Here is a 55484-nt window from a genome sequence, read left to right on the forward strand (position 1 = left end):
GATGATGAGCGCGGGCAGGGCGCCGAGGCCGAGCGTGACGCGCCACAGCGTCTCGTGATTGATCTCGGCGAGCAGGAACAGGATGATGACGCCGATCGTCAGCACCTCGCCGACCGCGAACATGAATTGCCAGCGATTGCCCATGACCTCGCGCTCGCCCTTGGCCATGGATTCCATGATGTAGGTGTAGCCGGTCGAGATGTCGCTGCCGAGCGGAATGCCGAGCAGGAAGCGGATCACGATCAGCCACGTCACGTTGGGCACGAAAGCCTGCGCCAGCGCCAGCACGATGAACATCACCATGGTGGCGAGGAACATGATGCGGCGGCCGATCTTGTCCGACAGCCAACCGCCGATCAGTGCGCCGATCAAGGCGCCGCCCTGCGTGCCGGCGGCGGCGAGCCCGAGCATCAGCGGATCGGGATTGTACTGCTCCTTGATGAAGATCAGCACGAAGGCGATCGAGTAGAGATCCCAGGCCTCGACCAGGATCGAGGCCATCATCAGCCAGCCGACCTTGTTGCCCTTGGGGCTGTAATTGGTGATGAGGTGGCGGACCGCGCCGTCGATCGTCGCCTGTGGCGGAACTGCCATCGTGGACATTGCCATTCTCCCGTTGTCCGTTGCGCGCTTTGGTTTGAGCGTCCTCTCGGTGGAGGACCGCTGTTTCAGGTCCCGAGCAGCGGCTCGATGCTGCAGTCGAGCAGCCGCGGATCGATGCCGGATTCCATGCCTTCGAACATCGAGTCCATGTAATCGATCAGCGCATCGCTGGCCGCCGTCGCGCGCTCGACGCGGCGATTGGCGACCGCGTTGAGAATGGCGAGATGGCTGTCGATGGTGCCGGACAGGTCGGCCTGTCCCGGCATGTAGCGGTGATGGATGAAGCCGATGCGGCGATAGAGCGTGTGCAGCGGCCGCAGCGTGTGGGCGAGGAAGGGCTCGCCGGCGGCGGCAAGGATCAGGCTGTCGATGCGGCGGTCGAGACTGTTGAATTCGTCGAGCGTCAGCGTCGCGCGCCTGTCCTTCAGCACGCGCTCGATATGCAGCGCCTGATTACGGTGCGAGAGGCTGGCGCGATCGGCGGCGAGCCGGATCACGAAGCGCTCGATGTCGCGCCGCAGCGCCAGCAGCATGCGCTCGCGCGCGAGGTCGATCGGCGCGATCTGCAGGCCGTGGCGCGGGCGGATGATGATCAGCGTGTCGGCGGCCAGCGTGTTGACGGCGTTGTGCACCGGCGTGCGCCCGAACCCGGTGAGGTCCTGCAGGTCCTGTACGGTGAGGGATTGGCCCGGCCTGAGCTCGCAATTGACCAGCAGATCCTCGATCCGCTGATAGGCGAGTTCGAAAAAGTTGATGCGGTTACGCCGGCCGGGTGCTTCGTCCGTGCCGTCGGAACGCACGATCTCAAGCGCGCGTTTGCGCCGTACCATTTCATTCCTCCCGCCGGCCCGCGTGCGTCGCGTGAGCCCGATTGCTGCTCTCTGCTTAAAACATGTTGTGAAATATTACAAGTGGTCGTATCAATGGGCGCACGGCCCGCCGCAAAGCGACGGCCCCAAGCAAGAAACATCAACCCGCGAGCGCGGGTTCCGGGAGGACATCGCGATGAAGATCACCTCGATCGAGACATTGCGCACCGAAGAGTTCGCCAATGTGATCTGGGTCCGTGTCCATACCGACACCGGACTGATCGGGCTCGGCGAGACCTTCTACGGCGCCGGCGCCGTCGAGGCGCAGATCCACGATACGTTTGCCGGGCGGCTGCTAGGACGCAATCCGCTGCATATCGAGGCGATCCACCGCGACATGCTCAATCTGCCGATGGCGCAATCGTCGACCGGCGTCGAATATCGCGCGGCGTCGGCCATCGACATCGCGCTGTGGGATCTGTTCGGCAAAGTCTGCGGCCAGCCGGTGCACCAGATGCTCGGCGGCCTGTGCCGCGACAAGCAGCGCATCTACAACACCTGCGCCGGCACCCGATATGTCCGCTCCACCAATATCAGCCCGGTGTCGAACTGGAATGTCGGGCAGACGCAGGGGCCCTATGAGGACCTCGATGGCTTCATGCACCGCGCCGACGCGCTCGCCGAAAGCCTGCTCGAGAGCGGCATCTCGGCGATGAAGATCTGGCCGTTCGATCCCGCCGCGCAGGAGAACAACGGTCTCTACATCACCGCCGCACAGATGAAGCAGGCGATCGAGCCGTTCGAGAAGATCCGCAAGGCGGTCGGCGACAGGATGGAGATCATGGTCGAGCTGCACTCGCTGTGGAACCTGCCGACCGCAAAGCAGATCGCGCGCGCGCTCGAGCCCTACAAGCCGACCTGGTACGAAGACCCGATCCGGATGAACTCGCCGCAGGCGCTCGCCGAATATGCGCGCTCGACCGACGTCTGGGTCTGTGCCAGCGAGACGCTCGGCTCGCGCTTCCCCTACAAGGACATGCTCGACCGCGACGCCATGCATGTGGTGATGGCCGATCTGTGCTGGACCGGCGGCCTCACCGAGGGCCGCAAGATCGCGGCGATGGCCGAGACCTATCATCGGCCGTTTGCTCCGCATGATTGCATCGGGCCGGTCGGTTTCATCGCGGCGATCCACATGTCGTTCAGCCAGCCCAACACGCTGATCCAGGAGTCGGTGCGGGCCTTCTACAAGGGCTGGTACAACGAGCTTGTCACCACCATGCCCGTGATCAAGGATGGCTACGTCTATCCGATGGAAGGGCCGGGGCTCGGCGTCGACCTGCTTCCGGCGGTGTTCGACCGTTCCGATCTCACTGTACGCCGCTCCAATGTCTGAGGACCTCCGATGAGCACCGCTCTGTTCGATCTCTCCGGCCGCACCGCGCTCGTAACCGGCTCGTCGCGCGGTCTCGGCCGCGCCATCGCCGATGGCATGGCGAAGGCCGGCGCACACCTGATCATCAATGGTGTCGATCCTGCCAGGGTCGAGACGGCCGTCGCCGAGTTCCGTGCGGCTGGTCACAAGGCTGACGGTGCGGCGTTCGACGTTACCGACGAGGCCGCGATCGTCGCGACCTTTGAACGCTTCGACCGCGAGGGCATCGCGGTCGACATCCTCGTCAACAATGCCGGCATCCAGCGGCGCAAGCCCCTGGTCGAATTCACGACCGAGGAATGGCGCAAGGTGATCGAGACCAACCTGACCAGCGCCTTCGTGACCGGGCGCGAGGCGGCCAAGCGGATGATCCCGCGCAAGCGCGGCAAGATCATCAATATCGGCTCGCTCGGCAGCGAATTGGCGCGGCCGACGATCGCGCCCTATACGGCGGCGAAGGGCGGCATTCGCAATTTGACGCGCTCGATGGCGGTGGAGTGGGCACAGAGCGGCATCCAGGCCAACGCGATAGGACCCGGCTACATGCTGACCGACATGAACGAGGCGCTGATGTCCAACCCCGATTTCAACAACTGGCTGATGTCGCGGATTCCATCGAAGCGCTGGGGCAAGCCGGACGAACTGGTCGGCGCCGCAATCTTCCTGGCCTCGGACGCGTCCAACTACGTCAACGGCCAGATCATCTATGTCGACGGCGGCATGCTGGCCGCGATGTGATCGCGGCCATCCGGCCGGCCACCAACAGAGGGACTGCACGCATGCGCGCCGTCGTCATCCACGCTCCCCACGATTTGCGGATCGACAGTTTCGAGGATCCGGCGCCGGCGCCGCACCAGGTGCGGGTCCGGATCGCGGCCGGCGGCATCTGCGGCTCGGATCTGCACTACTACCATCACGGCGGCTTCGGCACGGTGCGGATTCAGCAGCCGATGGCGCTGGGGCACGAGATTTCCGGAACCATCGCCGATGTCGGCTCCGCGGTCTCCCATCTGCGTCCGGGGACGCGGGTTGCGGTCAATCCGAGTCTGCCGTGCGGGCAGTGCGCCTATTGCCGCGAAGGCATGCGCAACCAGTGCACCGACATGCGCTTCCTCGGCAGCGCGATGCGCTTTCCTCATGTGCAGGGCGGCTTTCGCGAGTACATCACCGTCGACGCATCGCAGGCGATCCCGATCGCCGAGCGGCTCTCGTTCGCCGAGGCCGCGATGGCCGAGCCGTTCGCGGTCTGCCTGCACGCCGGCAACCAGGCCGGCAGCCTGCTCGGCAAGCGGGTGCTGGTCACCGGCTGCGGTCCAATCGGGGCGCTGATGGTCGTGGTGGCACGGCTCGGCGGTGCGTCCGAGATCGTCGCGACCGACATCGCGGAGGCGCCGCTCGTGATGGCGCGCAGGCTGGGCGCGACGCACGCGATCAACAGCGCGACCGATGCGGCCGCGCTCGAGCCCTACAGGGACGGCAAGGGGCAGCTCGACGTGCTGTTCGAGGCCTCCGGCAATCAGGCGGCGCTGCGCGGCGCGCTCGATCTGCTGCGGCCCGGCGCCGTGATCGTGCAGGTCGGGCTCGGCGGCGAGATGACGCTGCCGATCAACACCATCGTCGCCAAGGAGCTGCGGCTCCGCGGCACCTTCCGCTTCGATCCCGAATTCGAGCTGGCGCTGCGGTTGATGGGCGAGGGGCTGGTCGACCTGACGCCGCTGGTGTCGGCGTCGGTCCCGTTCGAGTCCGCGGTCGATGCCTTCGAACTCGCCAGTGACCGCTCGCGCTCGATGAAGGTGCAGTTGACCTTCTAGCCCTTCGTCAAGCCGTCTCGAAATCGAGGTCGGCCCAGACCGGTACGTGGTCGGACGGCTTCTCCCAGGCGCGCACATAGCTGTCGATCCCGACATCGATCAGCCGATCGCTGGCTTGCGGCGACAACAGCAGATGGTCGATCCGCAGGCCCCAGTTCTTCTGCCAGGCGCCGGCCTGGTAGTCCCAGAAGGTGTACTGGCCGGGCTCGTCGTTGACCGCGCGCAGCGCGTCGGTCAGGCCGAGGCCGAGCAGCGACTGGAACGCCTGCCGTGTCTCGGGGCGGAACAGGGCGTCCCCGGTCCAGGCCGCAGGGTTGTAGACGTCCCGGGCCGCCGGAATGACGTTGTAGTCGCCGGCGAGGATCAGCGGTTCCTCGGTCTTAAGCCGCTCCTTTGCGTACTCAAGAAGCCGCGACATCCATTTGAGTTTGTAGGGATATTTGTCGGTATTGGCCGGGTTCCCATTGGGCAGATAAAGACAGGCGACCCGGACCACGCCCTGCTTCAGGGTGACGACGCCCTCCAGGAAGCGCGCGTGGGCGTCCTCGTCATCGCCGGCGAGACCCGATTTGGTCTCGTCAAACGGCAGTTTCGACAGCAGCGCGACCCCGTTGAAGGTCTTCTGGCCGTGGGTGACGACGTTGTAGCCGAGCGATTCGATCTCGAGGCGCGGAAAGGCGTCGTCAACGCATTTGATCTCCTGCAGGCAGACGATGTCCGGGGAGCATTCCTTCAGCCAGCTCATGAGGGGTTCGATCCGTTGCCGGACCGAGTTGACGTTCCACGTTGCGATGCGAACTGGCATCAAAGGTCCTCTTTTTCGATTGGATTTCCGCGTTTAGCGGTCCCGTATCCCACAGCTCCGTCAGACCAGGCGTTTCCGCATCTCGATGTGCGGGATGCCGGCCTCCTCGAATTCCTCGCCGACCCGTTCGAACCCGACGCGCGCGTAAAACTGCTCCGCGTGCGTCTGCGCGTTGAGGATCAATCGGGGATAGCCGAGTTCGGCCGCCTTGGCCATCAGCGCGTCCAGGACGCGGGCGCCGACGCCGGTCCCGCGTGCTGATTTGAGCACCGCCATGCGGCCGATATGCCCGTCGGGCAGCAGCCGACCGGTCGCGACCGGCGCGCCGTCCCCTGTAAACCCCAGGGCGTGCCAGCTTGTCGCGTCCATGTCGTCCCACTCCAGTTCCACGGGCACGCGCTGTTCTTCGACAAAGACGCTGTAGCGGATCGCCGAGGCGCGTTCGCGGGCTTCTTCCCAGCGGCAGACGAGGACGGAGGCGGGCATCTAGTTTACGATCGGAAGGGCTCCATGTGGCGGCGCAATGATACGGCCGATGGCTGGAGCGGCGCATGCCTCTTTTCGAGGGGCAGACAATGTGCATGCGAATGAAAGCCGCACAATTTATCTTAGGTGGCATACCAAGTGCGGCCAGCCTGTGCTAACCCTCTTTGGAAACAAGGCGTAACAATTGCCGAGAGGGGAGCTACGAACCGTCCTGGTTTTGACGATGGGGGCGGCGCGCGTGCAAGACTTATGAAAAAACGCAATTTCCTTCTGATTGTTGCCGTGCTCGGCATTGCAGCCGGGGCGGCTTACGCGACCCGGTCCTCATGGATGAATGGCGGTGCAGCCACCGCGCAGTCCGGCCCGCGGGCGCGTGTGGTCTCGGTCGATCTCGCCAAGGCCGAGCGCAGATCGGTGCCGGTCGATGTCGATGCGATCGGGACGGTGACCCCGATCTCCAGCGTCGCGCTGAAGTCGCGGCTGGAGACCACCATCGTTTCGGTGCATTTCGAGGACGGCGCCAAGGTCAATGAGGGCGACCTCCTGTTCATGCTCGATGCGCGCCAGATCGATGCCCAGATCGAGCAGGCCGAGGGCGTGCTGGCCAGGGATCGCGCCCAACTCGAAGGCGCGCAGCGCGACCTGCGCCGCTACACCGAGCTCGTCGTCAAGGGCGCGACCACGCAGGTCAACCTCGACAATGCCAAGACCCAGTCCGATATCCTGATCGGCACCATCAAGGCCGACCAGTCGGCACTCGACAATCTGCGCGTCCAGAAGAGCTATACGGTGATCCGCGCGCCCTTCACGGGCCGGATCAGCGCGGCCAATGTCAAGGTCGGCAACTTCGTGCGCCCGGCGGACACCCAGCCGCTGGCGGTCATCAACCAGATGGCGCCGGTCTACGTCACCTTCGCCGTTCCGCAGCGCGTCCTGGTCGATCTGCGCGACGCCATGGGGAAGGGCGATTCCCCCGTGATCGCGACCATTCCAGGCCGCCAGCGTTCGGAGGCGGGCAAGGTCGCGATGGTCGAGAACGCCGTCGATGCCACCACCGGCATGGTCACCGTGCGCGGCATCATGACCAATGAGAGCGAGACGCTGTGGCCGGGCACGATCGTGCAGACCAAGCTGATCATCCGGAACGAGGATGCCGTGGTGGTACCGACCGTCGCGGTCCAGCGCAGCCAGAACGGCAATTTCGTCTTCGTGGTCCGGGACGGCGTCGCCAAGGTCCAGCCGATCAAGGTCGACCGCACCTTCCAGGGCTCGTCGGTGATCGCGGAAGGGCTGTCGGGCGATGAAACCATCGTCGTCGACGGCCAGCTGCTGCTCTCGGACGGTTCGCGGGTGGAGCTGCGCGCGCGCAAGGCTGGAGCTTAAGCGATGACGCTCTCCGAGCTCTGCATCCGCCGGCCGGTGATGACGACGCTGATCACGGCCTCGATCATCGCCTTCGGCGTGTTCGGCTTCCGCCTGCTGCCGGTCTCGGCGCTGCCGAGGGTCGACTTCCCGACCATCGCGGTCACCGCGACGCTGCCGGGCGCCAGTGCCGACACCATGGCGGCCTCGGTCGCCGGCATCATCGAACGCCAGCTCTCGACCATCGCCGGCATCTCATCGATGTCGTCGAATTCGTCGCAGGGCACCAGCGTCATCACCATCCAGTTCGATCTCAACCGCAACATCGACGCCGCAGCGCTCGACGTGCAGACAGCGCTCACCATCGCCCAGCGCCGGCTGCCGATCGAAATGACGATCCCGCCGAGCTTCCGCAAGGTGAACCCGGCGGACTTCCCGGTGCTGTTCGTCTCGCTCGGCTCGGCGACGCTGCCGCTGTCGTCGGTCAACGAATACGGCGACATCACGATCGGGCAGGCGCTGTCGCAACTGCCGGGTGTCGCGCAGGTGCTGATCTACGGCGCGCAGAAATTCGCGATCCGCGTCCAGGCCGACCCGGAGGCGGCGGCCGCCCGCGGCGTCTCGATGGAGGACATCCGCGCAGCGGTGTCGCGCGCCAATTCCTCGACCCCGGTCGGCACCCTCAACGGTCCGAAGCAGGACGTTGCCCTGCAGGCTTCCGGCCAGATGGACAAGGCGGCCGACTACCGCCAGATCTACGTCGCCTGGCGCAACGGCTCGCCGGTGCGGCTGGACGAGATCGCCAAGGTGTACGACGCCGTCGAGAACGACAAGATCGCGACCTGGATGAACAACGAGCGGGCGATCGTGCTCGCGATCCAGAAGCAGCCCGACGCCAATACCGTCGCGGTGGTCGACGCCGTGCTGGCCAAGCTGCCGGCGCTGCGCGCGGCGATCCCGCCGTCGGTGTCGATGCAGGTGATGATGGACCGCTCGGTCTCGATCCGGCAGGCGGTCAGCGACGTCGAGGAGACCCTGCTGATCGCGATCGGGCTGGTGATCCTCGTGATCTTCCTGTTCCTGCGCTCGGCCTCGGCGACCTTCATCCCGGCGCTGGCGGTGCCGATCTCGCTGCTCGGCACCTGCGCGGCGATGTATGCGCTGGACTATTCCATCAACAACATGACGCTGCTGGCACTGACGCTTTCGGTCGGCTTCGTGGTCGACGACGCCATCGTCATGCTGGAAAACATCATGCGCCACATCGAGCACGGCATGAAGCCGTTCGAGGCGGCGCTGAAGGGTGCGCGCGAGATCGGCTTCACGATCATCTCGATCACCTTCTCGCTGATCGCGGTGTTCATTCCGGTGCTGCTGATGGGCGGCATCGTCGGCCGCGTGTTCCGCGAATTCGCGGTCACGATCTCGGTGGCGATCATCGTGTCCGGCTTCGTCTCGCTGACGCTGACGCCGATGCTGTGCGCCCGCGTACTGCGCGCGCACGACCAGACCAAGCGGCCGAACATCGTGCTTCGGGCGTTCGAGGCGATGTTCGAGGCCTGGCTGAAAGCCTATGAATGGGCGCTGGACTGGGTGCTGGCCAAGAAGGCCCTGATGCTCATCGTGACGCTCGCGACGCTTGGCGGCACGATCTATCTCTACATGATCGTGCCGAAGGGTTTCTTCCCGCAGGAGGACACCGGCTTCCTGATCGGCGTCACCGAGGCCGCGACCGACACCTCGTTCGAGGCGATGAAGGTGCGCCAGCAGGCACTCGTCGGCGTGCTGCAGTCCGATCCGGCGGTCGATTACATCAATTCCACGGTCGGCTCCGGCGGGCCCAATCCGACCACCAATTACGGCCGGCTGTTCATCGCGCTGAAGCCGCAGAAGACCCGTGACAACGCCACGGCCGTGATCGGCCGCCTCCGCCAGAAGGCGCGCGAGATCCCGGGCATGCAGGCGTTCTTCCAGAGCGTCCAGAACCTCAACATCGGCGGCCGCATCTCCAAGAGCCAGTATCAATATGTGATGCAGAGCGGCGATACCGAGTCGCTGTACCGCCTGGCGCCTGAGATGCGCGACAGGATCGAGAAGATCCCGGGCCTGCTCGACGTCACCACCGACCTCTACATCAAGAACCCGCAGATGACGGTCGACATCGACCGCGAGAAGGCGGCGGTCTACGGCGTTACCGTCGATCAGGTCCGCAACCAACTCTACAACGCCTATGGCGCGCGGCAGGTCGGCACCATCTACATGCCGTCGAACGACTACCAGATCATCCTGGAGGTGCAGCCGCAGTTTCGGGTCGATCCGTCCGATCTGTCGAAGCTCTACATGAAGACGGCGAACGGCCAGACCATCCCGCTCGATGCCGTTGCCAAGCTGGTTCCGACGGTCGGGCCGCTGCAGATCAACCACCAGGGCCAGCAGCCGGCGGTGACGATCTCGTTCAACCTCGCGCCGGGCACCTCGCTGGGCTATGCGGTCGACAAGATCACCGAGCTCGAGCAGAGCTCGAACCTGCCGCCGACGATCGCGACCGGCTTCTCCGGCACCGCGCAGGTGTTCCAGGACTCGCTTCGCGGGCAGGGCGTGCTGATCCTCGCTGCGGTGTTCGCGGCGTTCGTGATCCTCGGCATCCTCTACGAGAGCTTCATCCATCCGATCACGATCATCTCCGGCCTGCCGTCGGCGGGCATTGGTGCGATCCTGACCTTGATGTTGTTCAACATGGAGCTGTCGGTGATCGCGATGATCGGCATCGTGATGCTGGTCGGCATCGTCAAGAAGAACGCGATCATGATGGTCGACTTCGCGCTGGAGCGCCGTCGGGTCGGCCTCAGCGCCGAGCACGCGATCCGCGAGGCGGCGCTGCTGCGCTTCCGCCCGATCATGATGACGACGTTCGCGGCGATCTTCGGTACGCTGCCGATCGCGCTCGGTGCCGGCGCCGGCGCCGAGCTGCGCCAGCCGCTCGGTGTTGCCGTGGTCGGCGGCCTCTGCGTGTCGCAGCTGCTGACGCTGTTCATCACGCCGGTGATTTACATCTATCTCGACCGCATCGACCGCAGGCTGCGCCGCAAGCTCGATCCGCAGCTCGAGGCCGAGGTCGAGCGGCCGCAGGTGGTCGCGGCGGAGTGAGGATGCTGCGCGGCGTGAACCATCTCGTCGCCGGCAGCCTTGTTGTCCTGGCCGTACTGGCGTCCTGGTCAGCGCGGGCGGCTGAGCCGATCGAGATCTTCGACGCGCATCTGCACTACAATTGGGAGCCGAAACCGTTCTACCAGCCCGACGAGGTGCTCGCGCTGTTTCGCAAGCACCGCGTCACCGGCATCCTTGCGACCAGCCGTCCGAACACCGGAACGCATGTGCTGGTGGAGGGAAAGCCGGACGGTCTGCAGATCGTGCCGTTCATCCGGCCCTATCGTATCAGGCCCGATATCCAGACCTGGTTCAACGACCCCACCATCTTCGACCTCGTCCAGGACGAGTTCAAGCGCGGCTACTATCGCGGCATCGGCGAATTTCATCTGCACGGCAAGGCGGCCGAGAGCGACTGGGTGAAGAAGCTGGTCGACTTCGCGGTCGCCAACGATCTCTATCTTCACGCCCATTCCGATGCCGAGGCCGTCGAGATCCTGGTGCGGCACAATCCGCGCGCGCGGATCATCTGGGCGCATACCGGCTTCGGGCTGCCGGCCGACCAGGTGGCGGCGATGCTGACGAAGTATCCGAAGCTCTGGGGCGAGCTGTCCTACCGCGGCGGCATCGTCGACGGAGCAGGGAAGCTGACACCGGAGTGGCGCGCGCTGTTCGAGCGTTTCCCGGATCGTTTCCTGCTCGGCTCCGACACATGGGTCCCAGATCGCTGGGCGAGCTATGGCGAGATCATGGCCGGCTATCGCGCCTGGCTTGATCAGCTCGCGCCCGACATCGCCGCGAAGATCGCCCACGGCAACGCGCGGGCGCTGTTCGCCGCGCGTTGAACTGGATCAGATCGAGAAGCTGGTGCCGCAGCCGCAGGAGGCGGTGGCGTTCGGATTGACGACGCGGAACGAGGCGCCGATCAGATCGTCGACGAAGTCGACCTCCGAGCCCGCCAGGAACGGGACCGAGGCGGGGTCGACCAGCACGACGGCGCTGTCCCGTTCGATCACGAGGTCGTCATCGGCCTGGGTGTGCTCGACGTCGAATTTGTACTGGAAACCGGAGCAGCCGCCGCCCTCGACCGAAATGCGCAGCTTGGCGCCGTCGCCTTCCTTGCTGAGGATCTGCCCGATGCGGCGGGCAGCCCGTTCGCTGACGGTGATGGCAGCAGTCATGGTCATCGGTCTCCGGAGAAGGCCGTCATACCCATTTCATTTGGTATCCGGCACCATCAATAGTTAAGTGCGTCGGGCCATGGAATCAAATGGATAAGGGCTAAAATTCAGTGTCGGTCGGAATGGCTGCTCCCCGCGCGCTTTATGCCTGCGACCCCGATCGCAGCCGGGGCCGGCTGGTTGCCGAGCCGCCGAGCCGGACCCGCAGCCCGTTCCGGCGCGATTGCGACAGGGTGATCCATTCCACCGCGTTCCGCCGCCTCAAGCACAAGACCCAGGTCTTCGTCTTCCACGAGGGCGATCACTACCGCACCCGGCTGACCCACTCACTGGAGGTGGCGCAGATCGCCCGTGCGCTGGCCCGCCAGCTCGGGCTCGATGAGGACCTGACCGAGACGCTGGCGCTGGCGCACGACCTCGGCCATCCGCCGTTCGGCCACGCCGGCGAGCGGGCGCTCGACCAATGCCTGAAGAACGACGGCGGCTTCGACCACAACGCGCAGGCCCTGCGGGTCGTCACCTCGCTCGAGCATCGCTATCCCGAGTTCGGCGGGCTGAACCTGACCTGGGAGTCGCTCGAGGGCATCGTCAAGCACAATGGCCCGCTGACCGAGCGGAGCGGCGCCCCGGCCGGGCGCTACCTGGAAAGTGGTGGCGTTCCGATCGGGATCGCCGATTACAACAAGACCCACGACCTCGAGCTCTGGAGCTACGCCTCGCTCGAAGCCCAGGTCGCGGCCTTCGCCGACGACATCGCCTATGACGCCCACGACATCGACGACGGACTGCGCGCCAGCCTGTTCGCCGTCGACGACCTCAAGCAGATGCCGCTGACGGCGGAGATCATCGGCGACATCGACCGGCATTATCCCGGGCTCGACGAGGTCAGGCGGGGCGCCGAGCTGGTGCGCGAGCTGATTTCCCATTTCATCGGCGCCGTCGTCACCGAGGCGAGCAAGCGGCTTGCCGCAGCGCAGCCGCAATCCGCCCACGACGTGCGCCACCACCACGCGCCGCTGATCGGCTTTCCGCCCGACGTGACCGAGGAGGAGGCGGCGATCAAGGCGTTCCTGTACCGGCGCATGTACCGGCATCACCGCGTGATGCAGGTGATGCGGGACGCCGAGCAGGTGGTCCGCGACCTCTACGAGCGCTACCGGCAATCGCCCGGCGACCTGCCGGCGGAATGGATCGAGGGCACCGAACGGGAGACGGACAGCGCGCGGAACAGACGGATCGGCAATTTCATCGCCGGAATGACCGACCGCTTCGCCCTGATCGAACACCACAGGCTTTTTGACTCGACCCCGGATTTGCGTTAGCGCCCTGCCATGGCCGACACCACAGCTTCACCACACCTTTTTGCCGACGTGCTGACACGCGTGCACGCTATCTGTGCCGCGATCGCCGTCGAGGATAATTGGCCCGCGGGCATCGATCTGTCCCGCGTCGTGGTCGAGCCGCCGCGCGATGCCAGCCACGGCGACATGGCGACCAATGCCGCAATGGTGCTCGCCAAGGAGGCCAAGGCCAAGCCGCGCGAGCTCGCCGACAAGATCGCCGACCGCCTGCGCGCCGATGCGCTGGTGGCCTCGGTCGACGTCGCCGGCCCCGGCTTCATCAACCTGACCTTGAAGCCGCAGGTCTGGGCGGAGGCGCTGCGCGCCGTGCTGGCCGCCGGCTCGGCTTTCGGCCGCAGCGACATCGGCAAGGCCGAGAAGGTCAATGTCGAATACGTCTCGGCCAACCCGACCGGGCCGATGCATGTCGGCCATTGTCGCGGCGCTGTGTTCGGCGATGCGCTGTGTAGCCTGCTGCAGTTCGCCGGCTTCGACGTCTGCCGCGAATACTACATCAACGACGCCGGCGCCCAGGTCGACGTGCTCGCGCGCTCGGCGTTCCTGCGCTACCGCGAGGCGCTGGGCCAGGACATCGGCGCGATCCCGGAAGGGCTCTATCCCGGCGATTACCTCGTGCCGGTCGGCGCGGCGCTCGCCAAGGAACATGGCGACAAGCTGCTCGACATGAGCGAGGCCGCCTGGCTGCCGATCGTGCGCGACAAGGCGATCGCGATGATGATGGAGATGATCAAGGGCGATCTCGCTGCGCTCAACATCCATCACGACGTATTCTTCTCCGAGCGCTCGCTGATCACCTCAGGCAACAACAAGGTCGCCGAGACGATCGATTTCCTGCGTGCCAAGGGCGACATCTACGAGGGACGCCTGCCGCCGCCGAAGGGTAAGCCGGTCGAGGATTACGAGGACCGCGAGCAGTCGCTGTTCCGCGCCACTGCTTATGGTGACGACGTCGACCGTCCCCTGATCAAGTCGGACGGCTCGTACACTTATTTCGCATCCGACATCGCCAATCACCGCAACAAGTTCGAACGCGGCTTCACCAATCTGATCGACGTGTTCGGCGCCGATCACGGTGGCTACATCAAGCGCATGCAGGCTGCGGTGAAGGCTGTCACGGCCGGCAAGGCCGCGCTCGACGTGAAGATCGTGCAACTCGTGAAGCTGCTGCGCGATGGCGAGCCGGTGAAGATGTCAAAGCGCTCGGGCGACTTCGTCACGCTGCGCGAGGTGGTCGACGAGGTCGGTTCCGACGCCGTCCGCTTCATGATGCTGTTCCGCAAGAACGACGCGGTGCTCGATTTCGACCTCGCCAAGGTGATCGAGCAGTCCAAGGACAACGCCGTCTTCTACGTCCAGTACGGACACGCCCGCGGCCATTCGATCTTCCGCAACGCGCGGGAGGAGGCGGTTCCGGATTTGCCTGAGACTGACGACGCGAGGCTCGTATTTCTACGGGACGCTGCGCTCGAACGGCTGAGCGACCCTGCCGAACTCGATCTACTCAAGCGGCTTGCGCTCTATCCGCGAATGATCGAAGCTGCGGCCATTGCGCATGAGCCGCACCGAATCGCTTTTTATCTGTATGATTTGGCCAGCGAATTTCACGCACTGTGGACGAAGGGGCGGGATTTGCCCTATTTACGCTTCATTATCAATAATGATGCAGAAATCACGAGGGCGCGACTGGCGATGGTTCAGGGCGTCGTCTCGGTTCTGGCATCGGGCTTAGCTGTTCTAGGCGTCCACGCTCCGACCGAGATGCGGTAGGCAGGGGCATGTGGCTCTCACGAGTGGGGATTTGTGAGAGCATCTGGCAGGGGCCAATTCGTTCGGACCGGCAGCGCCGGCGATCCTGGCGCTGTCCCGAAGGGGATGCATCATCACGATGGCTGATCGATATCAGAACCGACCATTTCCCGCCGCGGATGACTACGACGGCGGTGCTTATCCCGATGCGGCTGCGAAGGCCGAGAGCGATCCGCTCGCGGAACTGGCCAGGCTGATCGGGCAGACCGATCCATTCGGCACTGCGAGCAAGGCGCAACCTCCGCATCCGCTGCTCTCGCGCGCCAACGCGCGGCCGCCCGCGGCAGAAGACGACGAGGCGCCGCCCGCCGGCCCGCCGTCCTGGATGCAGCGCGCGCGGCGCGAAGCTGCGGCCCCATCGCCGCCGCCGCCGATCGAATACGACGAGCCGGAGCAGGATTATCAGCCGAGCGCTGTGCATCCGTTGCACCGCTACGCGGCTCCGCCGGCTCAGCCGGCACCGGAGCCGGTCGCGGCCTATCAGCCGACGCAGGCCTATGAGCCGGCTACGGCCTTTGATGAAGAGGCGCAACAGCACAGCGCTGCCGGCCAACATGAGCAGGATCCGTCGCGCTATGACGATGCGCTGTACGGACAGCTGGAGTCCGGCCAACAGCAGGACCTGGAGCGCGAGCCGGCCTATCCCGATGATCCCTATGCCTATCAGGGCTACGAGGAAGAGCCCGAGCCGCGACGCCGTTCGAAGGGCCTGATCATGGTCGCTGCGGTGCTGGCGCTTGGGGTATTCGGGGTCGGCGGCGCCTATGCCTATCGTACCTATGTCGGTTCGCCCCGCAGCGGCGAGCCGCCCATCATCAAGGCCGACAACACGCCGACCAAGGTGATCCCGGCCCAGGCCGAGGCGCCCGCGAAGACGCCCGACCGGATGGCCGCGGGTGACGGCTCCGAGAAGATCGTGTCGCGCGAGGAGACCCCGGTCGATCCAAGCACCAAGGCCACCGGACCACGCGTCGTGTTTCCGCCGCTGAACGCCAATGCGAATCCGCCGCCGCCCGCCAGTGTGCAGACCGCGCCGCCGCCGCCGGCACCAGCCTCGGCCAACGGCACGCTGCCGAACAACGAGCCGCGCAAGATCCGGACGCTCTCGGTCAAGGGCGACAATCCCGACGGCGCGCAGCAGGCCGCCGCAGGCGCACCGGCCAAGCCGCCGGCTGCCGCCAAGCAACCTCCGGCGTCGCGCAGCAACCCGGCCGCCGCCAATGCCAGCGTGAATGCACCGATGTCTCTGACCCCGGGCGAGCAGGCCAACGCAGCGCCTGTTCCGGCGGCACCGCCGACCCGGCTGGCGTCGACGACGACGGCCTCGGTCAGCAGCGGCTACATGGTCCAAGTGTCCTCGCAGAAGAACGAGGCCGACGCGCAGGCCTCGTACCGATCGCTGCAGGGCAAGTTCCCGAGCGTGCTCGGCTCCCACCCGCCGGTGATCAGGCGGGCCGATCTCGGCGAGAAGGGCGTCTATTACCGCGCCATGGTCGGGCCGTTCGGATCGCCCGAGGAAGCCTCACAGTTCTGCGGCAACCTTAAATCTGCCGGCGGACAGTGCGTCGTCCAAAGGAATTAACGGCCGTTTCCTTGACCCACGGACTGCATGCGGCCTAATCGGCCGCATGACGAACCGCGCATTCATCACGGGCGTATCCGCCACCGTCCTCAATGACGCCGAGCGCGAATTCATTCGCGCCGAGCGGCCATGGGGCTTCATCCTGTTCAAACGCAATATCGAGACTCCGGAACAAGTCTCTGCGCTTGTTGCGGAACTCAAGGCGCTGGCCGGCAATGAGGATGCGCCGGTCCTGATCGACCAGGAAGGCGGGCGGGTGCAGCGGCTTGGTCCGCCGCATTGGCCGGTCTATCCGCCGGGTGCCAGCTTTTCCGCGCTGTTCGACATCGACCCGCGGCTCGGACTGGCCGCGGCCCGTCTCAGCTCCCGCCTGATCGCGGCCGATCTGATTGATCTCGGAATTACCGTTGATTGCCTGCCTCTGGCTGACGTTCCGGTGCCCGGCGCCGATGCCGTGATCGGCAACCGGGCCTATGGAACCGCGCCGGCCAAGGTCGCCGCCATCGCGCGCGCGGTCACCGAGGGACTGGAACAGGGCGGAGTGCTGCCGGTTCTCAAACATATTCCCGGCCATGGAAGGGCCACGGCCGACAGTCATTTTCGGCTTCCGACGGTCGACACGGCGGAATCCGAGCTGGAACGCACCGACTTTGCCGCGTTCCAGCCGCTCTCGGACCTGCCGATGGCCATGACTGCACATGTTGTGTTTAGCGCGCTGGACCCCGTCCATCCTGCGACGACTTCTGCGACAATCATCGAACGGGTGATTCGCGGCCGGATCGGGTTCCAAGGTTTGTTGATGAGTGATGACGTGTCGATGAATGCGCTGGCCGGATCAATCGCTGAGCGGACCGCGGCCATCGTTGCCGCCGGATGCGACATGGTCCTGCACTGCAACGGCAATCTCGATGAGATGCGTGAGGTCGTGCGGGAGACGCCGGAACTGACCGGCAAGGCGCTGGAGCGCGCTAATGCGGCGTTGGCAGCGCGGAAGCCGCCAAAGCCGTTCGACCGGCAGGCGGCGCGGGCGGAATTGGATGCGTTACTTGATCGGGTAGGGACGGCATGACCGCGGAAATTCTATCGTTTGAGACCGGGCGGCCGGCTGATCTCGCCGAAGGCGAACCGGCGCTGGTGGTCGACGTCGAGGGCTATGAGGGCCCGCTCGACCTGTTGCTGACGCTGGCGCGGCAGCAGAAGGTCGATCTGGCGAAGATCTCGATCCTCGCGCTCGCCGACCAGTACCTCTCCTTCATCGAGGCGGCGCGCAAGATTCGTCTCGAGCTGGCTGCGGACTATCTGGTGATGGCGGCCTGGCTCGCCTTCCTCAAGTCGCGCCTTTTGTTGCCCGAACCGCCGAGCGCGGAGGGGCCGAGCGCCGAGGAGATGGCGACAGCGCTCGCCAACCGGCTGCGCCGGCTGGAGGCGATCCGCGAGGCGGCGAACCGGCTGTTGAACCGACCCCAGTTCCAGCGCGATATCTTTCCGCGCGGCAATCCGGAATCGATCGCCGAGATCAAGCATCCGAAGTTCACCGCGACGCTGTACGACCTGCTGTCGGCCTATGCGACGCAACGCCAGTCGCGCGTCCTGACCACGGTGCATCTGGCTAAGCGAACCGTGTGGTCGCTCGCGGAGGCTCGCGCCTCGCTGGAGCGGCTGGTCGGCATTGCCGAGGACTGGAGCTGTCTCGACCAGTATCTGATGAACTACGTCGCCGATCCCACCCAGAAGGCGACGGTTTTCGCCTCCAGCTTCGCCGCGGCCCTCGAACTGGTCCGTGAAGGCGAGATGGAGATCAACCAGAAGCAGGCGTTCGCGCCGATCTATTTCCGAAAGCGCTCAGCGCAGGCCGCAATGGCTGCGCCGGACCTTTCGGTTGAGTAAGTGGAAGAGGGAGAGCAAGCCCATGGCAAGCTTGGCGGAAGTGCGCATTGACGAACCCGAGGAGGAGGTTTCTCCGATGGATCCGATGGCGCGTCCTGAGGAATTGCGGCTCCTGGAAGCCCTGCTGTTCGCATCGAATGAACCGATCGATCAGGCAACGCTGGCGAAGCGGATGCCCGACGGCGTCGACGTCAAGGCAGCGCTCGCGCAGTTGCAGGCGGAGTACGCGCCGCGCGGCGTCAATCTGGTGAAGGTCGCCAACAAGTGGACGTTCCGCACCGCCGGCGATCTGGCGTGGCTGATGACACGCGAGAGCACGGAGACGCGAAAGCTGTCGCGTGCCGCGATCGAGGTGCTGGCGATCATCGCCTATCACCAGCCGGTGACGCGTGCCGAGATCGAGGAGATCCGCGGCGTGGTGACGTCGAAGGGCACGATCGACGTGTTGCTGGAGACCGGCTGGATCCGTCCGCGCGGCCGCCGCAAGACGCCGGGCCGTCCGTTGACCTTCGGAACCACCGACGGGTTCCTGTCGCAATTCAGTCTCGAGGCGCTCGGCGATCTGCCGGGGCTCGAGGAGCTGAAGGGCACGGGTCTGCTCGACTCGCGCCTGCCGACCGGCTTCTCCGTTCCGTCGCCCTCCGATGATGCGACGTTGCGCGAGGACGAGGATCCGCTCGAGCCCGGCGACACGCTGGAACTGCTGCTGGCGCCTTCCTCCGAACCCGAAGAGGTCGCTTCGGAGGCAGATGCGGCGGCGGAAGCAGCGGCACCGGAGGCCGCTGAGGCTGAAGCCACCGAGCATGAAGTTATCGGCTCCGAGGCCACCGAGACCGACGCGCGCGACAGCGACGAAGACGGTGACGCCGGCACTGAGGAAAAGGGCGAATAGCCCCAAAATATTCCCGGTTAAGGCTAGCAATATTACGTAGCTGCGACAGCGATTTGCCGCGGCTGAAGTCCTTGTTTTTGACGCTTCGGGGGCCTACCTTCCGGGCAAAGTCTAGGCCGGTTTCGCCCGGCCATTTCTGGAGGGTTGCAGGATGGGTTCGCTGAGCATTTGGCACTGGATCGTCGTGATCGCAGTGGTCCTGCTGCTGTTCGGACGCGGCAAGATTTCGGACCTGATGGGTGACGTCGCCCAGGGCATCAAGGCCTTCAAGAAGGGCATGCAGGACGACGACAAGGTCGCCGAGAAGACCGAGCCCGCCAAGGCCATCGATCACAATGCGGCGCCGTCGGCCGCGCGCCAGGATGTCGGCAGCAAGGCCGTCTAAGGGCCTCGTCCGGACACGGATATTTCGACATTTTTTGTTGCGCGAAACGGTGACGCCGTCGCTCGAAAGCGCTATGCCGGTTGAGAAAACAGGTCGACGGCCCCAACTCCTGTAGAGGACGTATGGGGCTGTTGCGGCGCGCCCAGGCGGAAGATTTCATGTTCGATATCGGGTGGAGTGAGCTGGTCGTCATCGCGGTCGTCGCGCTGATCGCCATCGGCCCGAAAGAACTGCCGGGCGTGCTGCGCATGGTCGGGCAATGGATGGGCAAGGCCCGGAAGATGGCCGCCGAGTTTCAGGGCCAGTTCCAGGAGGCCATGCGCGAGGCCGAAATGGCCGACCTCAAGAAGAGCTTTGACGAGGTCAAGGAAGCCGCCACCGGGATCACCAGCGGCAACATCATGACCTCTCTGCAGAAGGACGTCAGCGACGCCCTGCAGATCGACAAGCCGGTCGATGCGCAGGTCGCCTCCGCGACCGACGCGCCGGTCACGCCAACGACGCCGGCCGAGCCGACGCCGGAAACCTTCGTCGAGGCCGAGACCCACGCCGCGGCGAGCGAGCCGCTCGCCATCACCAGCGAGGTCAAGCCCGAGCCGGTGGCGCAGGATGTGACGCCGGCGGAGCCCAACGTGTTCAAGGACGCCAAAGCGTCATGAGCGCCGAAGATATCGAGGCCAGCAAGGCCCCCTTGATGGATCACCTGATCGAGCTGCGCTCGCGGCTGATCAAGGCGCTGCTCGGCTTTGGCCTGGCCTTCATCTTCTGCTTCTTCTTCGCCAAGCAGATCTACAACATCCTGGTCTGGCCGTTCGTCTGGATCGCGGGACCGGAGAATTCGAAGTTCATCTACACGGCGCTGCTGGAATATTTCATCACCCAGCTCAAGCTCGCGCTGTTCGGCGCCGGCTTCATCTCGTTCCCGATCGTCGCGACCCAAATCTACAAATTCGTCGCGCCCGGCCTCTACCGGCACGAGCGCAACGCCTTCCTGCCGTATCTGGTCGCAACGCCCGTATTCTTCGTGATGGGTGCCGCGCTGGTCTATTTCGTCGTGCTGCCGATGCTGGTGCGGTTCTCGCTCGGCATGCAGCAGGCCGGCGGCGCGGAGACCGCGCAGATCCAGCTGCTGCCCAAGGTCGGCGAATATCTTTCGCTGATGATGTCGCTGATCTTCGCCTTCGGCATTGCCTTCCAGCTGCCGGTCATCCTGACGCTGCTCGGCCGCATCGGCATCGTCACCTCGAAGATGCTGCGCGAGAAGCGGCGCTATTTCATCGTCATCGCCTTCATCATCGCGGCCGTGCTGACGCCGCCCGACGTGCTGAGCCAGGCCTCGCTCGCGATCCCGCTGCTCGCGCTCTATGAGGGCGCCATCATCGCGGTGCGGATGGTGGAGAAGAAGGCCGCGGCCTCCACCGCCTCGTCCGGGGCGCCGACTGAGGCCAATCCGGCCGAGTAGGGCCGTTTCCTGCGCATCCGGTGACATACCCTGCGAAAGCGGAGTAGGCCTCTCGATTTGTCCCTGAACGGTGTGGTAGTGGAGGCGGCCCCCAAAAGGGCACAATCCAGGAATTCCCCGCCATGCACGACATCAAAGCGATCCGCGACAATCCGACAGCCTTCGACGCCGGCCTCAAGCGCCGCGGCCTCGAGGCCCTGTCGCCGTCGCTGCTGGCGATCGACGAGAAGCGCCGTGCCGCGATCCTGGCGTCCGAGCAGGCCCAGGCGCGGCGCAATGCGGCCTCGAAGGAAATCGGCGACGCCAAGAAGGCCAAGGACGAGCCGCGCGCGGCCAAGCTGATGGCCGAGGTCGGGGAGCTGAAGACCACGATGCCGGAGCTCGAACTCGCCGCGAAGTCGGCCGATGAGGAGCTGACCAGGCAGCTGTCGGCGATCCCGAACCTGCCGCTCGACGAGGTGCCCGACGGCGCCGACGAGCACGGCAACGTCCAGCATCACGTGTTCGGCAAGAAGCGCGACTACAGTTTTGCGCCGAAGCTGCATGATGATCTCGGCACCGCGCTCGGCGACATGGATTTCGAGGCGGCGGCGAAATTGTCCGGCGCGCGCTTCGTCGTGCTGAAGAGGGGCCTTGCGCGTCTCGAGCGCGCGATTGGGCAGTTCATGCTCGATCTGCACACCGGCGAACACGGCTATACCGAGATCAATCCGCCGCTGTTGGTACGCGATGCCGTGATGTTCGGCACCGGCCAATTGCCGAAGTTCGAGGATGATCAGTTCTGGGCCATCAAGGGTGAACTGCTCGCGGCGCCGAATGCCGATCTGCGCAGCGAACGCCTCGGGCTGATTCCGACCGCCGAGGTCTCGCTGACCAACCTCGCGCGCGAATCCATCCTCGACGACAAGGAGCTGCCGATGCGGCTCACCGCGCTGACGCCGTGCTTCCGCGCCGAAGCCGGCGCGGCGGGGCGCGACACCCGCGGCATGATCCGCCAGCACCAGTTCACCAAGGTCGAGCTGGTTTCGATCACGACGCCGGAGAACAGCAAGGACGAGCTCGAGCGCATGCTGGCGTGCGCCGAGGAGGTGCTGCGCCGGCTCGATTTGCACTACCGCGTGATGACGCTGTGCGCCGGCGACATGGGCTTCTCCGCGCAGAAGACCTACGACATCGAGGTGTGGATGCCGGGGCAGGGCGACGGCGGCGCCTATCGCGAGATCTCCAGCTGCTCGGTGTGCGGGGATTTCCAGGCCCGCCGTATGGATGCGCGCTATCGCGGGTCCGACGGCAAGCCGCGCTTTGTACACACGCTGAACGGCTCCGGTACGGCAGTGGGCCGCGCGCTGATCGCGGTGATGGAGACCTATCAGCAGCAGGATGGTTCAATCGCGGTGCCCGATGTGCTGCAGCCCTATATGGGCGGGCGCAAGGTCATCGAGCACGGCATGTAACGCGAGGCCAGTGCGATGCCGCTCCACCGTGACATCCACTGGCTTGGTCGACAATGGGCCGTCACCGGCCATGGCCTGCAGCTGATCAATCAGAAGCAGATGGGCTACTACGACATCGAGGTCGCGCGGCTGTGGGAGCCGGGCGTGATCGAAGCGATGCAGTCGAAGGCGTGGATCAACCGGCCGGACTTCGACAAGGCTGTCGATATCGCGCGCAGCAAGTTCGCCGATACGGCGCCGCCCGATTTCCAGCTGCCGATCGCGCCGGCCGCTGCACCGACGCCGAGCGTCGCGGCGGCACGGGCCGCGCTGCCAGCGGGAGGACCCTCACTTGAAGAGTTGCTCGCCAGATTGAAGGCGAGGTCGGCTGCGGCAGCCGCGCCGCTGGAGGCGCCCATCGCCGCACCGCCCGAAGCCGAGTTGGTCGCGACTAAGTCGGAGCTTGTTGAGCCGGAGCTCCCCAAGCCTGAGCTTGTAGAGCAACCTGCAGAGCCTGAACCTGCAGAGCCCGAACTTGCAGAGCCTGAGCTTCCGAAGCTGGAGCTTGCAGCGCCTGAAGTTGCTCAAGCTCCAAAGTCCGATTACTCGCAAACCGAATTGCCGACACCCGAGGCGGGCGCACCTGAATCCGTCGGACTGGAATCCGCCGGATCCGAAGCACCCGCGTCCGAGCTTCGTCCAATCGTTCAGGCCAAGCCCGAGGCGCCGGAACTTGAGCCTCCCAGGTCCGAGCCTCCCAAGTCCGAGCCTCTAAGGTCTGAGCCTCTAAGGTCTGAGCCCCCTAAGCTGCACAAGCTCACAATTCGTCCATTTGCGCAGGCCAATGCTGAGCCGCCCTTGGCCGAACCGTCTGTTCCCGAGCCATCGCAGCCCGAGCCACCAAAGCCTGAGCTTTCGCAATCCGAACAGCTGCCCGCCACGACGGCCAAGGTCGAGCTGCGCAAGCCGGTGCCACTCCGGATCGTCGGGCAGCCCCGGCCGGTCTTGCCTGTGTTCGGCCGGAAGATCGCCGGCAGCGCCAGATTCGTCCGTCCCTGGCGCGCCAGGCTGACGGGCTGGGACGGGACTTTGCCGGGTTTGCCTCCGCGGCCCTAGCCGGTTAAGACGGCCTACAACTCCAAGAAATCCGCGTCGAATCGGAACAAGAGGCAGCTAGACGGATGCGAATTCTCTGCACCAATGACGACGGCATCCATGCCCCCGGGTTGAAGGTCCTCGAGCAGATCGCGCGCGCCTTGTCCGACGACGTCTGGATCGTCGCGCCCGAGCTCGACCAGTCCGGCGTCTCGCATTCGCTGTCGCTGAACGATCCGCTGCGCCTACGCGAAATCGGCCCGCGGCACTTTGCGGTACGCGGCACGCCGACCGACTGCGTGATCATGGGCGCGCGCCATATCCTCGGCGACAAGCTGCCCGATCTCGTGCTGAGCGGCGTCAACAAGGGCCGCAACGTCGCCGAGGACGTGGTCTATTCCGGCACCATCGCCGGCGCGCTGGAAGGCACCATCCTGGGCTTTCCGTCATTTGCCTTGTCGCAGGAATTTTCCGTCGAGACCCGCAATGCGCCGCTGTGGGACACCGCACTGAAATTCGGGCCCGACATCCTGCGCAAGGTGCTCGATGCCGGCATCCCGAAGAACACCGTCGTCAACGTCAACTTCCCGTCCTGCATGCCTGACGACGTCAAGGGAGTCAGGATCACGCGGCAGGGCAAGCGCAACCAGGGTTTCCTGAAGATCGACCGCCGTCACGACGGGCGCGGCAATCCGTACTTCTGGATCGGCTTCGAGCGCGCGGCGATGATGGACACGCCGGCCGAGGGCACCGATCTCGCCGCGCTGGCCGCGCGCTACGTCTCGGTGACGCCGCTGCGGCTCGACCGCACCGACGAGGCGTTTTCGGAGACGCTGGTCGAGACGCTGAAGTGATCCCGTAGCCCGTAGCCCGGATGCAGCGAAGCGAAATCCGGGGCCGCTCTTAATCGCGGACGCACCTGTCCCGGATATCGCTACGCTCATCCGGGCTACGGCACCGAACCCGCTGCTAAACCGGCGCGCCCTTCATGGCACTGCCGATCACCTGCGCCAGCGTTTCCAGCTGGAAAGGCTTCTGCAGCGCCGGACGGTCGCGATATTCCGGCGGCAGGCCGGACGAGCCGTAACCCGTCGCGAAAATGAAGGGACGGTTGCGGGCGTTGATCAGCTCGGCGACCGGGGTGATCACCTTGCCGTTGACGTTGACGTCGAGGATCGCGAGGTCGAATTCGGTCGATTGCGCGAGCTTGACCGCTTCGCCGATTTCGCCGGCCTCAGCCGCGACGCTGTGGCCGAGCTCCTCCAGCATATCGGCGACCATCATCCGGATCATGACCTCGTCCTCAACGAGGAAAACTGCACAGCCCGCCGGCCGTATCGCCGTCATGAATGGAATCCTTGCCCTTCCAAACCAAGCTCGCAAATAACCTCAGGGGGTGCAACGCAAACGTTTGGGATTTGCCGGATTTTGCGTCGCGCAACAGTGAATTACCCGGTCGCCCGCGTCGGGCGCCACCGGTTCGGGGCAGATCGTTTGGCGGTTGAGCTCCCCGGCAGTATCGTACGAGACCTTTCACCCGCGGCTCGCGGCCAATCATATGGCGGCGGAAGCCGCCAATGCCAAGCTGAAGCGGCGCGCGGTTCCGCGCCGGGAACGAGAAATGCAGGGAATTTTTCCTTAACGCGGCATTTTGATTCCAATGGCATCAAGGTGGCGATCGTCGCATTTTGCTGCGCAGAGACCGCTGATGAGCATGGCCGTGAACCCGAAGCCGCCCGAGAAGATGATGTTTCAGCTCACCCTGCGGCGGCGCGGGATCAGCGATCAGGCCGTGCTGCGGACCATGGAAGAGGTGCCGCGCGAGGTTTTCGTCGAGCCGCGCGATCGCGACGACGCCTATCGCGACAGCGCGCTCGCGATCCCGTGTGGGCAGACCATCAGCCAGCCCTTCGTGGTCGCCTACATGACCGAGCGGTTGCAGCTGCACAAGGACCATCGCGTGCTCGAGATCGGCACCGGATCGGGCTACCAGGCAGCGATCCTGTCGCGGCTCTGCAAGCACGTGCTGACCATCGAGCGCTACCGGACGCTGGCCGACAGCGCCCGCAAGCGGCTCGAAGGTCTCGGCTATTACAACGTCGAGGTGCTGCTCGGGGACGGCTTCGACGTCCCGGCCGGCGCCGGCGATTTCGACCGCATCATCGTTACCGCCGCGATGGAGCAGATCCCGGACAAGCTCCTGCAGCGGCTCGAGCCCGGCGGCATCCTGATCGCTCCGGTCGGGCCGCACCAGGGTGCCCAGACCCTGGTCCGTGCGGTGCGGACCGAAACCGGATTCGAGCGCAAGGACCTGGTCGATGTGCGCTTCGTGCCGGCACTGCCGGGCGTCGCGCGCGAGATGTAAAAATTGCCGATTTGCGGCTTGGCGCCAACGCCTTATTCGCAGGGTTAAGCGGTTATTTACTCGCTACGTGTTTACTCAAAACAGTCTTTTGTTGCGTACGAGTGAGTAACCATGTCTGGGGTTGTCGAGTTGCTTCGCTCGCGTCGCGTGCCGCAGGTCGCGGTGCTGGCGCTGATGTCCGTGGCTTTTGCCGGTTGCAGCGCCGACATGTCGTCGCGCTTCTCGCAAAACTCATATTCGCAAAATCCGTTCGCCTTCGATCCGCAGCCGACCGGCGCGGTGCCGCAGCAGCAACCGCCGCGCGAGCTGCCGCAATATTCGAGGCCGCAATCGCAGCCGCAATATTCACAGTATCATTCGCAGCCGTTGCCGCCGCCGGTCGCCGCGGCTCCGCAATCCTATCCGGTGTCCGGCGGAGGCGGTGGCGTCTCCGGAGGAGGGCGCGGGCTCGCGTCCTACACGCCGCCCCCGGCGCGTCCGCAGATCGAATCCACCGGCACGGTTCCGCATTCGGCCGCGGCAGCGCACGCCGGTCGCGACACCAAGATCATCGTCGGCACCAGCGACACGCTGGATATCCTCTCGAAGCGCTACAATGTCTCCAAGGCGGATATCCTGCGTGCCAACGGCTACAAGGGGCCGCGCGCGCTGTCGCCCGGACAGCAGCTGATCATTCCGCATCCGACCGCAACAGCGGCCGCGCCCGTGATGGCCGCGCCGGCCGCCAAGCCGGTTGCGGTGGCCGCCGCGCCTGCCGGGCTGCACTATGTCAATCGCGGCGATACGCTGCACAGCATCGCCCGCCAGCACCACATCCCGGTGACTGATCTGGCGCGCGCCAATCACCTCGACCTGACGGCGCGGCTGAGCCCGGGCATGAAGCTCACGGTGCCCGGCGCAAAGACGGCGGCGGTCGCAGCCGCGGCACCAGTCGTTGCGCCTGCGCCGGTCGCAGCGGCCGCGCCGGTACCGGCGGTGGCGGCTCCGAAGGTGGTCGCAACCGCACTGCCGCAGCAGAGCGCCCGCCTGGCGCAGCCGACGGCGAATGTCGAACAGCCTGCCGCGGCGGCAGAAGCTCCCGTCGTCACCAAGTCGAGCGAGGCCACCGGCGCATTGCCGACCTTCCGCTGGCCGGTGCGCGGCAAGGTCATCACCGCCTACGGCTCCAAGACCAACGGCAAGGTCAATGACGGCATCAATGTCGCGGTGCCCGAGGGCACGCCCGTGAAGGCCGCCGAAGACGGCGTCGTCGCCTATTCGGGCAGCGAGCTGAAGGGCTACGGCAACCTGGTGCTGGTCCGCCACTCCAACGGTTACGTCACCGCCTACGCCCATGCGAGCGAGATCATGGTGAAGCGCGGCGATACCATCAAGCGCGGTCAGGTGATCGCGAAGTCCGGACAGTCAGGCGAGGTCGGCTCGCCGCAGCTCCACTTCGAGATCCGCAAGGGCTCGTCGCCGGTCGACCCGCTCCAGTTTCTCAACGGCGCGTAAGGTACGCGTCGCACTTCCAATGCTCACAACGAAGACAAGGGGGGAGGTGCAAACCTTCCCCGTTTTGTTTTGCTCGGAAGCGTAGCCCGGATGCAGCGAAGCGAAATCCGGGGCCGGTCTCTTCGCGATGCATGTGCCCCGGATTGCGCTGCGCTCCATCCGGGCTACGAACTGCATCACCACTGAAGGTGTCATCGCCCGGCTTGACCGGGCGATCCAGTATGCCAGAGACGTTCATTTCAAATCGATAGGCCGCGGCGTACTGGATCCCCCGCTTTCGCGGAGGATGACAGCTGCGTAGCCCGGATGGAGCGAAGCGCAATCCGGGGTCTTTCGTCGAGGCGGCACCGTTCCCGGATTTCGCTTCGCTCCATCCGGGCTACGACGTGTCATGCGTGGTGCGACGCGCTACTTCCCGCTCAGCCGCACGCCGAGGCGCCCGGCCAACTCCTGCACGAACTGCCAGGCCACGCGGCCGGAGCGCGAGCCGCGGGTGGTCGACCATTCCAGCGCCTCGCGCTCGAGCTCGTCGGCGGCGAGCTTGATGCCGTAATGGTCGCAATAGCCCGTCACCATCGCCAGGTACTCGTCCTGGCTGCAGCGGTGGAAGCCGAGCCAGAGGCCGAAGCGATCCGACAGCGATACCTTTTCCTCGACCGCTTCGCCCGGATTGATCGCGGTCGAGCGCTCGTTCTCGATCATCTCGCGCGCCAGAAGATGGCGCCGGTTAGAGGTCGCGTAGAGGATGACGTTGTCCGGCCGTCCCTCGATACCGCCTTCCAGCACCGCCTTCAGCGACTTGTAGGACGCGTCGTTGCCATCGAACGAGAGGTCGTCGCAGAACACGATGAAGCGGAACGCGGAGCTGCGCAAAAGCTCCATCAGGCCGGGCAGGCTCTCGATGTCCTCGCGGTGGATCTCGATCAGCTTCAGCCGGTCGGCCGGCTTGCGATCGACGTTGAGCGAGGCATGCGCAGCCTTCACCAGCGACGACTTGCCCATGCCGCGCGCGCCCCACAGCAGCGCATTGTTGGCGGGGAGGCCATTGGCGAAGCGCTCGGTGTTCTCCATCAGGATGTCGCGCATCCGGTCGACGCCCTTGAGCAGGCCGATCTCGACCCGGCTAACGCGCGGCACCGGGGTGAGGCGGCCATCAGGATGCCAGACGAAGGCGTCGGCGGCGGAGAGCTCCTCGGCCGGCTCGGGCTCCATGTCCGCGGACGCGGTCGCGAGCAGGAGGGCGATGCTCTCAAGGGCGGTTGCGATCCGTTCGGCCGTGGCGCCGTCGAGCGGCTTTGCCGGGCTTTTTGTCGCGGCTTTTGCGGCTGTCTTGGCAACGGCTTTGGACGCGGTTCTGCTGGCTGTTTTGTTGGCTTTTTTCGGCATTTTTCCAGTTCCTGACGGCGCAGCCTTATCGGGCTGGCGCTCCTCCCGCAAGCGCCCTAAATGGACAGCCGTTAACGTTGCAATTGGGACCGCGGCCGCTATAGTCCGCGCGAATTTGTCCGGACCGCCGTACCGCCCCTGGGACAGAGGGCGCTGCCGGTCCTTTTCCGTCTTACCCGAGGATCGTCCGAATGCTGATTACTCCTGCGTTTGCCCAGGCTGCTGGAGCCGGCGGCGATGCCAACAGCATGTTGATGTCGCTGCTGCCGTTCGCGCTGATCTTCGTCATCATGTACTTCCTGATTCTTCGCCCGCAGCAGAAGAAGGTGCGCGATCACGCCGATCTCGTGAAGAACATCCGTCGCGGCGACACCATCGTGACCTCGGGCGGCCTCGTCGGCAAGGTGACCAAGGTGGTCGACGACGATCAGGTCGAGTTCGAGATCTCGGACGGCATCCGGGTCCGGCAGATGCGGCAGATGATCTCCGGCGTGCGCGCCAAGGGCGAGCCGGCGAAGGGCGACGCCAAGGACGAGTCGCCCGCGAAGTGATCGGTGCGTCTTCTGGAATCTGACAGGTCAACTCCATGTTGTATTTCACGCGGTGGAAGGCGCTGGCGATCATTATCACGGCGCTGGTGGTCTGCCTGTGCGCCGTGCCGAACTTCTTTCCCGAGTCGCAGGTCAAAACTTGGCCGGCCTGGGCGCAGCGGCGTCTCGTGCTCGGCCTCGACCTGCAGGGCGGCTCCTATCTGCTGCTCGAGGTCGACGGCAACTATGTAAAGAAGGAGCGGCTGGACGCCGTTCGCGATGACGTGCGGCGCGTGCTGCGCGACGCCAAGATCGCCTATACCGGCCTTGCCACGCGCAACGACGCCGTCGAGGTCCGCATCACCAGGGATACCGAGGCGCAGACCGCGCTGTCCAAGCTGCGCGACCTCGCGCAGCCGATCGGCGGCCTGATGGGATCGAGCGGCCAGCGCGATCTCGAAGTGACCGATGCCGGCGGCGGCGTGATCCGGCTGACGGTAACGCAGGCGGCGATGCTCGACCGCATGCGGAAGACCATCGAGCAGTCGATCCAGATCGTCGAACGGCGCGTCAACGAGCTCGGCACCGTCGAACCGGTGATCCAGCGCCAGGGCGCCGACCGCATTCTGGTGCAGGTGCCGGGCCTGCAGGACCCGACGCGGCTCAAGGAACTGCTCGGCAAGACCGCGAAGATGGAATTCCGCATGGTCGACACCTCGGTGTCGCCCGACCAGGCCCAGCAGGGCCGGGTGCCGCCCGACTCCGAACTCCTGACCAGCGCGTCGCCGCCACCGGTGCCGTATGTCGTCAAGAAGCAGGTGCTGGTGTCCGGCGGCGACCTGACCGACGCGCAGCCCGGCTTCGACCAGCGCACCGGCGAGCCGATCGTCAGCTTCAAGTTCAATACCTCCGGCGCCCGCAAGTTCGCGCAGGCGACCTCGGAGAATGTCGGGCTGCCGTTTGCGATCGTGCTCGACAACAAGGTGATCTCAGCGCCGGTCATCCGCGAGCCGATCACCGGCGGCCAGGGCCAGATCTCGGGCAGCTTCACGGTGCAGTCGGCCAACGATCTTGCCATCCTGCTGCGCGCCGGCGCGCTGCCGGCGCCGCTGACCGTGGTCGAGGAGCGCACGGTCGGTCCCGGCCTCGGCCAGGACTCGATCGAGAAGGGCGAGCTCGCGGCCTATGTCGGCTCGATCCTGGTCATCGTGTTCATGCTGGTGACCTACCGGCTGTTCGGCGTGTTCGCCAACATCGCGGTGGTGATCAACGTCGCGATGATCTTCGGCCTGCTCTCGCTGCTCAATGCCACGCTGACACTGCCCGGCATCGCCGGCATCGTGCTGACGGTCGGCATCGCGGTCGATTCCAACGTGCTGATCTATGAGCGCATCCGCGAGGAATTGCGCGGCGGCCGCAACGCGATCTCGGCGATCGACGCCGGGTTCAAGCGGGCGCTCGCCACCATCCTCGACTCCAACATCACCACCTTCATCGCCGCCGCGGTGCTGTTCTACATCGGCACCGGACCGGTGCGCGGCTTTGCCGTGACGCTCGGCATCGGCATCATCACCACGGTGTTCACCGCCTTCACGATGACGCGCCTGATCGTCGCCGCGTGGGTGCGCTGGAAGCGGCCGCAAACCGTGCCGATCTGAGAGGCCTGTTGTGACTCATTACGTTCTCATCGGCCTTGGCGTCCTGATCGCCGTGCTCACCGTGGTCGCGGCGCTCGGCCTGATGCCGTCGTTGCGCATCGTGCCCGACGACACGCATTTCGACTTCACCCGGTTCCGCCGCATCAGCTTCCCGGTCTCGGCGCTGCTCTCGATCCTCGCGATCACGCTGTTCTTCACCCACGGGCTGAATTTCGGCATCGACTTCAAGGGCGGCACGCTGCTGGAGGTGAGGGCCAAGTCCGGCACCGCCGATATCGCGGCGATGCGCACGACCCTGAGCGGCCTCGGCCTCGGCGAGGTGCAGTTGCAGCAGTTCGGCGGGCCGGCCGAAGTGCTGATCCGCGTCGCCGAACAGCCCGGCGGCGACAAGGCGCAGCAGGATGCGGTGACCAAGGTACGCGGCGCGCTCGGCGATTCCGTCGACTATCGCCGCGTCGAAGTGGTGGGACCGCGCGTCTCCGGCGAGCTGCTCGCCTACGGCATGCTCGGCCTGATGTTCGCGATCATCGGCATCCTGATCTATCTCTGGTTCCGCTTCGAGTGGCAGTTCGCGCTCGGCGCCATGATCGCCAACGTCCACGACATCGTGCTCACGATCGGCTTCATGTCGATCACCCAGGTCGATTTCGACCTGACCAGTATCGCGGCGCTGCTGACGATTCTCGGCTATTCACTCAACGATACCGTCGTCATCTACGACCGTATCCGCGAGATGCTGCGGCGCTACAAGAAGATGCCGATGCCGCAACTGCTCAACGAATCGATCAATTCGACGCTGTCGCGCTCGATCATCACCCACGTCACCGTCACCCTGGCGCTGCTCGCGCTGCTGTTGTTCGGCGGCACGGCGATCCACAGCTTCACCGCGGTGATGATGTTCGGCGTCGTGCTGGTCGGCACCTACACCTCGATCTTCATCGCGGCGCCGATCCTGATCTATCTCGGCGTTCACACCACACGGGGCGAGGCGGCGGAGGCGGTCGAGAAGGCGGCCGAGAAGAAGCCGGACGCGGCAGCCAAGAAGTAGCGGTCATGACCAACCCCTCGGACGCCCCCCATCTTCCGAGGTCGGCGCCGATCGAAGCCTACGGCAAAGGCGGCTTCGCATTCGCCGATATGTCGCATCGTGGCTCGCTGCTGTGTCTGCCGGATTCGATGTGGGCGTGGCCCGTGACGAGCCCGCAGCAGATCGACGAATATGCGCTGCAAAAGGTGTTCGCAGCCGCGAATGCGATCGACACGCTGATCGTCGGCAGCGGCACCGAGGTCTGGATACCGCCCAAGGCGCTGCGCGAGGCCCTTCGAGCGGTCCGGGTGGTGCTCGATGCCATGCAGACCGGCCCCGCGATCCGCACCTACAACGTCATGCTGGGCGAGCGGCGGCGCGTCGCGGCGGCGCTGATCGCCGTGCCATGACGACGACCGACGCACCGAAGGACGGCGCGACGATCTGCGCCGATCTGGTGCGGACCCATGATTTCGTGCGCTATGCGCCGACCTTGTTCGTGCCCGGCGAGGCGCGCCGCGCGCTGCTTTCGATCTGCGCCTTCAACGTCGAGGTTTCGCGGGTGCATGAACTGGTCAGCCAGCCGCTGCCCGGCGAGATGCGGCTGCAATGGTGGACCGACATGCTGGCGGGCACGGAGCACGGCAGCATCGAGGGCAATCCGGTCGCGGCCGAACTGCTGCACACGATCCGCGAGCATCGGCTGCCGGTCTCACAGCTGTCGCGCCTGGTCGAGGAGCACCAGTTCGATCTCTACAATGATCCGATGCCGACGCTGGCCGCGCTCGAGGACTATCTCGACGCCACGGCCTCGGCGCTGTTCGTGCTCGCCGCGCGGGTGATGGCGCGGCCGTCGGAGGCGATCGATCATCTGGCGCGACACGCCGGCCTCGCGCAGGGCATGGCGCAGGTGATCGCGAGTCTGGGGCGGGACGCCTCGCGGCAGCAACTGTTCCTGCCGCTGCAGATCCTGCAGCAGCATGGCAGCAGCACCGAGGAGGTCTTTGCCGGCAAGCCGACGCCGGCGATCCGCGCGTCGGTCGCGCAGCTCGCAGGCGAGGCGCAGAGCCATCTGAAGACCGCGTTCGATCTGCTTGCCGATGTTCCGCCCGAAGCAAGGCGCGTCTTCCTGCCGCTGGCGCATGTCCGGCGCGAACTCGCGCGGATGGCGAGTGCCGACTACGATCCGTTCGTTCCGAAGCCGGCATCGCGGCTGCGCGTGCTCTGGACATTGTGGCGCGCCGCACGCACCAGGGAGTTCGGCGGCTAGCTCTGTTGCTTTGGAATGTGCTTGGTGAATATCCGGATCGTCGTGCCCTTGACGATCGGACTACTGTCGAAGATGTCGGATGCGATCCGTTCGATGGTATCGCGCAGCGCGATGAACTGGGCCTGGCGCGCCATGCTCGGCGTTCCCCGTGTCCCGGCCAATTCGTCCATTGCGGCATCGCTGATCTGGCATTCGATTTCCTGATCGCCGTTCATCATGGTGAAACCGAACGCCAGGCGTTCGGAATCATAGCCGCCGATACGGCCACGGGTCAGTGGCATGAAACGAGTCCCTTGAGCGCGCTACCTCGCTGCAACAGTGGGGTTTCGCGGCCTGTTTGTCGAGGGCTGCAGCACGCTTCAGCGGGACGCGCGATCCATCTCGGCCACTTCGAAATTGAAGCGGTCGCGCAGATTCTTTCGCTGCTCGAGAATGTCCTTGAGGAATTCCCGGTCGGCATCGCTGCGCATCATCGGTTCGATCAGGTCGATCTGGTTCATCGCGACGAGCTGCAGGATCTCGGTGCGCGGTTTGCCCGCGGCATCGCGCGGCAGCGCGTGCACGATCTGGATGTGCTCCGGCGGCTTGACGCCTTTCGCTGCAGCGAGCTCGTTGTGCAGAGTCTTCTCCAGCGCCGACTGATCGGCTTCCACGAACGCGTAGAGCCCGACGCCGACACGGCGATCGGCGAAGGCGACGATCGCGGTGTCGCGCACGGCGGGATTCCTGCGGATCAGGTCGACCAGCACGGGCGCATCGTTGACCAGCCGGCGGCCGCCGCCCTCGCGGTCGGTGAAGTTGAAGATGCCGCGGGTGATTGCCTGGTAGACCTTCTTGCCGGTCATGAGCCAGATGCTGGCGAACGGCGATTTGCGCGCCAGCACCTTGCGCTCCTTCGGCGTCAGCGCCTCCGGCGCGTAGCTGCGCTTGTGCTTCAACAGATGGCGCAGATCCTCATAGGCGGCGATGCGGAACAGCCGGCTCCGGGTCTTGAAGCAGGCGGCGAGCTGGAAGTCGGTGACGTAGGCGCGGCCGTCGCGGCCAACCAGCCAGTTCTGCTCCTTGGCGAGGTCGTTGTGGCAGATGCCGGCGCGATGCAGCTTGCGCAGCGCCGCCTTGGCGGAGCGGAAATAGGCGAGGTCGCCGTGTGGCTTTGCCAGATGCAGCGCCACGCCGTCGATGAAGCCGCGCACCAGCGCGCGCCGTCCGGCCCACAGCAGTTTCGGGCCGATGTCGAGATCGCGCGCCAGCGTCAGCGCGCGGCGCTCGCGCCAGAACAGATGCAGCGCGAGGCCGAACGACCAGAACGGCACCTGATCGAGCCGGCGCAGCACGCCCTCGACCTCGCCGTCAGCGCCGCGGAAGCGGCCGCGCTCGACGGTGGAAAACACGTCGCGCTTGAGCAGCACGCCCTGGCTCCATCGCGCCGACAGCGTGGCCGCGTCGTCTTTCGGCAGGCTCATGATGGTCAGGCCGCCGCTGCGATGCGCAGGTGCTCTGCGATCCAATGATCGAGATCGGCGAGCGCCCGGGCGCTGATCGCCTGCTTCTTGGCGACCGTCTTCTCGTTGCCGCGCAGCCGTGAGCCGTCCGGCTTCTTGGTCGGCGGACTGGCGAGCGGCGGGAACAGGCCGAAATTGATGTTCATCGGCTGGAACGAGCGCGGGCCGCTCTCGATCGTCTCGATATGGCCGCCGGTGATGTGGCCGAGCAGGGCGCCAAGCGCGGTCGTCGCCGGCGGCAGCGTCAACGAGAGGCCTCGCGCATCCGACGCGGCGCAGAGCCCTGCGATCAGACCGACGCTGGCCGATTCCACATAGCCCTCGCAGCCCGTCATCTGCCCCGCGAAGCGCAGCCGCGGTTGCGCGCGCAGGCGCAACTGCGCATCGAGCAGCTTCGGTGAGTTGAGGAAGGTATTGCGATGCAGGCCGCCGAGACGTGCGAACTCGGCGTTCTCGAGCCCCGGGATGGCCCGGAACACGCGCTGCTGCGCGCCATGCTTCAGCTTGGTCTGGAAGCCGACGATGTTGTAGAGCGTGCCGAGCTTGTTGTCCTGCCGCAGCTGGACGATTGCATACGGCTTCACGGTCGGATTGTGCGGGTTGGTGAGCCCCACCGGCTTCATCGGGCCGTGGCGCAGCGTTTCGTGGCCGCGCTCCGCCATCACCTCGACCGGCAGGCAGCCGTCGAAATACGGCGTGTTGGTCTCCCAATCCTTGAAGTCGACCTTTTCGCCCTCGAGCAGCGCCGCGACGAAGGCGTCGTACTGCTCCTTGGTCATCGGGCAGTTGATGTAGTCGGCACCGGTGCCGCCGGGACCGACCTTGTCGTAGCGCGACTGGAACCAGGCCACCGACATGTCGATGGAATCCCTGTGCACGATCGGCGCGATCGCGTCGAAGAACGCCAGCGCGCTCTCGTCGGTCAGCTGCCTGATCGCGTCGGCAAGCGGTGCCGAGGTGAGGGGGCCGGTCGCGACGACAACGTTGCTCCAGTCCGCCGGCGGCAGGCCCGCGACTTCCTCGCGGCTGATCTCGATCAGCGGATGATCGTGCAGCGCCTTGGTGACGGCGGCCGAGAAGCCGTCGCGGTCGACTGCCAGCGCGCCTCCGGCGGGCACCTGGTTGGCGTCGGCCGACCGCATGATCAGCGAGCCCAGCCGCCGCATCTCGGCGTGCAGCAGCCCGACGGCGTTATTGGCGGCGTCGTCCGAGCGGAACGAATTCGAACAGACCAGCTCGGCGCAGCCGTCGGTGCGGTGCGCTTCGGTCATCCGCTGCGGGCGCATCTCGTGCAGGACCACGCGGACGCCGGAATTGGCGACTTGCCAGGCCGCTTCCGAGCCGGCGAGCCCCGCGCCCACGATGTGCACGGGTTGGGAAGAGGAGTGATGCAGTGTCATCGCGCAGCGTTAGCGCGTTTCGCTCCCCTATGCATCTGAAACCGAACCCAAAGCGATGCCGTCGGCACGGAAGGCCACTGAAAACGACAACGCCCGCTGCAGGAGCGGGCGTTATCCGTCATTCAGATGGCTTCTCGGCGATTAGCCGTTGTAGGTGCCGGCAGCAACGCGCGGGATGTCCGAACGATCGAGGCCGATATCGGCCAGCTCGCGATCGCTGAGCTGGGACAATTCGCTGACATTGCGCTGATAATCCCGGAAAGCCTGGATCATGCGGATGAGCGAGAGCAACATGGTAGTCTCCTAGTAGTTCTGATTCAGCCCTTCCGAGGCCAAATCGTTGAAATGAATATAGATGAGATTGTGCATTGCAGTAGTTCCGATGTTGCGATGCAGCTAAGCCTAGAATGCATGACGCCGCTAAGATTTGATTAAAGCTTTCGGTCCTCGCCGGGAGGTCAGAGGAACGAAGTTCCGACCGAGCTGCGAGTTAGAAGGGAATATTCGCTAAATCAACGGCTTGTGTGGGATATCGTGCTCTCGCGCGTTGAAGAGAAGGTGGTAATCAAGGACCGGAAAATCAAGCCGTGGTTGTCCTCTGTCCCATCCTGGATGCACTAGGTTCCATGCGTGATTCGCATGCATTCGGATCGCATAAGAATGATCATTAATTCATCTTATGGTGTAGCTCGGGAGTAGGCGAGCCGGGCGGCAATACGTCGCATTGACGATGAAGGTATTGCCATCGGTAAGAGGCGCGGGTTCGCGCTCGAACGAGCATTCTCGCTCAGGATGTATTGCTGAATATCATAATCGCGAAACATTCAGCAATGCATTGAAACTACGCGCAACGCCAGACGCGATCGCAGCGCCCTTCCTTACCGACATGTAATCAAAATGCTATGCAACGCATGCGCGATGCGCGTGCGGCGCTCATCACGTTTGCATCGCGCGGATTTCATTCTGAACGCTGCGGGGAACAGGCGAATAATCATTTCGCAGATTCCGCAATCACGCTGGTTTCTGCTTAAGAAAAAAGATGGATAATTCCCATGATCAAAACATTGATCGGCGCAGCCGCAGTGGCTGCCGTTGCTTGCGCTGTCGTTCCCGCTCACGCCGCCAAGCGCGGCGGCGTCGGCTGCAGCGGTGACAATCTCGGCAAGACCGAATCCGCCATCGAAGCGATGGCCGATAGCGAGGTCAAATTCGCGGCGGAGCGGGAGATGTCGCTGGCTCAGGATGCGATGCTCAATGGCCGGATGGGCGAATGCGGCATGCATCTGAGCAAGGCTGCGCACGCCAGCATGGCGAAGTAAGTTTGTACAATGCGATAAGGGCCGGTCGCCTGGGGCGATCGGCCCTTTGACTTGCCGCCGCCTTGCGCGAAAATGCGCTACGGCGCGCGCGCCAGCTGGGTGGCGAAATAGCCGATGGTCTTGGCGTAAATCTCGCTCTTGTTCCACTGCTGGATCACCGCGAAATTCTCGCTGCCGGGCTCCCAATCCTTGCCCTTCTTCCAGCCGTAGCTCTTCAGGAAATTCGCCGTGGAAGCGAGCACGTCGGGCACGTTGTGCAACAGGTCGCGCTTGCCGTTGTTGTCGAAGTCGACCGCGAACTTGATGTAGGACGACGGCATGAACTGGGTCTGGCCGAGCTCGCCGGCCCAGGCGCCGCGCATCTCCTGCGGCGTGAGATCGCCGCGATCGACGATGCGCAGCGCATCGAGCATCTCGGCCTTGAACATGTCGGAGCGGCGGCAGTCATAGGCCAGCGTCGCCAGCGAGCGAATGGTCGAGAACTTGCCGGTGTTGACGCCGAAATCGGTTTCCAGTCCCCAGATCGCGACCAGGATTTCCGGCGGCACGCCGTAGGTCTCCTCGACCCGCGACAGCACCGAGCCGTAGCGCTTCAGCATGTCGGAGCCGCGGGTCAGGCGCGGTGGCACCATGCGGCCCGAGAACTGCTCGAAGGTCTGGCTGAACACCTGCTGGGAGCGGTCGCGCGTCAGGATCGCCTTGTCCTGGGTGACGCCGGAAAGCCCGGCCTGGATCGCGTTCTGCGAGATACCCTTGGCCGCAGCCTCCTTCTTGAAGTCGTCGAGCCAGGCCTCGAACGTCCCGGTGCCGCAGGGGGCAGCCAGCGCCGGCGCCACCGATGTCACGAGCAAGGCACCGAGGGCGATCGTCGAAAAGGAAAGGCGAGAGGTCATAGGGTCGTTCACTCCGAAAGGCTGCGCTGTGATCGACATTGGTCGCGGAACCCGGCGTGCATGTTCGCAGCAACCGCGGCCAAAACAAGGCCCGTATCCGGCCCGTCGTTCCTCGGATAGCCCAGCAAACTTCACATCCGGTTGACGGCCGCCTAAAGCGCGACGTGCGACGAAAAACCGCCGGCCGAGGGTGGCCGGCGGCTGATGTCGAACCCGGACTGCTCACGATCGGGGCAGGTGCCTAGCTGCGATCGCTCCGGCGCCACGGGAAAAGGTTGGCCGGGAAATCGGCCGCCGGCTTGCGCTCGCGCGCTTCAGGAATCACCGGCCGCGCATTCGGATCCTTGACGATGACCGCGCGATACAGATGCCAGGTGGCGTGACCCAGCAGCGGCACCACCACGGCGAGGCCGAGGAAGAACGGAATCGTCCCCAGCACCAGCAGCACGGCGACGATCAGACCCCAGGCCAGCATCGGCACCGGATTTTGCGCGACGACGCGCATCGACATCGACATCGCTGCGCCGGCCGTTGCCTGGCGGTCGAGCATCATCGGGAAAGCCACCACGCTGATGCAAAGCGCCACCAACGCGAACAGGAAGCCGACGCCGCAGCCGACCACGATCAGCCACCAGCCTTGCGAGGTGGTCAGAATGCGCTCGGCAAAGTCGGGAACGTTGGCCGCGGTCTCGTAGCCGAACGCCGCCGTATAGATCGCCTGTGCGGTGGCGATCCAGGTCACGAACAGCGCGAACAGCAGCGTGCCGACCCCGAGCATCGCCCCGAACGACGGCGAGCGGGTCACCTGCATGGCGTCCCACGCGGAGGGTTCCTCGCCGTTCTCGCGGCGGCGGCTCATCTCGTAGAGACCGAGCGCCGCGAACGGGCCGAGCAGAGCGAAGCCCGCGGCGAGTGGAAACAGCAGGGGCAGCACGGAATATCCGTGCACCGTGCGCGCCAGCACGAGGCCGAGCACGGGATAGATCAGGCACAGGACGATGGCGTGCGTCGGGACCGCCTTGAAGTCCTCCCAGCCGAGCCGCAGCGCTTGATGCAGATCGGACAGGCCGATGGTCCGGATCACGGGCGCAGACGCGCCTTGCCCGCTCTCCGTGACCGTTGTGACATTGCCTTGATATGACGTGGCCATGGTCGTTGTCTCCCTGGCGGCCGCATCTTGCGCCCGCACACGGGCACAAGCGTGCCGCTCTCGTAGCGATCACGAGCAGAGCCAGACGCGAAAGACAAAGCAGGAACTGGCCATGTCGCGAACTGTACGACGAAGGGTACACCCAAACCGCGCCGGGCCAAAGGCTTTCACGCTCAAGTGAATGTCGCATTGGCAAGCTATGGAAGGGACGGTACAGTTTTAGCTGCGACCGCGGTCGGACGTGCCAGCGCCGTCCGGCCTTCACATCATTCAAGTCCAGTGGGAGCGAACGATGAGCATTTTCGGAAAAATCATGGGCGCGATCTTCGGCAGCAGCGCGAGCGCTGCACCTGCTGGCGGGGCGGCTGCGGGCGCAGCTCCCGCCGGTGGATCCGCCGGCAGCGCATCGTCTCCCGCCGCCGCGCCTGCGGCTGCTCCCGCCCAGACCGTCGACGTCGCTCCCATCCTCGACAAGGCGGTCGCCGCGAAGGGCGAGAAGCTGGAGTGGCGCACCTCGATCGTCGACCTGATGAAGGCGCTCGACATCGACTCCAGCCTGTCGGCCCGCAAGGAGCTCGCCAAGGAGCTCGGTTACACCGGCGACACCAACGACTCCGCCAGCATGAACATCTGGCTGCACAAGCAGGTGATGACCAAGCTCGCCGCCAATGGCGGCAAGCTGCCGCCGGACATCAAGCACTGACGGCACCGCTTCAGACACCAAGAGGGCCCGCCGCAGCGCGGGCCCTTTTTTATGGGGCAGGGAGCATCTATAGATCAGCCAACAACAACAAGGAGAATGCCCATGACTGATCTCGACCGCCGGACCATGCTGACGACCGGCGCCCTGGTGCTGGCCGGCGCCGCCGCGCAATCCGCGCCGGCCAGGGCGCAGGCCGGACCGAAGGCGATGTTTCCGATCCCGGCGGTGACGATCCCGATCGTCGGTGAAGCCGAGGTGTTCCAGGTCCGCCGCATCTACTGCATCGGGCGCAACTACGCGGCGCACGCGATCGAGCGCGGCTCCGATCCGACCCGCGAGCCGCCGTTCTTCTTCCAGAAGCCGACCGACGCGATCCAGAACGTCGCGATCGGCGCGGTCGCCGATCATCCATATCCGTCGCTGACCAAGAACTATCACCACGAGGTCGAACTGGTGGCGGCACTGAAATCCGGCGGCAGCAACATCCCCGCCGACAAGGCGCTGGAGCACGTCTATGGCTACGCGCTCGGCCTCGACATGACCCGGCGCGATCTGCAGAACGGCATGGCCGCCGAGAAGAAGCCATGGGAGATCGGCAAGAGCTTCGACCATGCCGCCGTGCTCGGGCCGATCCATCCGGCGAGCAAGACCGGTCACTTCACCCAGGGCGCGATCTCGCTCGCGGTCAACGGCACGGTGCGGCAGAACTCAGACCTGAAGAACATGATCTGGAGCGTCGCCGAGCAGATTGCAAAGCTCTCGGAAGCGTTCGAGCTGAAGGCCGGCGATATCATCTATTCCGGCACGCCGGAAAATGTCGGTCCGGTCGTCAAGGGTGACGTGCTGCTGTGCAAGCTCGAAGGCCTGCCGGACATGTCGATCAAGATCGTCTGAGCGATCCTGCGTCAGCCTGCGATGTCTGCATATTCCGGATGCTTGCGCAGGTAGTCGACCACAAAGCCGCAGCCGGCGACCACTTTGTGGCCGTCGGCGCGGATCAGCTCCAGCGCGCCCCTGACCAGCTCCGACGCGATGCCGCGGCCGCGCAGCGCAAGCGGGGTCTCGGTGTGAGTGATGATCACGGTCGACGGCGCCTGCCGGTAATTCGCAAAGGCGAGGCCGCCCTCGGTGTCGAGCTCGAAGCGGTTCTGGGCCTTGTTGTCGCGCACGATAGTCATCGAATATTCCCGGTTGATTCTCCCGGCCTGATGTAAGCGCGTGAACCCGTCGGCGCAAAGCTGCGACCAATCCGCAAATTAGCATTTGTGGATTGACGATATGCGCATTCTGGCTGGCCTGACCGCCGTTTTGCTCGGCGCCGCCCTGACGACCTCCGCCGCACCTCGAGCCTGGGCCGGCGATGACCCGAGCTGGCAGGCCTGTGTCGGCCAGGCAACGTCGCCCGGCGACCGCGTGGCGGCCTGCAACGCGGTGATCGAGGGCCGGACCGAGACCGGCAAGCGGCTCATGGCGGCCTATTGCAATCGCGGCCACGGCCTGACCGAGAAGCGCGAGCTTGATGCGGCGCTGGCCGACCTCAACGAGGCAATCAAACTCGATCCGGCCTATGCCTGCGCGTATACCAACCGCGGCCGCGTCTACGCCTTCAAGAAGGACCTCGACCATGCGATCGCCGACTATGACGAGGCGATCCGCATCGATCCCGCTTTCGCGCTGGCCTACAACAATCGCGGCGACGCCTTTTTCAACAAGGGCGATTTCGACCACGCGCTGGCGGACTTCGACCTCGCGATCAAGCACAACCCGAAGCTTGCGATCGCCTACGGCAATCGCGGCTTTCTCTACTACCGCAAGCGCGACGCCGCGCATGCGATCGCTGACTTCACGACCGAGATCAAGCTCGAGCCCAGCGTGCTCGCCTATATCAACCGCGGCAATGTCTATCGCGATACCGAGCAGCTCGACCGCGCCGCCGCCGACTATGGCGAGGCGGCGAGGATCGCGCCGACCGACGCGCGGGGCTGGCGCAACCGCGGCATGATCCGCCTGTTCCAGGGCGACAACAAGGGCGGGATCGCGGACTACGACAAGGCGCTGCAATACGATCCGAATGACGCTTACTCCTGGAACAACCGCGGCCAGGCCAAGCTGCGGATCGGCAACAGGCAGGGCGCCGCGGCCGACCTGCGCAAGGCGCTGGAGCTCAGCCCTGACCTCAAGAGCGCGCAGGAGGCGCTGGCAAGGCTCGGCGCGACGCGATGACGCTCGGCCGCCGTTGCCGCATCGCACACCGCGGTCAGGCCTTGCGGGCGGATGCGGTTCGATTACGTTTGATCTCAGACATACGCCCCCGCTGCGGCCGGATGGTCGTCTGATACGGAATGGGTTTGCCGGCCGCCGACGTATGCCCCTTTTCGGAGGAGGTTCGTCATGTCGGACATGCGTTTCTTCAGAATACACCGTCCCTGGGAGGACTGGGTCGGCATGCTGCTGGGCGTGCTGATCATGGTCTCCCCCTGGTTTCCGCTACAGGCTAGCGATAGCGTCGATGTCGAGCGCAGCCACCTGATCCTCAACTGCTTCGTGATCGGCATGCTGGTGCTGGGCGTCGCCCAGCTCGAATATGTCGCGCTGCAGCGCTGGGAGGAGGTGGCGAGCATCGTGCTCGGGCTCTGGCTGATGGCATCGCCGTTCGTGCTCGGCTATGCCGGCGATCAGGCGCTGCAGCTCTGGCACATCGCCCTCGGCGCGCTGGTCGTGGTGCTCGGCGCCCTGCAGCTCTGGCAGGACTGGAACCTGAGCGATCAGGACTTGGCCAAGCATCCGCAGTAGCCGGAGCGACGTTTGGTCTTCGGCCTTGGGACTGCGGGCGTCGCGGGGGCCTTGCGGGAGGCTGCGGCTTGGCGATAAACCGGGTCGCATGATCCCCCTTGCGGCGCTTGAAGACGCCCGGTCTCGACCGAGGAAACAGCTGATGACCGTTCTGACCCTGCCCAGTGTGTTGCGCGTATCGGCGGGGTGGCGATGAGCGGAACGGCCTCGACCGCGCCGCGCGGTGGCATCGCGCGGGTGTCGCGCCGGGTGATGAACCTCGCCTACATCCTGACCCAGAACGCCCGCCGCCACGGCGATCGCCCCGGCTTCATTTGGAACGAGAAGGCCTGGTCCTGGCGCCACATCGACCAGAACGTCTCGGCGCTGGCTGCGGCGCTCGCCGCGCGCGGCATCGTCAAGGGCGACCGCATCCTGGTGCACTCCAAGAACTGCGACGAGATGTTCTGGTCGATGTTCGCGGCGTTCCGGCTCGGCGCGGTCTGGGTGCCGACCAATTTCCGCCTGATGCCCGACGAGGTCGCCTATCTCGCGACAGCCTCCGGCGCCAAGGCATTCCTGTGCCACGCCGACTTCCCCGAGCATGCCAGGGCCGCAGCCAATCCCGCGCTCGAATTCACCTGGCGGATCGGCGAGGAGGGCAGCTTCGGCGAGGCAACGGTCGGCGACGTCATCGCCAGGCACGCCGGTGCCGACGTCGAGAACACGCCGGTCGAGTACGATGATCCCTGCTGGTTCTTCTTCACCTCCGGCACCACCGGCCGCTCCAAGGCGGCGGTGCTGACGCATGGCCAGATGGCGTTCGTGATCACCAACCATCTCGCCGACCTGATGCCCGGCACCACCGAGGACGACGCCTCGCTCGTGGTGGCGCCGCTGTCACATGGTGCCGGCGTGCATCAGCTGGTGCAGACCGCGCGCGGCGTGCCGACCATTTTGCTGCCCTCCGAGAAGTTCGATATCGCGGAGGCGTTCCGGCTGATCGCGAGGCACCGCGTCAGCAACATGTTCACCGTGCCGACCATCCTGAAGATGATGGTCGAGCATCCTGCCGCCGACCAGCACGACCATTCCTCGCTGCGCTACATCATCTATGCCGGCGCGCCGATGTATCGCGAGGATCAGAAGTCGGCGCTGGCGAAGCTCGGCGGCGTGCTGGTGCAGTATTTCGGCCTCGGCGAGGTCACTGGCAACATCACCGTGCTGCCGCCGGCGTTGCATCATCCCGAGGACGGTCCGCATGCGCGGATCGGCACCTGCGGGTTCGAGCGCACCGGCATGCAGGTCTCGATCCAGGGCGATGATGGCCGCTCGCTGAAGCCGTTCGAGACCGGCGAGATCTGCGTGATTGGCCCCGGCGTATTCGCCGGCTACTACGACAACCCCGAAGCCAATGCGAAGGCGTTTCGCGACGGCTGGTTCCGCACCGGCGATCTCGGCCACATCGACGCGGAGGGTTTTGTCTACATCACCGGCCGCGCCTCCGACATGTACATCTCCGGCGGCTCCAACATCTATCCGCGCGAGATCGAGGAGAAGATCCTGACCCATCCCGCGGTCGGCGAGGTTGCCGTGCTGGGCGTGCCCGACCCTTTCTGGGGCGAGGTCGGCGTCGCGGTCTGCGTCGCGCGCGAGGGCGCCGATGCCGTGGGCGAGGCGGAGCTGGCGGCCTATCTCGCGCCCAAGGTGCCGCGCTACAAGATGCCGAAGCGCTTCTTCTTCTGGGAGGCGCTGCCGAAGTCCGGCTACGGCAAGGTGCCGAAGCGGCTGATCCGCGACGAGCTCGAGGCGCGCGGGCTGCTCGAAGTGATCGCCAAATCGACGGGCGCGTGAGGCGATGCGCAGCATCGCCCAGCCCGGCGCTCCGCTTGCCGAGCGCATCCAATGGGTCGCGGCCCGCGGCCGCACCTTTTCATGCGTGCTCGAAGCCGGCATTCCCTTGCTCGAGGCTGTCCGCCGCGGCTTTGCGTCGGAGGGCTTTTCCAGCGGCGTGCTCAGTGCGAAGGGCGGGGCGCTCGGACCATTCGCTTACGTGATGCCGGCGCTGTCGAAGGACGGCGCCAACGCCGCGTTCTACAGCGAAACGTTTCGCCCCGCCGGCGTCACGCGGCTGAAACTCGCGGCGCTGACCTTTGGCATGCGCGACGGCGCGCCGTTCTTTCACTGCCATGGCTTATGGACCGAAGCCGACGGCCGCTTCAACGGCGGACACATGCTGCCGGAGGAGACGATGGTGGCCGAGCCGTTCGAGGTCAGCGCGTTCGGCATCGACGGCGCGATGTTCCTGGCCGAGCCCGACAGCGAGACCAATTTCAAGCTGTTCGGTCCGGTCGCGGCAGCCCCGGCGGATGTGAAGACCACCAGCCGCGCTTTTGCGCTGCGGCTGCGGCCCAACCAGGATGTTTCCGGCGCGCTGGAGGGCTTCTGCCGCCAGCACGGCATCTTGCGCGCGCGGCTGCATGGCGGCGTCGGCTCGACCATCGGCGCCGTCTTCAGTGACGGAAACAGCGTGGTGCCGTTCGCGACCGAACTCGCGGTGACCGCGGGCCAGGTCGCGCCCGATGCCAACCGGCGCCTGCGCGCCAGCCTCGATGTCGCGCTGGTCGACTATCTCGGCGGCACCGCCGAGGGCCACCTGGTGCGTGGCGACAACCCGGTGCTGATGACGATGGAGCTCGTGCTCGAAGTGCTGGAGGAGGCGGAGCGGGTGTAGCCGGCAAGCTTTCGCCGCATAGCCTGCCACACAACGCGGCGTCATCACCCGGCCTTGACCGGGTGATCCAGTATTCCAGAGGCAGTCGTGCTTGAGCCCAAACGCCGCGGCGTACTGGATCGCCCGGTCAAGCCGGGCGATGACGGCGGTGGCTGGGATGCAGGCTCGGCGCTACCGCCGCTTGCGCACGTGAATGTTGATGTCGAGGTCGATCTCGCTGACGCAGGTCTGCGCGCTGCGATGCGAGCCGCCCTCGTGCCACCGGCCCTTGCGCAGGCTGATGTCGCTGACATTGGCGAGCCGCAGGCAGCGCCATTGCGGCACCTCGCCGGAGCTCTCGCCGGCGAACTGCCACGCAAGCACGACTTCCTCGCCGCTTTTGTTGCGGCCGATGATGTGCGGGCAGAGCTCGCGCGGCTTGCCGTCGTAGCTGCAGACGATTTGGTGTTCGGTGCTGATCGCCGTGCGGAAAAGGGCGTAGGCGGTGCCTGCCATAGTGTCGGTCATTTCCAATTGCGAGGGCTTCAGCACGAACGGCGGAAGGCCCGTCCCGATCCCTGTGGCAAGATGTTCTTGTTACGTTCTTGACGCGGTCAACCCAATCTGCGATTGTATCGCAGCAATTGCGTGACGTACTGGGGTGGGAAGTGGCGCGGCGAAACCTCACGATCAATATGCCGGCGCCGTATCTGAAGCGCGTCTGGCTCGATCCGGCGCGCATTCCAGACCGTAATGTCTATCCATTCGTCTTGCCGCTGCTGCGTGACGATTTCGAGCTGTCCTTCGACAGCGCGATCACCATCATCGTCGGCGAGAACGGCACCGGCAAATCGACGCTACTGGAAGGCATCGCCGTGATGGCCGGCTTCGATGACGCCGGCGGCGGCAAAGGCTACCGGCCGGTCGACCATTCCAGAGCGCTGGAGAAAATGGGCGGCTCGCTGGCCTCGGCGCTGCGCGGCAGCTGGCTGCCCAGGATCACCAATGGCTGGTTCTTCCGCGCTGAAAGCTTCTTCTCGGTGGCGCGCTATCTCGACGAGGCGGCGATGGACGTCAGCGCGTTGCCGCCCAATTTCCTGTCGCATTCCCACGGCGAAGGTTTTCTGCGCTTTTTCGAGGAGCGCTGCCAGCGGCAGGGCATCTTCATCTTCGACGAGCCGGAGTCCGCGCTGTCGCCGTCGCGCCAGATCGAATTCTTGAAATTGCTGCACCGGATGCATGACATCGGTCACTGCCAGGTCATCATGGCCACGCATTCACCTGTTCTGATGGCCTATCCCAACGCAACGTTGCTGCGGCTGACGAGAGGCGGGTTGGAGCCGATCGGCTTGAAAAGCACCGATCACTACAAACTGATGCGCGCGTTCTGTGAGGACCCGGAGGGATTTGTCGCGGACGCACTGACGGAGGCTGCGGATTAGCATGGCACGACGACGAATTCGTCCGACCACGCTGCAGGCGCCATATCTCAGGCGGGTCTGGCTCGATCGTGCTGCGATCCCTGATGAAGAGGCCTATCCGTTCTGCCTGCCGATCTTCCGGGAAGAGTTCGATCTCAGCTTCGAGACCGCGATCACCATCATCGTCGGCGAGAACGGGGCCGGGAAATCGACGATCCTTGAAGGCATCGCCGCACTGGCGAACTTCAACAGTGACGGCGGTGGCAAGGGTCATCGGTTTGAAGACCATGCCGGCATCGAGGTGACGGGCGCAGAGCTTGCCGACGCGATGCGCGCGGCCTGGGTGCCGAAGGTCCCGTATGGCTGGTTCTTCCGCGCCGAGACGTTCTTCTCGGTCGCGAGATACCTCGACCGCTCGGCGGTCGCCGCACAGGAGGATCTCGGAGAGGTGGCGGATGAGGCGCCGCAAGACGCGCCCGACTATCTGTCGTTCTCGCACGGCGAGGGCTTCATCGCCTTCTTCGAGGAGCGCTGCCAGAAGCAGGGCATCTACATCTTCGACGAGCCGGAATCGGCGCTGTCGCCGGCGCGCCAGATCGAATTCCTCAAGCTGCTGCGCCGCATGGATCAATCGGGCCAGTGCCAGGTCATCATGGCAACGCACGCGCCGATGCTGATGGCCTATCCCAACGCGACGCTGCTGCGGCTGGGGAAATACGGGCTCGAGCCGACCACCATCGAGCAGACCGATCATTACCGGGTGATGCGCGAGTTCTGCGCCGACCCGCGCGGATTTATCGAGGCCTCGATCGAGGAGTAAGGTCGTCGCGGGGCTTGCCTGTCGGAGAAGAAGCCGGCCGCCGCGACTTCGCTCTGGTGCAAGAAGCCCTTCGCCACCTGGTCCAGAATGCCGCACCTAAAAACCGGCCGGCGCTGGGTGGCGCGGGCCGAATAGAGAGCGAGGAGACGGGATGAGGAGGACGATCGCGAAGGCTGCCGTCGTGGTGGCGGCGCTGGCTGTGCTGGGGGCTGCGTGGGCGCACGGGCCGACCCGCCAGAAGGTGCGGGAATCGATCGAGATCGACGCGCCGCAGGCCAAGGTGTGGGCGGTGATCGGCAATTTCCAGGACATGAACTGGCTTGCCGGCGTCACCAAGACCGAGGGCGAGAAGGGCAACGAGATCGGCGCGACGCGGCGGCTGACGTTGGGCCCCGGCGCCACCGTCGACGAGGAGCTCTACAAATACGAGCCCGACATGATGAGCTATTCGTACCGGATCACGGCGGTCGACGTGAAGGTGCTGCCGGTCACCAACTACTCCTCGACGCTGACGGTGTCGCCGGCGCCGGACGGCAAGACCAAGCTGGAATGGGCCGGCGCGTTCTATCGCGGCTTCCCGAACAACGACCCGCCGCCGGAGCTGAGCGACGAGGCCGCGGTCAAGGCGGTGAGCGGGCTCTACCGCGCCGGGCTTGAGGGGTTGAAGAAGAAGATCGAGAGCGGCAGCTAGAGCATGATCCGGAAAAGTGTGTAGCGGTTTTCCGAACGGATCATGCTCAAGCTAAGAGCCATGCGGGTCCTCGCACTGCCGCTGACGTTGCTCCTCGGCCTCGGCCTCGGCGCCGCGCGGGCCGAGGAGGCGTTCGTCACCAATCAGCTGAGCGACGACCTCAGCGTCGTCGATCTCGCCACATCAAAGCCGGTCGCGACCATCGCGATCGGCGGCAAGCCGGCCGGCGTCGCCGTCACCGCCGACGGCCGCTTTGCCTATGTGACCAGCCCCGACGCCAAGGCCGTGACCGTGGTCGACGCTGCGGCGCGCAAGGTGGTCGGCCGCGTCGAGGTCGGCGGCGGGCCGCTCGGCATTGCGGTCGCGCCCGACGGCGCGACAGTCTATGTCGCCGACTGGTACGCCGCCGCGGTGAGGGTGATCGATGCCAGGGAGCGGCGAGTGACGGCCAGCATCGCGGTCGGCGCCTCGCCATCGGGGCTCGCCGTGACGCCCGACGGGCGCCTGCTGCTGTCGGCGGACCGCGACGACGACAGCGTGTCGATCATCGACACCGCCTCGCGCGAGCGGCGCGGGATCGTGAAGGTCGGCACCCGGCCGTTCGGCGTCACCATCGACGCCGAGGGCAAGCGCGCCTACACCGCCAATGTCGGCAGCAACGACGTCTCGGTGATCGACATCGCGACCGCCCGCGAGACCGGCCGCGTCCATGTCGGCCTGCGTCCCTACGCCGTGGCGCTGGCGCAGGGCCGCGGCTTCGTCACCGACCAGTACGACGGCACCGTCAGCGTGTTCGACCTCGCGACGCTGCAGCCGCTGAAGCGGATCACCGTCGGCGACTACCCCGAAGGCATCGAGGCGACCGCCGACGGCAAGCGGGTCGTGGTCGCGAACTGGGAGAGCAACACGCTCACCCTGATCGATGCCGCCGAGCTGAAGGTCGTCGGCGAGATCAAGGTCGGCGACGGGCCGAGGGCGTTCGGGGCGTTTCTCAGACGGACGGAGTAGGGGCGGCATCCGCGGCGCGGGGCGGGTTAAAAGACGTAACCTGCCCACGCCTCCCAAAATGTCGAAAAACAACCCCATGCAAAGTAGCAGGCGGCCGCATGTACCCGGAAAAGGCTTGACGCGTCGGGCAACTCAGTAATATCTTCCATTATTCCGAAATTCTGCAAGCGGTCGCCGCCACGCAACAGCCTTGCCGTGTTGGCAGCTCCCTCCATCGTCATTGCGCGGAGCCCGTCATCGGACGCGCATTCGCGCGGCCCGTTGGCTCGCCGGGGCGGCGGGCGTATGATGCCGGCAAATGCCAGGAAACAGGGAGAATGCCATGCATCATACCTTGGTGCCCAGTGACCGGGTCGAGCACGTCAACGTCTACGGGCGCGACGGCGCGAAGCTCGGTTCGATCGAGCGGCTGATGCTCGACAAGCTGACCGGGACGGTGGCCTACGCCGTCATCAAGACCGGCGGGCTGCTCGGCAGCCACCACCACTATCCCGTCAAATGGACCGCGCTGCGATACGACACCGAGCGGCTCGCCTATGAGGCCGAAGTGTCGCTGGACGATTTGCGGGCCGGCCCGTCCGAGTTCGACGGTGACGAATTCGACTGGGGCGACCGCTCGCATACGTATAAGCACCCGAATTATTGGGCGGTGTAGGGCGGAGGGCAGGTTAGTCAAAGCCGAAAGGTCGTCGAAAGAACGGCGGAGTGCGCTTCGCTATCCGCCCAACGCTTGCTTGGTTCACATTGGCCTTGTGCCGTTCCTCTCGATGCATTGCAGCAAGCTTGCAAAGTCGTGATAAGAGTATCAATCTTGGGTTGTCATAAGAGCATGGGGATTAGGCCATGACTAAGTCAGATGACCCGCGCAAGAACGGTGCCGCTGAGGAAGAAATCTTTTCGGCTGGCGCCACTCACGTCGAAATAGATGGTCTGGATCCGAAAGCGGCTCTTCGAATCATCGAAGCCGACAGCAAAGCGGGTCGTTTTGGCAGAGCTTCCGGCTTCTGTTTTGTAATTGCCGGGCTGATGTTGATCCTTCTTGGTGCAGCAGGTGGAACGACGATTGCGGTGTCACTAGTTGGACTCTCCATAAACCTTAACGACGCAGCACCTGGCATCGTGTTGGCAATTGTCGGGCTAAGTCTTTACTTTGTGTACCGGCCTAACGTCACAATAGTTTCGAAGAGAAAGTAGCGGTGCGCGGCGTCTTAGCGTCTGCCAAAGCGGCGATCTTTGCGGCATTCTTCTTTGCATCCGGCGCGATATGCTATCTACTTTTGTTGCTCTACGCGTTTGTTGCATATGTGCTTGTTCTGTTGGCTACCGGCATTTTTATGGCTCTAATTCTTGCCGTGATCCCGATCACGCCCCCACGTGAGGGATATGCCTTCGATATTTATCTCCTCATATTGCTGCCGATAAATTTCTTCATGTTGGGGGCTTTCACGATCGGAACGCTTTTGACGTTCATTTTTTCACCGTCCAGAATCTCTCAAGCTATCTCTGCATCGTCTCCAATTCCTGGCGCGAAGTTGCAGGCCGTCATGATGCGAGCATCGGATGTACTTCGCTTGCCACCCTTTACCAGGGTTATTCCATGCGCCGATTTCTATGTTGGCGTACTCAAGGTAGGACATCGTTCAGTCTTGTGCATCGATCCGGATCTCATCGATGTGGTCGGCGAAAACAGGGTAGCTTCCATACTTGCTCACGAATATGGTCACCTGCAGCCGGGCCGTTCCATAAGCTACGGATTCATCAGGCGAGCCATGATCTCAGTTAATTTTCTTCGGGCTGAGCTGCTCACCGAAGATGAGACCACTATCTTTCGAAGAACAGTCCGAATTGTGACTGCAATTTTTCCACCTGTGTTAAAGGAAGGAAGCCGCGGCGTGAGCCACCATCTTGGGAGGCTGTTCTATAGATTCTACGCTGTCTGGATAAAATTGCTAACGAGTGCGTATAGGGATGAATTCCACGACGCTGAGTTCTCCGCGGATGCGTTTGCATATAGCGCGTTTGGTCAAGAATTTCCGACTGCTTTGATGGAAGTTGCAATCCTTCAGTACGTCAACAAGAGCCGTCAGCTTGAGCTCAATGATGAGAAAATCCTTGAAAACTGGCCGATAGCTTACCGGTCTGTTTCAGCCAGTCATCCATCGCTGGAAGAGCGAATTCAGAGGTTGGGAGCGGAGGAGCTAGCAAATGCAGGAAGGCAGCGAGAACTTACCCTGAAGTACCTTCGTTTGGGCGGGGCTACGCCGCCCATCGTTCAAGCGAGCATCCCTTTACTGCAATCGCTTTGCTTCGACGAATTTCCGAATCCCGAAAAAATAAAGACGCCTTGCAGTTATCCTGACTAGGTACGCCGTTCAGGGCTGCACACGCTCAAGCCCAATGTCGACACTGACGCAAACGTGCTACTCCGCAGCCTCGCTCGCCGTGCCGCTCTTCCGCGGCTTGCTGTTCGCCTTCTTCAGCACCGGCGCCAAGAACTTGCCGGTGTAGCTCCGCGGAGCCTTCACGATGTCTTCCGGCGGGCCCCAGGCGACGATTTCGCCGCCACCGTCGCCGCCTTCGGGGCCGAGGTCGATGACCCAGTCTGCGGTCTTGATGACTTCGAGATTGTGCTCGATCACGACAACCGTGTTGCCCTGGGCGACCAGCTCGTGCAGCACTTCGAGCAGCTTGGCGACGTCGTGGAAGTGCAGACCGGTGGTCGGCTCGTCCAGGATGTAGAGCGTGCGGCCGGTGGCGCGCTTTGACAGTTCCTTGGCCAGCTTGACGCGCTGGGCTTCGCCGCCCGATAGCGTCGTGGCCTGCTGGCCGACGTGGATGTAGTCGAGGCCGACGCGGTGCAAGGTCTGGAAGGTCTCGCGCACACGCGGCACCGCCTTGAAGAACTCGGCGGCTTCCTCGACGGTCATGTCGAGCACGTCGGCGATGCTCTTGCCCTTGAACAGCACCTCGAGCGTCTCGCGGTTGTAGCGCTTGCCCTTGCAGGTGTCGCAGGTGACGTAGACGTCGGGCAGGAAGTGCATCTCGATCTTGATGACGCCGTCGCCCTGGCAGGCCTCGCAGCGGCCGCCCTTGACGTTGAACGAGAACCGCCCCGGCTCGTAGCCGCGCGCCTTGGCCTCCGGCAGGCCGGCGAACCATTCGCGGATCGGCGTGAAGGCGCCGGTATAGGTCGCGGGGTTTGAGCGCGGGGTGCGGCCGATCGGCGACTGGTCGATGTCGATGATCTTGTCGATGTGCTCGAGGCCCTCGATGCGGTCGTGCGGCGCGGCGCCCTCGCTGGCATTGTTCAGCTTGCGCGCGATTGCGCGGTACAGCGTGTCGATCAGCAGCGTCGACTTGCCGCCGCCGGAGACGCCGGTGACGCAGGTGAACAGGCCGAGCGGGATCTCGGCCGAGACGTTCTTGAGGTTGTTGCCGCGGGCGTTGATGACCTTGATGGTGCGGCGATGGTTCGGCGGCCGCCGGTCGGGCACCGGCACCGAAAGCTCGCCGGTGAGGTATTTGCCGGTCAGCGACTTCGGATTGCGCATGATCTGGTCGGGCGTGCCTTCGGCGACGATGTGGCCGCCATGCATGCCGGCGCCGGGGCCGATGTCGAGCACGTAATCGGCCAGCCGGATGGCGTCCTCGTCATGCTCGACCACGACCACGGTATTGCCGAGGTCGCGCAGCCGCTTGAGGGTGTCGAGCAGGCGGGCATTGTCGCGCTGATGCAGGCCGATCGACGGCTCGTCCAGCACGTAGAGCACACCCGTGAGCCCCGAGCCGATCTGCGAGGCGAGGCGGATGCGCTGGCTCTCGCCGCCGGACAGGGTGCCGGAGGAGCGCGACAGCGTCAGGTAATTCAGGCCGACGTCGAGCAGGAAGGTGAGGCGCTCGCGGATCTCCTTGAGGATGCGCGCCGCGATCTCGTTCTGCTGCGCGTTCAGCGCCGCGGGCACCGTCTCGAACCATTCGCCGGCGCGCTTCACCGAGAGCTCGGAGATGTCGCCGATATGCTTGCCGCCGATCTTGACGCACAGCGCCTCCGGCTTCAGCCGGTGGCCGTTGCAGCCGGCGCAGGGCACGTCGGAGAAATACTTGCCGAGTTCCTCGCGCGCCCACTCGCTCTCGGTCTCGCGGTAACGGCGGTTGATGTTGGTGATGACGCCCTCGAACGGCTTCTTGGTGTCGTAGGAGCGGACGCCGTCCTCGTAGGAGAACTTGATCTCGTCGTCGCCGGACCCGTGCAGCAGCGCGGTCTGCACCTTCTTCGGCAGATCCTTCCACTTGGTGTTCAGCGTGAACTTGTAGTGCTTGCCGAGCGCGGTCAGGGTCTGGACGTAGTAGGGCGAGGACGATTTCGCCCACGGCGCGATCGCGCCCTTGCCGAGCGCCAGCTCCTTGTCGGGGATGACGAGGTCCTCGTCGATATGCTGCTCGACGCCGAGACCGCCGCAGGCGGGGCAGGCGCCATAGGGATTGTTGAACGAGAACAGCCGGGGCTCGATCTCGGGAATGGTGAAGCCGGACACCGGGCAGGCGAACTTCTCCGAGAACAGGATGCGCTCGGGCCCGCTCTTGTCATGGATCTTCGCGGTCTTCTTCTTGTCGGCCTTCGCCTCGTCCTGCGCTCCGGCCGCCGCGGGCGCGTCGGCGTATTCGATCACGGCGAGGCCCTCGGCGAGCTTCAGCGCGGTCTCGAAGCTTTCGGCAAGGCGCTGGGCGAGGTCGGGGCGCACCACGATGCGGTCGACCACGACGTCGATGTCGTGCGGGAATTTCTTGTCGAGTGTCGGCGCCTCCGACAACTCATAGAATGTGCCGTCGATCTTGACGCGCTGAAAACCCTTCTTGAGGTACTCGGCGAGCTCCTTCTTGTACTCGCCCTTGCGACCGCGCACGACCGGCGCCAGCAGATAGAGGCGGGTGCCTTCCGGCAGCGCCAGCACGCGGTCGACCATCTGCGAGACGATCTGGCTCTCGATCGGCAGGCCGGTGGCGGGCGAATAGGGCACGCCGACGCGGGCCCACAGCAGGCGCATGTAGTCGTAGATCTCGGTGACGGTGCCGACGGTGGAGCGCGGGTTCTTCGAGGTCGTCTTCTGCTCGATCGAGATCGCCGGCGACAGGCCGTCGATCTGGTCGACATCAGGCTTCTGCATCATCTCCAGGAACTGGCGCGCATAGGCCGACAGCGACTCGACGTAGCGGCGCTGGCCCTCGGCATAGATCGTGTCGAACGCCAGCGACGACTTGCCGGAGCCGGACAGGCCGGTGAACACGACGAGCTTGTCGCGGGGAATCTCGACGTCGATGTTCTTCAGATTGTGTTCGCGCGCGCCACGGATCGTGATGGCACGCGATGAGGAGCCGGCGGTCTGTTGGCGCTTCGCCTTGAGCACTTCATCCATAGCGACAGTTCCGGGCGCGTGAGCGGGCGCCTTTTTGGGCGCGCATCACCGGTGATGCCGGGATCATGCGCCGATGGGTGTGAAGACTGGAACGTAGGAAGAACGGAGGGGAATTTCCAGTGCCATGTTGATTCCATCAACGGATAGTTCGCCGGATGGCAGCAGGCGTCAGCAGCGGGAGTTCCGGTCGAGAGACCGTCCAAAGGACGGTGACGAAACCGGCAACGAAAAAGGCCGGCGCGAGGCCGGCCTTTGCGCTGAAGATCGTTATTGCGATCAGTACTTGGCGACCACCGGGCCGGTCCAGTTGAAGTGATAGTTGATGCCCACCTTGAGGGTGTGGAAGGTGTCCTTCCACTCCGAACGGTTGGTCACGACCGGCGAATACTGCAGCGTGCTCGTGCCG

56 protein-coding genes (2 of these 56 running past the window's edge) are annotated in these 55484 nt (G+C 64.9%); 39 read left to right on the forward strand and 17 right to left on the reverse strand.

All coding sequences use genetic code 11. The features are described 5' to 3' along the window. On the reverse strand, window positions 1–603 hold the start of the coding sequence (locus JQ633_RS19600; protein WP_249159482.1) for an MFS transporter. It extends 762 nt beyond the left edge of the window; the window shows 603 of its 1365 coding nt (coding positions 1–603); it begins with the start codon at window positions 601–603; the stop codon falls past the left edge of the window. A 65-nt stretch (window positions 604–668) separates the two neighbouring features. Continuing rightward, window positions 669–1433 carry a GntR family transcriptional regulator gene (locus JQ633_RS19605; RefSeq protein ID WP_211986698.1) on the reverse strand — a complete coding sequence of 255 codons (765 nt, stop codon included), beginning with the start codon at window positions 1431–1433 and terminating at the stop codon, window positions 669–671. A 175-nt stretch (window positions 1434–1608) separates the two neighbouring features. Between JQ633_RS19605 and JQ633_RS19610 the strand changes: the two genes are divergently transcribed. From JQ633_RS19610 to JQ633_RS19620, 3 genes are read left to right on the forward strand one after another with little or no spacing between them, the layout of a single operon-like run. Then, the gene (locus tag JQ633_RS19610) at window positions 1609–2808 is read left to right on the forward strand and encodes a mandelate racemase/muconate lactonizing enzyme family protein (protein WP_211986699.1); all 1200 of its coding nucleotides are present in this window, start codon (window positions 1609–1611) and stop codon (window positions 2806–2808) included. Between the two features lie 9 nt (window positions 2809–2817). After that, window positions 2818–3585: an SDR family oxidoreductase gene (locus JQ633_RS19615; protein ID WP_211986700.1), complete on the forward strand. Its 768-nt coding sequence runs from the start codon at window positions 2818–2820 to the stop codon at window positions 3583–3585. Window positions 3586–3626: 41 nt separating this feature from the next. Continuing rightward, the gene (locus JQ633_RS19620; protein WP_211986701.1) at window positions 3627–4658 is read left to right on the forward strand and encodes an L-idonate 5-dehydrogenase; all 1032 of its coding nucleotides are present in this window, start codon (window positions 3627–3629) and stop codon (window positions 4656–4658) included. A gap of 7 nt (window positions 4659–4665) precedes the next feature. On the opposite strand, the gene xth is transcribed toward JQ633_RS19620, so the two are convergent. Beyond that, window positions 4666–5463, reverse strand: a complete 798-nt coding sequence (gene xth / locus JQ633_RS19625) for an exodeoxyribonuclease III (protein ID WP_211986702.1) — start codon at window positions 5461–5463, stop codon at window positions 4666–4668. Between the two features lie 60 nt (window positions 5464–5523). After that, on the reverse strand, window positions 5524–5949 hold the full coding sequence (locus JQ633_RS19630; protein ID WP_211986703.1) for a GNAT family N-acetyltransferase: 426 nt from the start codon (window positions 5947–5949) through the stop codon (window positions 5524–5526). A gap of 249 nt (window positions 5950–6198) precedes the next feature. On the opposite strand from JQ633_RS19630, the gene JQ633_RS19635 reads away from it, so the two are divergent. The 3 genes from JQ633_RS19635 to JQ633_RS19645 are packed head-to-tail and all read left to right on the forward strand — an operon-like array spanning window position 6199 to window position 11303. Then, a complete protein-coding gene (locus JQ633_RS19635; protein WP_211986704.1) occupies window positions 6199–7332 on the forward strand; it encodes an efflux RND transporter periplasmic adaptor subunit in 1134 nt (377 codons plus the stop codon). A gap of 3 nt (window positions 7333–7335) precedes the next feature. Further along, entirely contained in the window at window positions 7336–10458 is a 3123-nt protein-coding gene (locus JQ633_RS19640) for an efflux RND transporter permease subunit (protein WP_211986705.1), read from the forward strand. A 14-nt stretch (window positions 10459–10472) separates the two neighbouring features. Then, entirely contained in the window at window positions 10473–11303 is an 831-nt protein-coding gene (locus tag JQ633_RS19645; protein ID WP_349631576.1) for an amidohydrolase family protein, read from the forward strand. A gap of 6 nt (window positions 11304–11309) precedes the next feature. Here the strand turns inward: JQ633_RS19645 and erpA are convergent, their stop codons facing one another. Continuing rightward, window positions 11310–11639, reverse strand: coding sequence for an iron-sulfur cluster insertion protein ErpA (erpA, locus tag JQ633_RS19650; protein ID WP_139483341.1), 330 nt, complete (start codon window positions 11637–11639; stop codon window positions 11310–11312). Between the two features lie 110 nt (window positions 11640–11749). Between erpA and JQ633_RS19655 the strand changes: the two genes are divergently transcribed. The 12 genes from JQ633_RS19655 to surE all read left to right on the forward strand — a co-directional run bounded on the left by JQ633_RS19655 (window position 11750) and on the right by surE (window position 24396). Beyond that, window positions 11750–12961 carry a deoxyguanosinetriphosphate triphosphohydrolase gene (locus JQ633_RS19655; protein ID WP_211986707.1) on the forward strand — a complete coding sequence of 404 codons (1212 nt, stop codon included), beginning with the start codon at window positions 11750–11752 and terminating at the stop codon, window positions 12959–12961. 9 nt (window positions 12962–12970) lie between these two features. Continuing rightward, window positions 12971–14767 (forward strand): arginine--tRNA ligase, encoded by a 1797-nt coding sequence (argS, locus tag JQ633_RS19660; protein ID WP_211986708.1) that lies wholly within the window; start codon window positions 12971–12973, stop codon window positions 14765–14767. 118 nt (window positions 14768–14885) lie between these two features. Then, window positions 14886–16388 (forward strand): SPOR domain-containing protein, encoded by a 1503-nt coding sequence (locus tag JQ633_RS19665; protein ID WP_211986709.1) that lies wholly within the window; start codon window positions 14886–14888, stop codon window positions 16386–16388. 46 nt (window positions 16389–16434) lie between these two features. Beyond that, the gene (nagZ, locus tag JQ633_RS19670; RefSeq protein WP_211986710.1) at window positions 16435–17457 is read left to right on the forward strand and encodes a beta-N-acetylhexosaminidase; all 1023 of its coding nucleotides are present in this window, start codon (window positions 16435–16437) and stop codon (window positions 17455–17457) included. Continuing rightward, a complete protein-coding gene (locus JQ633_RS19675) occupies window positions 17454–18275 on the forward strand; it encodes a segregation and condensation protein A (protein ID WP_211986711.1) in 822 nt (273 codons plus the stop codon). Before nagZ ends, JQ633_RS19675 begins: the two co-directional genes overlap by 4 nt. 22 nt (window positions 18276–18297) lie before the next feature. After that, window positions 18298–19167: an SMC-Scp complex subunit ScpB gene (gene scpB, locus JQ633_RS19680; protein ID WP_211986712.1), complete on the forward strand. Its 870-nt coding sequence runs from the start codon at window positions 18298–18300 to the stop codon at window positions 19165–19167. A 151-nt stretch (window positions 19168–19318) separates the two neighbouring features. Continuing rightward, window positions 19319–19552 (forward strand): twin-arginine translocase TatA/TatE family subunit, encoded by a 234-nt coding sequence (locus JQ633_RS19685; RefSeq protein WP_211986713.1) that lies wholly within the window; start codon window positions 19319–19321, stop codon window positions 19550–19552. Window positions 19553–19710: 158 nt separating this feature from the next. Further along, window positions 19711–20211: a Sec-independent protein translocase protein TatB gene (gene tatB / locus JQ633_RS19690; protein ID WP_211986714.1), complete on the forward strand. Its 501-nt coding sequence runs from the start codon at window positions 19711–19713 to the stop codon at window positions 20209–20211. Next, complete coding sequence (gene tatC / locus JQ633_RS19695) at window positions 20208–21014, forward strand: twin-arginine translocase subunit TatC (protein WP_211986715.1); 807 nt, start codon at window positions 20208–20210, stop codon at window positions 21012–21014. Before tatB ends, tatC begins: the two co-directional genes overlap by 4 nt. A gap of 122 nt (window positions 21015–21136) precedes the next feature. Beyond that, window positions 21137–22468: a serine--tRNA ligase gene (serS, locus tag JQ633_RS19700; RefSeq protein ID WP_211986716.1), complete on the forward strand. Its 1332-nt coding sequence runs from the start codon at window positions 21137–21139 to the stop codon at window positions 22466–22468. A 15-nt stretch (window positions 22469–22483) separates the two neighbouring features. Continuing rightward, entirely contained in the window at window positions 22484–23563 is a 1080-nt protein-coding gene (locus JQ633_RS35215; RefSeq protein ID WP_249159484.1) for a hypothetical protein, read from the forward strand. Between the two features lie 65 nt (window positions 23564–23628). Continuing rightward, entirely contained in the window at window positions 23629–24396 is a 768-nt protein-coding gene (gene surE, locus JQ633_RS19710) for a 5'/3'-nucleotidase SurE (RefSeq protein WP_211986717.1), read from the forward strand. A gap of 115 nt (window positions 24397–24511) precedes the next feature. On the opposite strand, the gene JQ633_RS19715 is transcribed toward surE, so the two are convergent. Next, a complete protein-coding gene (locus JQ633_RS19715) occupies window positions 24512–24889 on the reverse strand; it encodes a response regulator (RefSeq protein WP_211986718.1) in 378 nt (125 codons plus the stop codon). A gap of 361 nt (window positions 24890–25250) precedes the next feature. Between JQ633_RS19715 and JQ633_RS19720 the strand changes: the two genes are divergently transcribed. Continuing rightward, the gene (locus JQ633_RS19720) at window positions 25251–25907 is read left to right on the forward strand and encodes a protein-L-isoaspartate(D-aspartate) O-methyltransferase (RefSeq protein ID WP_211986719.1); all 657 of its coding nucleotides are present in this window, start codon (window positions 25251–25253) and stop codon (window positions 25905–25907) included. Window positions 25908–26018: 111 nt separating this feature from the next. Then, the gene (locus JQ633_RS19725) at window positions 26019–27401 is read left to right on the forward strand and encodes a peptidoglycan DD-metalloendopeptidase family protein (RefSeq protein WP_211986720.1); all 1383 of its coding nucleotides are present in this window, start codon (window positions 26019–26021) and stop codon (window positions 27399–27401) included. Window positions 27402–27809: 408 nt separating this feature from the next. Here the strand turns inward: JQ633_RS19725 and JQ633_RS19730 are convergent, their stop codons facing one another. Next, on the reverse strand, window positions 27810–28787 hold the full coding sequence (locus tag JQ633_RS19730) for an ATP-binding protein (protein WP_211986721.1): 978 nt from the start codon (window positions 28785–28787) through the stop codon (window positions 27810–27812). A 191-nt stretch (window positions 28788–28978) separates the two neighbouring features. On the opposite strand from JQ633_RS19730, the gene yajC reads away from it, so the two are divergent. The 5 genes from yajC to JQ633_RS19755 are packed head-to-tail and all read left to right on the forward strand — an operon-like array spanning window position 28979 to window position 33272. After that, window positions 28979–29338 carry a preprotein translocase subunit YajC gene (gene yajC / locus JQ633_RS19735; protein WP_211986722.1) on the forward strand — a complete coding sequence of 120 codons (360 nt, stop codon included), beginning with the start codon at window positions 28979–28981 and terminating at the stop codon, window positions 29336–29338. Window positions 29339–29373: 35 nt separating this feature from the next. Then, complete coding sequence (gene secD, locus JQ633_RS19740) at window positions 29374–30975, forward strand: protein translocase subunit SecD (protein WP_211986723.1); 1602 nt, start codon at window positions 29374–29376, stop codon at window positions 30973–30975. A 10-nt stretch (window positions 30976–30985) separates the two neighbouring features. After that, a complete protein-coding gene (secF, locus tag JQ633_RS19745; protein WP_211986724.1) occupies window positions 30986–32023 on the forward strand; it encodes a protein translocase subunit SecF in 1038 nt (345 codons plus the stop codon). 5 nt (window positions 32024–32028) lie between these two features. After that, window positions 32029–32412, forward strand: coding sequence for an Mth938-like domain-containing protein (locus JQ633_RS19750; protein ID WP_211986725.1), 384 nt, complete (start codon window positions 32029–32031; stop codon window positions 32410–32412). After that, on the forward strand, window positions 32409–33272 hold the full coding sequence (locus JQ633_RS19755; RefSeq protein ID WP_211986726.1) for a phytoene/squalene synthase family protein: 864 nt from the start codon (window positions 32409–32411) through the stop codon (window positions 33270–33272). The genes JQ633_RS19750 and JQ633_RS19755 overlap by 4 nt, the downstream gene beginning before the upstream one ends. On the opposite strand, the gene JQ633_RS19760 is transcribed toward JQ633_RS19755, so the two are convergent. The 4 genes from JQ633_RS19760 to JQ633_RS19775 all read right to left on the reverse strand — a co-directional run bounded on the left by JQ633_RS19760 (window position 33269) and on the right by JQ633_RS19775 (window position 36468). Next, window positions 33269–33553, reverse strand: a complete 285-nt coding sequence (locus JQ633_RS19760) for a DUF1488 family protein (RefSeq protein ID WP_211986727.1) — start codon at window positions 33551–33553, stop codon at window positions 33269–33271. The genes JQ633_RS19755 and JQ633_RS19760 overlap by 4 nt on opposite strands. Window positions 33554–33631: 78 nt before the next feature. Continuing rightward, window positions 33632–34735 (reverse strand): serine/threonine protein kinase, encoded by a 1104-nt coding sequence (locus JQ633_RS19765; RefSeq protein ID WP_211986728.1) that lies wholly within the window; start codon window positions 34733–34735, stop codon window positions 33632–33634. Between the two features lie 5 nt (window positions 34736–34740). Further along, the gene (trmFO, locus tag JQ633_RS19770) at window positions 34741–36174 is read right to left on the reverse strand and encodes a methylenetetrahydrofolate--tRNA-(uracil(54)-C(5))-methyltransferase (FADH(2)-oxidizing) TrmFO (RefSeq protein ID WP_211986729.1); all 1434 of its coding nucleotides are present in this window, start codon (window positions 36172–36174) and stop codon (window positions 34741–34743) included. A 141-nt stretch (window positions 36175–36315) separates the two neighbouring features. Beyond that, entirely contained in the window at window positions 36316–36468 is a 153-nt protein-coding gene (locus tag JQ633_RS19775) for a DUF1127 domain-containing protein (protein WP_016846063.1), read from the reverse strand. Between the two features lie 758 nt (window positions 36469–37226). On the opposite strand from JQ633_RS19775, the gene JQ633_RS19780 reads away from it, so the two are divergent. Then, window positions 37227–37493, forward strand: coding sequence for a hypothetical protein (locus JQ633_RS19780; protein WP_211986730.1), 267 nt, complete (start codon window positions 37227–37229; stop codon window positions 37491–37493). A 77-nt stretch (window positions 37494–37570) separates the two neighbouring features. Here JQ633_RS19780 and JQ633_RS19785 read toward each other — a convergent pair whose 3' ends face one another. Continuing rightward, window positions 37571–38386: a lytic murein transglycosylase gene (locus JQ633_RS19785; protein WP_211986731.1), complete on the reverse strand. Its 816-nt coding sequence runs from the start codon at window positions 38384–38386 to the stop codon at window positions 37571–37573. Between the two features lie 241 nt (window positions 38387–38627). After that, a complete protein-coding gene (locus JQ633_RS19790; RefSeq protein WP_211986732.1) occupies window positions 38628–39536 on the reverse strand; it encodes a DUF2189 domain-containing protein in 909 nt (302 codons plus the stop codon). Between the two features lie 292 nt (window positions 39537–39828). Here JQ633_RS19790 and JQ633_RS19795 point away from each other — a divergent pair, with 292 nt between their 5' ends. Together JQ633_RS19795 and JQ633_RS19800 are read left to right on the forward strand one after the other, a co-directional pair. Beyond that, a complete protein-coding gene (locus tag JQ633_RS19795) occupies window positions 39829–40239 on the forward strand; it encodes a DUF3597 domain-containing protein (protein WP_211986733.1) in 411 nt (136 codons plus the stop codon). A 102-nt stretch (window positions 40240–40341) separates the two neighbouring features. After that, a complete protein-coding gene (locus tag JQ633_RS19800) occupies window positions 40342–41133 on the forward strand; it encodes a fumarylacetoacetate hydrolase family protein (RefSeq protein ID WP_211986734.1) in 792 nt (263 codons plus the stop codon). Between the two features lie 11 nt (window positions 41134–41144). Here the strand turns inward: JQ633_RS19800 and JQ633_RS19805 are convergent, their stop codons facing one another. Next, window positions 41145–41417, reverse strand: coding sequence for a GNAT family N-acetyltransferase (locus tag JQ633_RS19805; protein ID WP_211986735.1), 273 nt, complete (start codon window positions 41415–41417; stop codon window positions 41145–41147). A 100-nt stretch (window positions 41418–41517) separates the two neighbouring features. On the opposite strand from JQ633_RS19805, the gene JQ633_RS19810 reads away from it, so the two are divergent. From JQ633_RS19810 to JQ633_RS19825, 4 genes are all read left to right on the forward strand, one after another. Continuing rightward, on the forward strand, window positions 41518–42462 hold the full coding sequence (locus JQ633_RS19810) for a tetratricopeptide repeat protein (RefSeq protein WP_211986736.1): 945 nt from the start codon (window positions 41518–41520) through the stop codon (window positions 42460–42462). A 168-nt stretch (window positions 42463–42630) separates the two neighbouring features. After that, window positions 42631–43032 carry an SPW repeat protein gene (locus JQ633_RS19815; RefSeq protein ID WP_211986737.1) on the forward strand — a complete coding sequence of 134 codons (402 nt, stop codon included), beginning with the start codon at window positions 42631–42633 and terminating at the stop codon, window positions 43030–43032. Between the two features lie 192 nt (window positions 43033–43224). Then, window positions 43225–44865: an acyl-CoA synthetase gene (locus tag JQ633_RS19820; protein WP_211986738.1), complete on the forward strand. Its 1641-nt coding sequence runs from the start codon at window positions 43225–43227 to the stop codon at window positions 44863–44865. A 4-nt stretch (window positions 44866–44869) separates the two neighbouring features. Beyond that, entirely contained in the window at window positions 44870–45745 is an 876-nt protein-coding gene (locus JQ633_RS19825) for a PCC domain-containing protein (protein ID WP_211986739.1), read from the forward strand. Window positions 45746–45916: 171 nt separating this feature from the next. On the opposite strand, the gene JQ633_RS19830 is transcribed toward JQ633_RS19825, so the two are convergent. After that, a complete protein-coding gene (locus JQ633_RS19830) occupies window positions 45917–46252 on the reverse strand; it encodes a hypothetical protein (protein ID WP_211986740.1) in 336 nt (111 codons plus the stop codon). A 167-nt stretch (window positions 46253–46419) separates the two neighbouring features. Here JQ633_RS19830 and JQ633_RS19835 point away from each other — a divergent pair, with 167 nt between their 5' ends. The 7 genes from JQ633_RS19835 to JQ633_RS19865 all read left to right on the forward strand — a co-directional run bounded on the left by JQ633_RS19835 (window position 46420) and on the right by JQ633_RS19865 (window position 52027). Then, window positions 46420–47166, forward strand: a complete 747-nt coding sequence (locus JQ633_RS19835) for an AAA family ATPase (protein WP_249159504.1) — start codon at window positions 46420–46422, stop codon at window positions 47164–47166. 1 nt (window position 47167) lies between these two features. Next, on the forward strand, window positions 47168–47965 hold the full coding sequence (locus JQ633_RS19840) for an AAA family ATPase (protein ID WP_211986742.1): 798 nt from the start codon (window positions 47168–47170) through the stop codon (window positions 47963–47965). A gap of 151 nt (window positions 47966–48116) precedes the next feature. Then, entirely contained in the window at window positions 48117–48656 is a 540-nt protein-coding gene (locus tag JQ633_RS19845) for an SRPBCC family protein (protein WP_211986743.1), read from the forward strand. A gap of 60 nt (window positions 48657–48716) precedes the next feature. Further along, window positions 48717–49664, forward strand: coding sequence for a cytochrome D1 domain-containing protein (locus tag JQ633_RS19850; RefSeq protein WP_211986869.1), 948 nt, complete (start codon window positions 48717–48719; stop codon window positions 49662–49664). Window positions 49665–49986: 322 nt separating this feature from the next. Continuing rightward, window positions 49987–50319 carry a PRC-barrel domain-containing protein gene (locus JQ633_RS19855; protein ID WP_211986744.1) on the forward strand — a complete coding sequence of 111 codons (333 nt, stop codon included), beginning with the start codon at window positions 49987–49989 and terminating at the stop codon, window positions 50317–50319. Between the two features lie 188 nt (window positions 50320–50507). Next, window positions 50508–50858: a hypothetical protein gene (locus JQ633_RS19860; RefSeq protein WP_211986745.1), complete on the forward strand. Its 351-nt coding sequence runs from the start codon at window positions 50508–50510 to the stop codon at window positions 50856–50858. 2 nt (window positions 50859–50860) lie between these two features. After that, on the forward strand, window positions 50861–52027 hold the full coding sequence (locus JQ633_RS19865; RefSeq protein ID WP_211986746.1) for a M48 family metalloprotease: 1167 nt from the start codon (window positions 50861–50863) through the stop codon (window positions 52025–52027). Between the two features lie 57 nt (window positions 52028–52084). Here the strand turns inward: JQ633_RS19865 and uvrA are convergent, their stop codons facing one another. Next, on the reverse strand, window positions 52085–55078 hold the full coding sequence (gene uvrA, locus JQ633_RS19870; RefSeq protein ID WP_211986747.1) for an excinuclease ABC subunit UvrA: 2994 nt from the start codon (window positions 55076–55078) through the stop codon (window positions 52085–52087). Window positions 55079–55354: 276 nt separating this feature from the next. Further along, window positions 55355–55484: the 3' end of an outer membrane protein gene (locus JQ633_RS19875; protein ID WP_211986748.1), read on the reverse strand. Its footprint extends 626 nt past the window's final position; the window shows 130 of its 756 coding nt (coding positions 627–756); its start codon lies beyond the right edge, outside the window; its stop codon occupies window positions 55355–55357.

The sequence above is a fragment of the Bradyrhizobium tropiciagri genome, from assembly GCF_018130505.1.
In the GTDB taxonomy this organism is placed as follows: Bacteria; Pseudomonadota; Alphaproteobacteria; order Rhizobiales; family Xanthobacteraceae; genus Bradyrhizobium; species Bradyrhizobium tropiciagri_B.

Coding starts and splice junctions, on each gene's coding strand:
- surE (WP_211986717.1), top strand. CDS start 23,629: ATGCGAATTCTCTGCACCAATGACGACGGCATCCATGCCCCCGGGTTG.
- tatB (WP_211986714.1), top strand. CDS start 19,711: ATGTTCGATATCGGGTGGAGTGAGCTGGTCGTCATCGCGGTCGTCGCG.
- JQ633_RS19765 (WP_211986728.1), bottom strand. CDS start 34,735: ATGAGCCTGCCGAAAGACGACGCGGCCACGCTGTCGGCGCGATGGAGC.
- JQ633_RS19620 (WP_211986701.1), top strand. CDS start 3,627: ATGCGCGCCGTCGTCATCCACGCTCCCCACGATTTGCGGATCGACAGT.
- JQ633_RS19830 (WP_211986740.1), bottom strand. CDS start 46,252: ATGACCGACACTATGGCAGGCACCGCCTACGCCCTTTTCCGCACGGCG.
- JQ633_RS19835 (WP_249159504.1), top strand. CDS start 46,420: ATGCCGGCGCCGTATCTGAAGCGCGTCTGGCTCGATCCGGCGCGCATT.
- JQ633_RS19850 (WP_211986869.1), top strand. CDS start 48,717: ATGCGGGTCCTCGCACTGCCGCTGACGTTGCTCCTCGGCCTCGGCCTC.
- JQ633_RS19825 (WP_211986739.1), top strand. CDS start 44,870: ATGCGCAGCATCGCCCAGCCCGGCGCTCCGCTTGCCGAGCGCATCCAA.
- JQ633_RS19640 (WP_211986705.1), top strand. CDS start 7,336: ATGACGCTCTCCGAGCTCTGCATCCGCCGGCCGGTGATGACGACGCTG.
- JQ633_RS19840 (WP_211986742.1), top strand. CDS start 47,168: ATGGCACGACGACGAATTCGTCCGACCACGCTGCAGGCGCCATATCTC.
- JQ633_RS19720 (WP_211986719.1), top strand. CDS start 25,251: ATGAGCATGGCCGTGAACCCGAAGCCGCCCGAGAAGATGATGTTTCAG.
- JQ633_RS19615 (WP_211986700.1), top strand. CDS start 2,818: ATGAGCACCGCTCTGTTCGATCTCTCCGGCCGCACCGCGCTCGTAACC.
- JQ633_RS19610 (WP_211986699.1), top strand. CDS start 1,609: ATGAAGATCACCTCGATCGAGACATTGCGCACCGAAGAGTTCGCCAAT.
- nagZ (WP_211986710.1), top strand. CDS start 16,435: ATGACGAACCGCGCATTCATCACGGGCGTATCCGCCACCGTCCTCAAT.
- argS (WP_211986708.1), top strand. CDS start 12,971: ATGGCCGACACCACAGCTTCACCACACCTTTTTGCCGACGTGCTGACA.
- JQ633_RS19665 (WP_211986709.1), top strand. CDS start 14,886: ATGGCTGATCGATATCAGAACCGACCATTTCCCGCCGCGGATGACTAC.
- serS (WP_211986716.1), top strand. CDS start 21,137: ATGCACGACATCAAAGCGATCCGCGACAATCCGACAGCCTTCGACGCC.
- JQ633_RS19725 (WP_211986720.1), top strand. CDS start 26,019: ATGTCTGGGGTTGTCGAGTTGCTTCGCTCGCGTCGCGTGCCGCAGGTC.
- JQ633_RS19820 (WP_211986738.1), top strand. CDS start 43,225: ATGAGCGGAACGGCCTCGACCGCGCCGCGCGGTGGCATCGCGCGGGTG.
- JQ633_RS19860 (WP_211986745.1), top strand. CDS start 50,508: ATGACTAAGTCAGATGACCCGCGCAAGAACGGTGCCGCTGAGGAAGAA.
- JQ633_RS19730 (WP_211986721.1), bottom strand. CDS start 28,787: ATGCCGAAAAAAGCCAACAAAACAGCCAGCAGAACCGCGTCCAAAGCC.
- secD (WP_211986723.1), top strand. CDS start 29,374: ATGTTGTATTTCACGCGGTGGAAGGCGCTGGCGATCATTATCACGGCG.
- JQ633_RS19845 (WP_211986743.1), top strand. CDS start 48,117: ATGAGGAGGACGATCGCGAAGGCTGCCGTCGTGGTGGCGGCGCTGGCT.
- JQ633_RS19855 (WP_211986744.1), top strand. CDS start 49,987: ATGCATCATACCTTGGTGCCCAGTGACCGGGTCGAGCACGTCAACGTC.
- JQ633_RS19815 (WP_211986737.1), top strand. CDS start 42,631: ATGTCGGACATGCGTTTCTTCAGAATACACCGTCCCTGGGAGGACTGG.
- JQ633_RS19810 (WP_211986736.1), top strand. CDS start 41,518: ATGCGCATTCTGGCTGGCCTGACCGCCGTTTTGCTCGGCGCCGCCCTG.
- trmFO (WP_211986729.1), bottom strand. CDS start 36,174: ATGACACTGCATCACTCCTCTTCCCAACCCGTGCACATCGTGGGCGCG.
- JQ633_RS19775 (WP_016846063.1), bottom strand. CDS start 36,468: ATGTTGCTCTCGCTCATCCGCATGATCCAGGCTTTCCGGGATTATCAG.
- JQ633_RS19630 (WP_211986703.1), bottom strand. CDS start 5,949: ATGCCCGCCTCCGTCCTCGTCTGCCGCTGGGAAGAAGCCCGCGAACGC.
- scpB (WP_211986712.1), top strand. CDS start 18,298: ATGGCAAGCTTGGCGGAAGTGCGCATTGACGAACCCGAGGAGGAGGTT.
- uvrA (WP_211986747.1), bottom strand. CDS start 55,078: ATGGATGAAGTGCTCAAGGCGAAGCGCCAACAGACCGCCGGCTCCTCA.
- tatC (WP_211986715.1), top strand. CDS start 20,208: ATGAGCGCCGAAGATATCGAGGCCAGCAAGGCCCCCTTGATGGATCAC.
- JQ633_RS19800 (WP_211986734.1), top strand. CDS start 40,342: ATGACTGATCTCGACCGCCGGACCATGCTGACGACCGGCGCCCTGGTG.
- JQ633_RS19760 (WP_211986727.1), bottom strand. CDS start 33,553: ATGCCACTGACCCGTGGCCGTATCGGCGGCTATGATTCCGAACGCCTG.
- yajC (WP_211986722.1), top strand. CDS start 28,979: ATGCTGATTACTCCTGCGTTTGCCCAGGCTGCTGGAGCCGGCGGCGAT.
- JQ633_RS19685 (WP_211986713.1), top strand. CDS start 19,319: ATGGGTTCGCTGAGCATTTGGCACTGGATCGTCGTGATCGCAGTGGTC.
- JQ633_RS19780 (WP_211986730.1), top strand. CDS start 37,227: ATGATCAAAACATTGATCGGCGCAGCCGCAGTGGCTGCCGTTGCTTGC.
- xth (WP_211986702.1), bottom strand. CDS start 5,463: ATGCCAGTTCGCATCGCAACGTGGAACGTCAACTCGGTCCGGCAACGG.
- erpA (WP_139483341.1), bottom strand. CDS start 11,639: ATGACTGCTGCCATCACCGTCAGCGAACGGGCTGCCCGCCGCATCGGG.
- JQ633_RS19790 (WP_211986732.1), bottom strand. CDS start 39,536: ATGGCCACGTCATATCAAGGCAATGTCACAACGGTCACGGAGAGCGGG.
- JQ633_RS19795 (WP_211986733.1), top strand. CDS start 39,829: ATGAGCATTTTCGGAAAAATCATGGGCGCGATCTTCGGCAGCAGCGCG.
- JQ633_RS19805 (WP_211986735.1), bottom strand. CDS start 41,417: ATGACTATCGTGCGCGACAACAAGGCCCAGAACCGCTTCGAGCTCGAC.
- JQ633_RS35215 (WP_249159484.1), top strand. CDS start 22,484: ATGCCGCTCCACCGTGACATCCACTGGCTTGGTCGACAATGGGCCGTC.
- JQ633_RS19715 (WP_211986718.1), bottom strand. CDS start 24,889: ATGACGGCGATACGGCCGGCGGGCTGTGCAGTTTTCCTCGTTGAGGAC.
- JQ633_RS19605 (WP_211986698.1), bottom strand. CDS start 1,433: ATGGTACGGCGCAAACGCGCGCTTGAGATCGTGCGTTCCGACGGCACG.
- JQ633_RS19750 (WP_211986725.1), top strand. CDS start 32,029: ATGACCAACCCCTCGGACGCCCCCCATCTTCCGAGGTCGGCGCCGATC.
- JQ633_RS19675 (WP_211986711.1), top strand. CDS start 17,454: ATGACCGCGGAAATTCTATCGTTTGAGACCGGGCGGCCGGCTGATCTC.
- JQ633_RS19755 (WP_211986726.1), top strand. CDS start 32,409: ATGACGACGACCGACGCACCGAAGGACGGCGCGACGATCTGCGCCGAT.
- JQ633_RS19785 (WP_211986731.1), bottom strand. CDS start 38,386: ATGACCTCTCGCCTTTCCTTTTCGACGATCGCCCTCGGTGCCTTGCTC.
- JQ633_RS19635 (WP_211986704.1), top strand. CDS start 6,199: ATGAAAAAACGCAATTTCCTTCTGATTGTTGCCGTGCTCGGCATTGCA.